The 56,071-nt window shown below is 65.0% G+C and carries 57 protein-coding genes, 1 tRNA gene and 1 pseudogene; 21 read left to right on the plus strand and 38 right to left on the minus strand.

Annotated elements, in window-relative coordinates:
* The 18 genes from ftsA to VF617_RS09595 form a co-directional block, all read right to left on the minus strand.
* A partial coding sequence (ftsA, locus tag VF617_RS09510) for a cell division protein FtsA (RefSeq protein ID WP_331014644.1) occupies positions 1–762 on the minus strand: 762 nt, incomplete at its 3' end.
* Positions 763–779: 17 nt separating this feature from the next.
* Positions 780–1,676: a cell division protein FtsQ/DivIB gene (locus VF617_RS09515; protein WP_331014645.1), complete on the minus strand. Its 897-nt coding sequence runs from the start codon at positions 1,674–1,676 to the stop codon at positions 780–782.
* A complete protein-coding gene (locus tag VF617_RS09520; protein ID WP_331014844.1) occupies positions 1,673–2,584 on the minus strand; it encodes a D-alanine--D-alanine ligase in 912 nt (303 codons plus the stop codon). The genes VF617_RS09515 and VF617_RS09520 overlap by 4 nt, the downstream gene beginning before the upstream one ends.
* A gap of 1 nt (position 2,585) precedes the next feature.
* Positions 2,586–3,485: a UDP-N-acetylmuramate dehydrogenase gene (murB, locus tag VF617_RS09525; RefSeq protein WP_331014845.1), complete on the minus strand. Its 900-nt coding sequence runs from the start codon at positions 3,483–3,485 to the stop codon at positions 2,586–2,588.
* Between the two features lie 14 nt (positions 3,486–3,499).
* Positions 3,500–4,903, minus strand: a complete 1,404-nt coding sequence (gene murC, locus VF617_RS09530; protein WP_331014646.1) for a UDP-N-acetylmuramate--L-alanine ligase — start codon at positions 4,901–4,903, stop codon at positions 3,500–3,502.
* Complete coding sequence (gene murG, locus VF617_RS09535; protein WP_331014647.1) at positions 4,900–6,060, minus strand: undecaprenyldiphospho-muramoylpentapeptide beta-N-acetylglucosaminyltransferase; 1,161 nt, start codon at positions 6,058–6,060, stop codon at positions 4,900–4,902. The genes murC and murG overlap by 4 nt, the downstream gene beginning before the upstream one ends.
* Positions 6,057–7,277: a putative peptidoglycan glycosyltransferase FtsW gene (locus VF617_RS09540; RefSeq protein ID WP_331014648.1), complete on the minus strand. Its 1,221-nt coding sequence runs from the start codon at positions 7,275–7,277 to the stop codon at positions 6,057–6,059. The genes murG and VF617_RS09540 overlap by 4 nt, the downstream gene beginning before the upstream one ends.
* Entirely contained in the window at positions 7,274–8,662 is a 1,389-nt protein-coding gene (gene murD / locus VF617_RS09545; RefSeq protein WP_331014649.1) for a UDP-N-acetylmuramoyl-L-alanine--D-glutamate ligase, read from the minus strand. Before murD ends, VF617_RS09540 begins: the two co-directional genes overlap by 4 nt.
* Positions 8,659–9,729: a phospho-N-acetylmuramoyl-pentapeptide-transferase gene (gene mraY, locus VF617_RS09550; protein ID WP_331014650.1), complete on the minus strand. Its 1,071-nt coding sequence runs from the start codon at positions 9,727–9,729 to the stop codon at positions 8,659–8,661. Before mraY ends, murD begins: the two co-directional genes overlap by 4 nt.
* The gene (locus VF617_RS09555) at positions 9,729–11,102 is read right to left on the minus strand and encodes a UDP-N-acetylmuramoyl-tripeptide--D-alanyl-D-alanine ligase (RefSeq protein WP_331014651.1); all 1,374 of its coding nucleotides are present in this window, start codon (positions 11,100–11,102) and stop codon (positions 9,729–9,731) included. The genes mraY and VF617_RS09555 overlap by 1 nt, the downstream gene beginning before the upstream one ends.
* A 124-nt stretch (positions 11,103–11,226) precedes the next feature.
* Positions 11,227–12,642 carry a UDP-N-acetylmuramoyl-L-alanyl-D-glutamate--2,6-diaminopimelate ligase gene (locus VF617_RS09560; RefSeq protein ID WP_331014652.1) on the minus strand — a complete coding sequence of 472 codons (1,416 nt, stop codon included), beginning with the start codon at positions 12,640–12,642 and terminating at the stop codon, positions 11,227–11,229.
* Positions 12,639–14,339 (minus strand): penicillin-binding protein 2, encoded by a 1,701-nt coding sequence (locus VF617_RS09565; protein WP_331014653.1) that lies wholly within the window; start codon positions 14,337–14,339, stop codon positions 12,639–12,641. The genes VF617_RS09560 and VF617_RS09565 overlap by 4 nt, the downstream gene beginning before the upstream one ends.
* Positions 14,336–14,890, minus strand: a complete 555-nt coding sequence (locus VF617_RS09570; RefSeq protein WP_331014654.1) for a hypothetical protein — start codon at positions 14,888–14,890, stop codon at positions 14,336–14,338. The genes VF617_RS09565 and VF617_RS09570 overlap by 4 nt, the downstream gene beginning before the upstream one ends.
* On the minus strand, positions 14,890–15,840 hold the full coding sequence (gene rsmH, locus VF617_RS09575) for a 16S rRNA (cytosine(1402)-N(4))-methyltransferase RsmH (RefSeq protein ID WP_331014655.1): 951 nt from the start codon (positions 15,838–15,840) through the stop codon (positions 14,890–14,892). Before rsmH ends, VF617_RS09570 begins: the two co-directional genes overlap by 1 nt.
* Positions 15,837–16,322: a division/cell wall cluster transcriptional repressor MraZ gene (locus tag VF617_RS09580; RefSeq protein WP_331014656.1), complete on the minus strand. Its 486-nt coding sequence runs from the start codon at positions 16,320–16,322 to the stop codon at positions 15,837–15,839. The genes rsmH and VF617_RS09580 overlap by 4 nt, the downstream gene beginning before the upstream one ends.
* Before the next feature lie 445 nt (positions 16,323–16,767).
* Positions 16,768–17,166, minus strand: coding sequence for a hypothetical protein (locus VF617_RS09585; protein ID WP_331014657.1), 399 nt, complete (start codon positions 17,164–17,166; stop codon positions 16,768–16,770).
* Entirely contained in the window at positions 17,148–18,140 is a 993-nt protein-coding gene (locus tag VF617_RS09590) for a cysteine synthase A (RefSeq protein ID WP_331014658.1), read from the minus strand. The genes VF617_RS09585 and VF617_RS09590 overlap by 19 nt, the downstream gene beginning before the upstream one ends.
* A 45-nt stretch (positions 18,141–18,185) precedes the next feature.
* Positions 18,186–18,515 (minus strand): DUF962 domain-containing protein, encoded by a 330-nt coding sequence (locus VF617_RS09595; protein WP_331014659.1) that lies wholly within the window; start codon positions 18,513–18,515, stop codon positions 18,186–18,188.
* A gap of 68 nt (positions 18,516–18,583) precedes the next feature.
* On the opposite strand from VF617_RS09595, the gene VF617_RS09600 reads away from it, so the two are divergent.
* From VF617_RS09600 to VF617_RS09610, 3 genes are read left to right on the plus strand one after another with little or no spacing between them, the layout of a single operon-like run.
* Positions 18,584–18,853, plus strand: coding sequence for a type II toxin-antitoxin system VapB family antitoxin (locus VF617_RS09600; protein WP_331014660.1), 270 nt, complete (start codon positions 18,584–18,586; stop codon positions 18,851–18,853).
* Positions 18,850–19,236 (plus strand): type II toxin-antitoxin system VapC family toxin, encoded by a 387-nt coding sequence (locus VF617_RS09605; RefSeq protein WP_331014661.1) that lies wholly within the window; start codon positions 18,850–18,852, stop codon positions 19,234–19,236. Before VF617_RS09600 ends, VF617_RS09605 begins: the two co-directional genes overlap by 4 nt.
* Positions 19,233–19,727: a DNA-deoxyinosine glycosylase gene (locus VF617_RS09610; RefSeq protein WP_331014662.1), complete on the plus strand. Its 495-nt coding sequence runs from the start codon at positions 19,233–19,235 to the stop codon at positions 19,725–19,727. Before VF617_RS09605 ends, VF617_RS09610 begins: the two co-directional genes overlap by 4 nt.
* On the opposite strand, the gene VF617_RS09615 is transcribed toward VF617_RS09610, so the two are convergent.
* Positions 19,724–20,221 carry a hypothetical protein gene (locus tag VF617_RS09615; RefSeq protein WP_331014663.1) on the minus strand — a complete coding sequence of 166 codons (498 nt, stop codon included), beginning with the start codon at positions 20,219–20,221 and terminating at the stop codon, positions 19,724–19,726. The two genes, VF617_RS09610 and VF617_RS09615, sit on opposite strands and share 4 nt — an antisense overlap.
* Positions 20,222–20,313: 92 nt before the next feature.
* Here VF617_RS09615 and VF617_RS09620 point away from each other — a divergent pair, with 92 nt between their 5' ends.
* From VF617_RS09620 to aat, 3 genes are all read left to right on the plus strand, one after another.
* A complete protein-coding gene (locus tag VF617_RS09620) occupies positions 20,314–21,621 on the plus strand; it encodes a type VI secretion protein ImpB (RefSeq protein WP_331014664.1) in 1,308 nt (435 codons plus the stop codon).
* A gap of 121 nt (positions 21,622–21,742) precedes the next feature.
* The gene (locus tag VF617_RS09625; protein WP_331014665.1) at positions 21,743–22,123 is read left to right on the plus strand and encodes a hypothetical protein; all 381 of its coding nucleotides are present in this window, start codon (positions 21,743–21,745) and stop codon (positions 22,121–22,123) included.
* Between the two features lie 93 nt (positions 22,124–22,216).
* Entirely contained in the window at positions 22,217–22,969 is a 753-nt protein-coding gene (aat, locus tag VF617_RS09630; RefSeq protein WP_331014666.1) for a leucyl/phenylalanyl-tRNA--protein transferase, read from the plus strand.
* A gap of 35 nt (positions 22,970–23,004) precedes the next feature.
* Here the strand turns inward: aat and VF617_RS09635 are convergent.
* The 6 genes and pseudogenes from VF617_RS09635 to VF617_RS09660 form a co-directional block, all read right to left on the minus strand.
* Positions 23,005–23,421 (minus strand): annotated as a pseudogene (locus VF617_RS09635) (DUF2155 domain-containing protein); the annotation flags it as partial.
* Positions 23,418–23,810 (minus strand): NADH:ubiquinone oxidoreductase subunit NDUFA12, encoded by a 393-nt coding sequence (locus VF617_RS09640; RefSeq protein WP_331014667.1) that lies wholly within the window; start codon positions 23,808–23,810, stop codon positions 23,418–23,420. The gene VF617_RS09640 and the pseudogene VF617_RS09635, both read right to left, overlap by 4 nt.
* Before the next feature lie 89 nt (positions 23,811–23,899).
* On the minus strand, positions 23,900–24,229 hold the full coding sequence (locus VF617_RS09645; protein ID WP_331014668.1) for a hypothetical protein: 330 nt from the start codon (positions 24,227–24,229) through the stop codon (positions 23,900–23,902).
* Positions 24,230–24,290: 61 nt separating this feature from the next.
* A complete protein-coding gene (locus VF617_RS09650; RefSeq protein ID WP_331014669.1) occupies positions 24,291–24,791 on the minus strand; it encodes a DUF192 domain-containing protein in 501 nt (166 codons plus the stop codon).
* Between the two features lie 5 nt (positions 24,792–24,796).
* Entirely contained in the window at positions 24,797–25,381 is a 585-nt protein-coding gene (locus VF617_RS09655; RefSeq protein WP_331014670.1) for a cold-shock protein, read from the minus strand.
* 62 nt (positions 25,382–25,443) lie between these two features.
* Entirely contained in the window at positions 25,444–25,980 is a 537-nt protein-coding gene (locus VF617_RS09660) for a regulatory protein RecX (protein ID WP_331014671.1), read from the minus strand.
* Between the two features lie 119 nt (positions 25,981–26,099).
* On the opposite strand from VF617_RS09660, the gene VF617_RS09665 reads away from it, so the two are divergent.
* The 6 genes from VF617_RS09665 to nusG all read left to right on the plus strand — a co-directional run bounded on the left by VF617_RS09665 (position 26,100) and on the right by nusG (position 32,161).
* A complete protein-coding gene (locus VF617_RS09665) occupies positions 26,100–27,869 on the plus strand; it encodes a fatty acyl-AMP ligase (protein WP_331014672.1) in 1,770 nt (589 codons plus the stop codon).
* Between the two features lie 278 nt (positions 27,870–28,147).
* Positions 28,148–30,508, plus strand: coding sequence for a putative bifunctional diguanylate cyclase/phosphodiesterase (locus tag VF617_RS09670; protein ID WP_331014673.1), 2,361 nt, complete (start codon positions 28,148–28,150; stop codon positions 30,506–30,508).
* A 62-nt stretch (positions 30,509–30,570) separates the two neighbouring features.
* Positions 30,571–30,647 (plus strand) — tRNA-Trp (locus VF617_RS09675).
* 28 nt (positions 30,648–30,675) lie between these two features.
* Positions 30,676–31,254: a YqaA family protein gene (locus VF617_RS09680; protein ID WP_331014674.1), complete on the plus strand. Its 579-nt coding sequence runs from the start codon at positions 30,676–30,678 to the stop codon at positions 31,252–31,254.
* A gap of 164 nt (positions 31,255–31,418) precedes the next feature.
* The gene (gene secE / locus VF617_RS09685; RefSeq protein WP_331014675.1) at positions 31,419–31,622 is read left to right on the plus strand and encodes a preprotein translocase subunit SecE; all 204 of its coding nucleotides are present in this window, start codon (positions 31,419–31,421) and stop codon (positions 31,620–31,622) included.
* A 2-nt stretch (positions 31,623–31,624) separates the two neighbouring features.
* Positions 31,625–32,161: a transcription termination/antitermination protein NusG gene (gene nusG / locus VF617_RS09690; RefSeq protein ID WP_331014676.1), complete on the plus strand. Its 537-nt coding sequence runs from the start codon at positions 31,625–31,627 to the stop codon at positions 32,159–32,161.
* Between the two features lie 21 nt (positions 32,162–32,182).
* On the opposite strand, the gene VF617_RS09695 is transcribed toward nusG, so the two are convergent.
* Genes VF617_RS09695 through VF617_RS09705 form a run of 3 tightly spaced genes read right to left on the minus strand, consistent with a single transcriptional unit; the run spans position 32,183 to position 35,500 of the window.
* Complete coding sequence (locus VF617_RS09695) at positions 32,183–33,526, minus strand: Nramp family divalent metal transporter (protein WP_331014677.1); 1,344 nt, start codon at positions 33,524–33,526, stop codon at positions 32,183–32,185.
* 2 nt (positions 33,527–33,528) lie between these two features.
* Positions 33,529–34,527, minus strand: coding sequence for a ferritin-like domain-containing protein (locus VF617_RS09700; protein WP_331014678.1), 999 nt, complete (start codon positions 34,525–34,527; stop codon positions 33,529–33,531).
* 28 nt (positions 34,528–34,555) lie between these two features.
* Entirely contained in the window at positions 34,556–35,500 is a 945-nt protein-coding gene (locus tag VF617_RS09705; RefSeq protein ID WP_331014679.1) for a ferritin-like domain-containing protein, read from the minus strand.
* Between the two features lie 166 nt (positions 35,501–35,666).
* On the opposite strand from VF617_RS09705, the gene VF617_RS09710 reads away from it, so the two are divergent.
* Positions 35,667–36,401: a Crp/Fnr family transcriptional regulator gene (locus VF617_RS09710; RefSeq protein ID WP_331014680.1), complete on the plus strand. Its 735-nt coding sequence runs from the start codon at positions 35,667–35,669 to the stop codon at positions 36,399–36,401.
* A 164-nt stretch (positions 36,402–36,565) separates the two neighbouring features.
* Positions 36,566–37,234 carry a hypothetical protein gene (locus tag VF617_RS09715; RefSeq protein ID WP_331014681.1) on the plus strand — a complete coding sequence of 223 codons (669 nt, stop codon included), beginning with the start codon at positions 36,566–36,568 and terminating at the stop codon, positions 37,232–37,234.
* 54 nt (positions 37,235–37,288) lie between these two features.
* On the opposite strand, the gene VF617_RS09720 is transcribed toward VF617_RS09715, so the two are convergent.
* On the minus strand, positions 37,289–38,218 hold the full coding sequence (locus tag VF617_RS09720; RefSeq protein WP_331014682.1) for a DUF808 domain-containing protein: 930 nt from the start codon (positions 38,216–38,218) through the stop codon (positions 37,289–37,291).
* 145 nt (positions 38,219–38,363) lie between these two features.
* Here VF617_RS09720 and VF617_RS09725 point away from each other — a divergent pair, with 145 nt between their 5' ends.
* Positions 38,364–38,714, plus strand: a complete 351-nt coding sequence (locus VF617_RS09725) for a DUF2200 domain-containing protein (RefSeq protein ID WP_331014683.1) — start codon at positions 38,364–38,366, stop codon at positions 38,712–38,714.
* A gap of 22 nt (positions 38,715–38,736) precedes the next feature.
* Here the strand turns inward: VF617_RS09725 and VF617_RS09730 are convergent, their stop codons facing one another.
* Positions 38,737–39,342: a hypothetical protein gene (locus VF617_RS09730; RefSeq protein WP_331014684.1), complete on the minus strand. Its 606-nt coding sequence runs from the start codon at positions 39,340–39,342 to the stop codon at positions 38,737–38,739.
* A 281-nt stretch (positions 39,343–39,623) separates the two neighbouring features.
* On the opposite strand from VF617_RS09730, the gene rplK reads away from it, so the two are divergent.
* Together rplK and rplA are read left to right on the plus strand one after the other, a co-directional pair.
* Entirely contained in the window at positions 39,624–40,055 is a 432-nt protein-coding gene (gene rplK, locus VF617_RS09735) for a 50S ribosomal protein L11 (RefSeq protein WP_331014685.1), read from the plus strand.
* A 4-nt stretch (positions 40,056–40,059) separates the two neighbouring features.
* Positions 40,060–40,749 carry a 50S ribosomal protein L1 gene (gene rplA, locus VF617_RS09740; RefSeq protein WP_331014686.1) on the plus strand — a complete coding sequence of 230 codons (690 nt, stop codon included), beginning with the start codon at positions 40,060–40,062 and terminating at the stop codon, positions 40,747–40,749.
* Between the two features lie 71 nt (positions 40,750–40,820).
* Here the strand turns inward: rplA and VF617_RS09745 are convergent, their stop codons facing one another.
* From VF617_RS09745 to VF617_RS09755, 3 genes are all read right to left on the minus strand, one after another.
* Positions 40,821–41,585 carry a hypothetical protein gene (locus tag VF617_RS09745; RefSeq protein ID WP_331014687.1) on the minus strand — a complete coding sequence of 255 codons (765 nt, stop codon included), beginning with the start codon at positions 41,583–41,585 and terminating at the stop codon, positions 40,821–40,823.
* Between the two features lie 235 nt (positions 41,586–41,820).
* Positions 41,821–44,877, minus strand: a complete 3,057-nt coding sequence (locus VF617_RS09750) for a glycoside hydrolase family 2 protein (protein ID WP_331014688.1) — start codon at positions 44,875–44,877, stop codon at positions 41,821–41,823.
* Positions 44,878–45,421: 544 nt separating this feature from the next.
* Positions 45,422–45,715, minus strand: a complete 294-nt coding sequence (locus tag VF617_RS09755; protein WP_331014689.1) for a GIY-YIG nuclease family protein — start codon at positions 45,713–45,715, stop codon at positions 45,422–45,424.
* A 323-nt stretch (positions 45,716–46,038) separates the two neighbouring features.
* Between VF617_RS09755 and rplJ the strand changes: the two genes are divergently transcribed.
* The gene (gene rplJ / locus VF617_RS09760) at positions 46,039–46,554 is read left to right on the plus strand and encodes a 50S ribosomal protein L10 (RefSeq protein WP_331014690.1); all 516 of its coding nucleotides are present in this window, start codon (positions 46,039–46,041) and stop codon (positions 46,552–46,554) included.
* Between the two features lie 50 nt (positions 46,555–46,604).
* Positions 46,605–46,982 (plus strand): 50S ribosomal protein L7/L12, encoded by a 378-nt coding sequence (gene rplL / locus VF617_RS09765; protein WP_331014691.1) that lies wholly within the window; start codon positions 46,605–46,607, stop codon positions 46,980–46,982.
* Positions 46,983–47,047: 65 nt separating this feature from the next.
* Here the strand turns inward: rplL and VF617_RS09770 are convergent, their stop codons facing one another.
* Positions 47,048–47,641 carry a hypothetical protein gene (locus VF617_RS09770; RefSeq protein ID WP_331014692.1) on the minus strand — a complete coding sequence of 198 codons (594 nt, stop codon included), beginning with the start codon at positions 47,639–47,641 and terminating at the stop codon, positions 47,048–47,050.
* A 229-nt stretch (positions 47,642–47,870) separates the two neighbouring features.
* Between VF617_RS09770 and VF617_RS09775 the strand changes: the two genes are divergently transcribed.
* Entirely contained in the window at positions 47,871–48,179 is a 309-nt protein-coding gene (locus VF617_RS09775; protein WP_331014693.1) for a hypothetical protein, read from the plus strand.
* 102 nt (positions 48,180–48,281) lie between these two features.
* Positions 48,282–50,297, plus strand: coding sequence for an acyltransferase family protein (locus tag VF617_RS09780; protein WP_331014694.1), 2,016 nt, complete (start codon positions 48,282–48,284; stop codon positions 50,295–50,297).
* Here the strand turns inward: VF617_RS09780 and VF617_RS09785 are convergent.
* The 4 genes from VF617_RS09785 to VF617_RS09800 form a co-directional block, all read right to left on the minus strand.
* The gene (locus tag VF617_RS09785) at positions 50,284–51,690 is read right to left on the minus strand and encodes a pitrilysin family protein (RefSeq protein ID WP_331014695.1); all 1,407 of its coding nucleotides are present in this window, start codon (positions 51,688–51,690) and stop codon (positions 50,284–50,286) included. The genes VF617_RS09780 and VF617_RS09785 overlap by 14 nt on opposite strands.
* A complete protein-coding gene (locus VF617_RS09790; protein ID WP_331014696.1) occupies positions 51,690–53,084 on the minus strand; it encodes a pitrilysin family protein in 1,395 nt (464 codons plus the stop codon). The genes VF617_RS09785 and VF617_RS09790 overlap by 1 nt, the downstream gene beginning before the upstream one ends.
* An 80-nt stretch (positions 53,085–53,164) precedes the next feature.
* On the minus strand, positions 53,165–53,890 hold the full coding sequence (locus VF617_RS09795; protein WP_331014697.1) for a hypothetical protein: 726 nt from the start codon (positions 53,888–53,890) through the stop codon (positions 53,165–53,167).
* Positions 53,891–54,054: 164 nt separating this feature from the next.
* The gene (locus tag VF617_RS09800) at positions 54,055–55,983 is read right to left on the minus strand and encodes a CocE/NonD family hydrolase (protein WP_414714010.1); all 1,929 of its coding nucleotides are present in this window, start codon (positions 55,981–55,983) and stop codon (positions 54,055–54,057) included.
* Positions 55,984–56,071: the final 88 nt, after the last annotated feature.

Raw genomic sequence — 56,071 nt, forward strand, 5'->3', positions numbered from 1 at the left:
GGCCCAGTTGCGCGCGGTGCCGAAAGCCGATGCGATATCGTCGGTGATATCCGCCGAGCCCATCGCGATGGACGCCAGCCCGGCAAGCACGCCGCCCGCGAACACCGAGACATTGGTAACCCCGGCGCCGATCTCGACCAGTGCGACGCCCAGCTCACGTTCTTCGTCGCTCAGGCATGCGAGCCCGGTCGCCACCGGCGCCGCGATGATCGAGCGCACTTCCAGATGCGCCGATCGAACGCAAAGATCGAGATTGCGCACCGGCGAGCCTTCGGTCGCGACGACATGGATGTCGACCCCCAGCCGATCGGCATGCAGCCCGAGCGGGCGCTTGACCCCCGCCAGCCCGTCCACGGTGTAGCGCGTCGGCTGGGCATGCAGCACCATCTTGCCCTGCGGATCGATCGCATCGCGCCCAGCCTTGAGCAGTTCGTCGATGTCCGATTGCTCGATCCGGTGCCCGCCAAGATCGGCTTCCAGCTTGACGATGTCGGAGATCAGCCCGCCCGCCGAGAAACTGACCCACACGTCTTCGATATTTTGCCCGGCGATGCGCTCCGCCTGTTCGACGGCCTCGCGGATCGCGAGCTCGGTGGCCGCCATGTCGGCGACGTAACCGCGCTTGACGCCGCGGCTCTCGCGCTGGCCTGTGCCGAGCACGACAAGCTGCCCGTCATCGGTCTTCTGCGCGATCAGCGCGGAGACCTTGGACGATCCGACGTCCAGCGCCGTGATAAGCCCCTCGGGTGCTACTTTCGCCATGGCCTATGCTCCCCTGATCACTCGACCTGCCCCGCAGGTTGTGGTGCGTTTACCGTGCCTTGCCGCCGAACTACAAGCTTGTCCGGATCGCGCATGTCGAACTCCAGGAAGCCGCGTCCCAGCAAGCGCTGGACGCCGTCACGCTCGGCGAACTTCTTGAACGCGGCAGCCGCTTCCTGTTCGCCCTCGGGCAGCTTCAGCCATTCACCGGTGTCGAAATTGACGTCCCAGCGCCGATTTCCGGTCCACCGTACGGCCCTGACCAGCGGCTTCAGCGCAGGGGCGGTATCCAGGAGCAGGCGGCGCGCGGGCTCCTGCGAATTGGCGCTCTCGCCGATGAGGAGGGGCAGGTCCGGCATCGCTTCGGGGCGCACCGGCTCGAGCGGAACCCCGCGCGGATCGATAAGCATCAATTGCCCGTGATTCTGCCAGATCGCGGCGGGCTTGCGCTCGACGACATCGATGAGCAGCTTGTCCGGGAGCCGCCGCGACACCCGCGCATCCTCGATCCACGGATATTTGAGCAATGCCTGGCGGACCTGCTCTAGGTCGACCAGAGGCATGGCGCGCGATTTCTGACGGAAAGCCTCCTCATAGACCGTCATGCGGTCCATGCGCTTCAGGCCGTCGATCTGGATCTTGTCGACCCGCAAGCCGGCGTCCCCCACCGTCTCCGATACAGCGGTTCCCACCATGCCCGGCACGCCGAACCAGCTGGCCACGCCGAGTACGCCAATCCCCGCGAGCCCGACGATGCTCCACGTCGCGATCCTGGTCAGCGTCGCCTGGCTCACCGGCAGCGCGGCGAGCGCGCGGTCCATCAGGCCCGGCTTCTTCTGCTTGCGCGAAGGCTTGCGCGCGCCGGGCTTGGCCCCGCGCCGCGTCGCCACGTGTTTGGCGGGAGCCCTGCTCACGCCAGCGCCTCGTCCACGATGCGCTGGACCAGTTCTGGATAGGAGATGCCGAGATACCTTGCCTGTTCGGGCACCAGGCTGAGCGGGGTCATGCCCGGCTGGGTGTTCACTTCGAGGAGGAAGAGCCCGTCCACTCCCTGTTCGTCGTCCCAGCGGAAGTCGGAGCGCGACGCGCCCTTGCATCCAAGCAGCCTGTGCGCCTCGCACGCGATCCGCTTGCACGCATCGGTCACGTCATCTGGAATCTTCGCCGGGAAGACATGCTCGGTCAGCCCGTCGGTATATTTGGAATCATAGTCGTAAAAGCCGCTCTTGGGCTTGAGCTCGGTCACCCCAAGCGCCTGATCGCCGAGAACCGCGGTCGTCAGCTCGCGTCCGCGGATGAAGGGCTCGGCGAGCAGCTCGGGAAATTCCTGCCACGGCCCGCGCACGTCGCGCCCGATCGGATTGCCGTAATTTCCTTCCGCGGTGACGATCGCCACGCCGACCGACGAGCCTTCGTTGACCGGCTTGAGCACATAGGGACGCGGCAGCGGGTCACGCTCGTACAACTCCTCGCTGCGCACCATCCGCCCGCCGGGCATCGGAATGCCATGCGGAATCAGCGCCTGCTTGGTCAGCTGCTTGTCGATCGCGATCACCGAAGTGACGAGGCCCGAATGGGTGTATTTGAGGCCCATAAGGTCCAGCATTCCCTGCACCGTGCCGTCCTCGCCGGGGGTGCCGTGGAGCGCATTGAAGACGACATCGGGTTTCGTGGCCGCGAGCTTGGCCGCAACGTCGCGATCCATGTCGATGCGGGTCACCTGATGGCCCAGGCTTTCCAGAGCCTCGGCAATGCCCGCGCCCGACATCAGGGAGACTTCGCGCTCGGCCGACCAGCCGCCCATCAGGACTGCCACGTGCAACTTACTCACCTGAAACCCCCACAGCGCCCTTGTTGCCGACACGCTGGATTTCCCATTCCAGCTCGATACCCGACTGCGCCTTCACCTTGTCGCGGACTTCCTCGCCCAGCGCCTCGATATCGGCGGAGGAAGCATTGCCCAGATTGAGCAGGAAATTGCAGTGCTTTTCGCTCACCTGCGCATCGCCCCGCCGCAAACCGCGGCAGCCGGCGGCGTCGATGAGGGCCCAGGCCTTGTGCCCGTCCGGATTCTTGAAGGTCGAGCCCCCGGTCTTCGAGCGCAACGGCTGCGATTCCTCGCGCGCGGCGGCTATCCGGTCCATTTCCACCTGGATCTGCGCAGGGTCACCGGGGACGCCACGAAACGTGGCGCTGACCACGATCGCGCCGCGCGGCAATTCGCTATGGCGATAGGTGTAGCCGAGATCATCGAGCGCCAGCGTGCACAGCTCGCCCGAGCGCAGGACCACTGCGCATTCCACAAGGATATCCCGCGTTTCGCGGCCATAGGCGCCGCCGTTCATTCGCACGAATCCGCCTACGGTGCCCGGGATCGAGCGCAGGAATTCCACGCCCGCAATGCCCGCGTCCCGTGCATTGGACGAAACCAGGATACCCGAGGCGCCGCCGCCGCACTTCAGCGTCAGTCCGTCCGCCTCGACCGTCGCAAACGCCTTGCCCAGCCGCACGACCACGCCCGGCACGCCGCCGTCCCGCACGATCATGTTCGAGCCCAACCCAAGCCCCATCACCGGCACCGCCGGATCGAGCGCGTAGAGGAAGTCGCTCAGGTCCTTCACGTCCGCTGGCTCGAACAGCCATTCCGCCGCGCCGCCGCTCTTGAACCACACGAGCGGCGCGAGCGCCGCGCCGTGGGTCAATCGCCCGCGCACCGGGGGCATGGCGTAGCAAGTGTTCAACGCGCTGCCTCGATGCCTACCGCCAGGCCCGCCGCCCATTTTGTGATATCGCCCGCGCCCAGGCAGACGACCATATCGCCGGGCATCACGACCTCGGCCAACGCCTCCGTCAGCGCCGCTGCGTTGCCGACGGCATGCACCGAACGATGCCCGCGCCTGCGCACGCCCTCCACCAAAACCTCCGAACTCACGCCCTCGATCGGCAATTCGCCCGCGGCATAGACCGGCGTCACATAGACCATGTCGGCGTCGTTGAAGGCTTGCGCGAAGTCTTCCATCAGATTGCCCAGCCGGCTGAACCGGTGCGGCTGCATCACGGCGATCACCCTGCCCTCGGCGCTCTCGCGCGCGGCGGCCAGAACTGCGCGGATCTCGACAGGATGGTGCCCGTAATCGTCAATAATCGTCACGCCGCCCGCCTCGCCCACCTTGGTGAAACGGCGCTTGACCCCGTCGAAGCGCGCAAAGCCCTTCTGGATCGTCACGTCGGGTATGCCGAGCTCGAGCGCGACGCCGATCGCGGCGAGCGCGTTCTGGACATTGTGCCGGCCCGGCATCGGCAGCTCGATCCCTTCAATCGAGCGGACGCTGCCGTCGCGCTGCCGAATGATCGCCTCGAAGCGGTTACCCCCGGAATGCGGCGTGACGTTCACTCCGCGCACGTCGGCCGATGCCGCGAAGCCATAGGTTACGATCCTGCGGTCCCGGACGCGCGGAATGATCGCCTGAACCTCCGGATGATCGAGGCACAGCAGCGCCGCCCCATAAAAGGGCACGTTCTCGACGAACTCGACATAGGCGTCCTTGGCCCTGTCGAACGAGCCATAATGGTCGAGATGCTCGGGATCGATGTTGGTCACCACGGCGATCGTGCCGTCGAGCCGCAGGAAGCTGCCGTCGCTCTCGTCCGCCTCGATCACCATCCATTCGCTGGCGCCAAGTCGTGCGTTGGAGCCATATTGGTTGATGATCCCGCCATTGATCACGGTCGGATCCACGCCCCCTGCATCCAGCAGGGCCGCGATCATCGAAGTCGTCGTCGTCTTGCCGTGCGTCCCCGCCACCGCGACGGTGGACTTCAAGCGCATCAATTCTGCCAGCATCTCGGCGCGGCGCACCACGGGAATGCGGCGCTCGTACGCGGCCTCCACCTCGGGATTGGTGCGCACGATCGCCGTGGAAGTCACCACCACCGCCGCATCGCCGAGATTGCCGGCATCGTGCCCGATCGTGACCTTGATCCCGCGATCCCGCAGGCCCTGGATCACATAGCCCTCTGCGACGTCGGATCCCTGCACCGAATAGCCAAGATTGTGCATCACTTCGGCGATGCCAGACATGCCGATGCCGCCGATGCCGACGAAATGGATCGTGCCGATATCGGTCGCTACGCCCTTCACGCAAAGGCCTCCCGGCCGGTCTGCATCTGCTTGGCGACTCGTCTCACCCCGATCGGCGCGGTCGGAGCGTGGATCGATTCGACCAGGTCGGCCAGATCGCGCGCCGCGTGCGGACGGCCGCAGCTCTTGGCGCGCGCCGCCGCGTTTTCAAGCCCCTGGGTGTCCAGCCCCAATTTCTGGATCTGCTTGGCAAGTTCGGGGGCGGTGAAGGCGCGTTGGGGAATCGTCCGAGCACCGCCCGCCTCGGTTATCTCGCGGGCGTTCGCGGTCTGGTGATCGTCGGTCGCGCTCGGCAGCGGCACCAGGATCGCAGGCCGTCCCGCCGCGGTCAGCTCGGAAATCGTCGAAGCGCCAGCGCGCGCGATCACGATATGCGCCCAGGCAAGATGCTCGGGCATATCTGGCAGGTAAGTGGCGATGTCCGCAGGAATGTCGTGCGCGCGGTATTTGGCGCGCACCAGTTCGATATCCTCCACGCGCGCCTGATGCGTCACTTGCATCCGCCGGCGGAAATGCACCGGCAGCAGCGCCAGCCCGTCCGGCACGACTTGGCTGAGGATCGATGCCCCCTGACTCCCCCCGGTTACCAGCACACGGAATATCCCGTCTTCGTCGAGCATCGGATAAGGGCGGTTGCGCAGGTCCAGGATAGCCTCGCGCACCGGATTGCCCACGAGGTGCGTCTTGGCCTTCCAGCCCGGCTTCATCCGCTCGACATCTTCGCAGGAGGTGGCGATGGCATCGACCTTGCCCGCCACGAAGCGGTTCACGCGGCCAAGCACTGCGTTTTGCTCATGGATGATCGTCGGGATGCCCGAGCGGAATGCCGCCAGCAGGGCCGGCAGCGCCGGATAGCCGCCAAAGCCGATCACGGCCGAGGGACGCAATTCCTTATAGAGCCGTCGCGCCATCGAGCGCCCCGCAATGATCTTCCCCGCCGCGCGGATATAGCCGAGCACTCCCCCGCTTATCCGGCCCGCGGGCAGCACATGCGTCTCGACATCCTCGAACAGCCCGGGAAAGCGCACGCCGCGATCGTCGCTCACCAGCGCCACATGGTGGCCCCGGCTGGCCAGTTCGACCGCGAGAGCCGCTGCGGGGACCATATGTCCGCCCGTGCCGCCTGCGGCGAGGACATAGCTGCGCGTATTCGTCATGTCGTGCTCCAGCGGCCCGTATAGGGAGACCGCTTCAGATACGGGTTTCGCCGCGTGAAGGCGAGAAGCAACCCGAAGCCGATCGACAATGCCACCATCGACGATCCGCCATAGGATATGAAGGGCAAGGTCATGCCCTTGCTCGGGGCGATCCCGGTGTTCACCGCCATGTTGATCAGCGCCTGCACGCCGAACTGCGCGGCCAGGCCCGCCGCTGCGAGCAGGCGGAACGCATCCTCTTCGTCCAGCAGCTTCATGAACACCCGGATGACGATGGCCAGATAGACGATCGCGATCACTGCGCAGGCGATCAGCCCGAATTCCTCGCCGATCACCGAGAAGATATAGTCGGTATGCGCCTCCGGCAGCTTGAACTTTACCTGGCCGCTTCCGGGTCCGGTCCCGGTCAGCCCGCCCGCAGCAAGCGTGTCGTGCGCAACCTCGACCTGATAGCGATCGGCGAGCGCTGCCTCCTTGGTGGGGAACAGGAAGTTGTCGATGCGCGTGCGGGCGGTGGCATAGAAGACATAGGCCGCGATGACGAGCGCGAACGCGGTTCCGGCCAGCGCGCCGATTGCGATCGGCGAGATGCCGGCGATCGTCAGCAGGATCAGCCAGACGGTGCCGAACACGATCGTCTGGCCGAAATCGGGCTGCAGCATCAGCAGCACCGCGATCAGCGCGACCACGCCGCCGGTGATCACCATCACCGGAAGTTGCGGGTCCTTCGCGCGAAAAGACAATATCCAGGCGGTGGAGACGATGAACAGCGGCTTGAGGAACTCGGAGGGCTGGATGTCGGATACGCCCAGGTTGATCCAGCGCTTCGCCCCGTTCACTTCGGCGCCGATGAACGGCACGACCATCAGCATGGCGACGCATATGCCCGTCCCGATCAGCGACAGCCGCCGCGCCAGCGTGATCGGCAGCATCGAGACCCCGATCAGCACCGGCACCGAGACGCAGACCCAAACCAGCTGCCGCCAGAAATAATACATCGCCGGCATGATGTGCGTCGCGTCCGAATAGCGTCGCGCCGTAGCGGGTGACGCCGCCGCCACCGCCACCAGCCCGATGGCGATCAGCAGGAACGCCAGCAGCATCAGCACGCGATCGACTTCCCAGAACCACAAGCCCGCGCGGCTGTTGCTCGCGCGCCCGAGCTGCTTGCTCACGCGGCTGCGGACGAGTTCGGTGCCCGGGGCCTCGTCGTTCATGCCAGTGCCGCCACGGCATCGCGAAACGCCTGTCCCCGCGCTTCATAATCCTTGAATTGGTCGAACGAAGCGCAAGCCGGAGACAGCAATACGGTCTCGCCCGGCTTCGCATTGGCGGCCGCCGCGTTAACCGCCGCCGCCAGCGTGCCGCTTTCCTCGACGGGCATGTCGGGGGCGAGCAGCTTGGCGAACATGCTCCCCGCCTCGCCGATCGTATAGGCGCGCGCAACATGGGGAAATCCCGGACGGCAGGCGTCGAGATTGTCAGTCTTGGCGAGCCCCCCAACGATCCAATGCACACGCGGATAAGCCGAAAGCGCCGGCGCGGTTGAATCGGGATTGGTAGCCTTGCTGTCATTGACGAACAGCACGCCATTGCGCGTGGCTACGCGCTCCATGCGGTGCGGCAGGCCGGGGAAGGTCTCAAGCCCCTTGTCGATCGCCGCCCTCGCGATTCCGAGTGCTTCGCACGCCGCGATCGCCGCAAGCGCGTTCTGCGCATTGTGCGGCCCCTGCAGCGCCGGCCAGCGCGACTGATCCATGCACAGACCGGGCGCGATCTTGGTGAGATGCGCGCCGCGCGAAGAAAGCGAACGCGCAATCGCGGCGCTCGGCGTGTCGCCGATGCCGATCACCGCATCATGCTCGGGCGATTGCATCCCGAACAGCCGCGCCTTTGAATCGGCATAAGCCTCGAACCCGTCATAGCGGTCGAGATGGTCGGGCGTGATGTTGAGCAGCACCGCCACATCGCAATCCAGGCTGGTGGTCAAGTCGATCTGATAGCTCGAAAGCTCGAGTACATAGACGCCGCCCGCCGGAAGCGAGTCGCGCCCAAGGATCGGGAGGCCGATATTGCCGCCCGCCAGGCTCGGCAAGCCCGCGGCCTCACAGATGTGGTGGATCAGCGCCGTGGTGGTCGATTTGCCGTTCGTTCCCGTGATGCCGACGACCTTGTGCGGAGGCAGATCAGTCTGCGCCTGGGCGAACAGCTCCACATCACCGATGATCGGCACGCGCGCGGTCGCCGCATGGGCGCGGATCGGGTGCTTGTTGAGGGGGACGCCCGGGGAAACGACGATCCCGTCGAAGCCGGTGAGGTCGATCTCCAGCGGATCGGCAACAATAAGCCCCTCCCCTTCAGGGGAGGGGTTGGGGTGGGGCATGTCAGTCTCATCGGGGCCATCGCTCGTGGACAGGCCCCACCCCCAACCCCTCCCCTGAAGAGGAGGGGCTTGAAGAAGAGCATACCGCGCAGCTTTATTCGAATCCCACGCGACAACGCTCGCCCCGCCCGCCAGTAAGGCATTCACCGTCGCCAGCCCCGAGCGCGCAAGCCCGAGCACCGCATAGCGCTTGCCCGTCCAGGCCCGGGAAACGATCACCGAAGCTTCAGCGTCGCGAGCCCCGCCAGCGCCAGCACGAACGCGATGATCCAGAAGCGGATCACGACGGTGGGCTCGGACCAGCCGAGCTGCTCGAAATGATGATGAATAGGCGCCATCTTGAAGACCCGCTTGCCGGTGCGCTTGAAGAAGAATACCTGGATGATGACGCTCAGCGCCTCCATCACGAACAGTCCGCCGATGATGCCGAGCACCAGCTCGTGATGCGCGGTGACGGCGATCGCGCCCAACGCCCCGCCCAGGGCCAGGCTCCCGGTATCGCCCATGAACACCGCGGCGGGCGGCGCATTGAACCACAGGAATGCCAGCCCTCCGCCGATCATCGCGCCGCAGAAGATCGCCAGGTCGCCAGCGCCGGGGATGTGGGGAATCCCCAGATATGTCGCGAAGACCTTGTTGCCCGCCAGATAGACGATCAGCATGAATGCCATGCTCGCTATCACCACCGGCATCGTCGCCAGCCCATCTAGTCCGTCGGTCAAGTTCACGGCGTTGCCGAATGCGACGATCGTGAAGGCCGCGAAGGGGATGTAGAACCAGCCCAGATCCGGGTGAATCCAGCTGATGAAGGGCACATAGAGGACCGTGTTGCTCTGCGACACGATGATCCAGCTCGCGATACCGGCGATCAGGAATTCGCCGAGCAGCCGCACCTTGCCCGATACCCCGGCGGTGCTGGCCTTCTTCACCTTGTCGTAGTCGTCGAGGAAACCGATCATGCCGAAGCCGAAGGTGACGAACATGCAGGCCCACACGTAAGCGTTGGTGAGGTCCATCCACAGCAATACCGACAGCATCAGGCTGGTGAGGATCATCAGCCCGCCCATCGTCGGCGTGCCGCGCTTCGCCAGATGCGTCTGCGGCCCGTCGTCGCGGATCGGCTGACCCTTGCCCTGGCGGACGCGCAGCCAGCCGATGAACTTCGGCCCGATGATCAGCCCGATCACCAGGGCCGTCGCCACGGCTCCGCCCGAGCGGAATGAGAGATAGCGAAAGAGATTGAGGATGCCCGGAAAGCCCAGCCATTCTGCAATGAGATACAGCATCAGGCAGGAGCCCTTTCCGTCAGCGCCGCGACGATCGTAGACAGCCGCACGCCGTTAGACCCCTTGACCAGAACCGCGTCGCCCGGCGCAAGCACTGCCTCCAGCCGCTCGCGTGCCGCCGCCGCGTCGGGCACATGGACGAAATCGATCCGGCCCTCAAGCGCTTCCGCAAGGGGGCTCATCGCCTCGCCGACGAGGATTGCATAATCCACCCCAGCGGCCTCGATCGGTCCCGAAAGCTCGGCATGGAATGCCTCTGAGTGCTCGCCCAGTTCGCGCATTTCGCCCAGCACGGCGATCTTGCGGCCCGCCTCCTGCGCCAGCACCTGGAGCGTCGCGCGCATCGATGCCGGATTGGCATTGTAGCTCTCGTCGATGACCAGCGCCTCGCCACTTCCCGCGGCAACCGCCAGTCGCGCGCCTCGCCCCGCGAGACCGCCCAGCTCGGCCAGCGCGAGGCCCGCCATTTCGAGATCCCCTTCCACGGCATCGACCGCGGCAAGGATCGCCATTGCGTTGGACACCCAATGCCCCCCGGGCTGCGCGAGCGTGAAACTCAGCTCGCGGCGCAGCACCCTGGCCGTGACGAAGGTCCCTCCCGCACGGGCGCGCATCGATTCGAGCACGTGCACATCGGCGCCCTCGCCCAGCCCGAACGTCACGATATGCTCGGCGTGCGGCCGGGCAGCCGCGATCAGCCGATCGCGATGCGGGCTGTCGAAGGGAATGATCGCGGTCCCGCCCGGCTCCAGCCCGGTGAATATTTCGCCCTTCGCGTCCGCAATGGCGCTTTCGTCGCGGAAAAAACCCATATGCGCAGGCGCGATGGTCGTAACTACCGCTACGTGCGGCCGGACCAGCCTGGTCAGCGCCGTCAGTTCCCCGGCATGATTCATCCCCATTTCGAACACGCCGAACCGCGCGGTGCGCGGCATCCGCGCAAGGCTCAGCGGCACGCCGACATGGTTGTTGTAGCTCTTGACCGAACGGTGGGCATAGCCCGGCTCGATCCGATCGAGCGCCGCGAACAGCGCCTCCTTGGTGCCGGTCTTCCCCGCCGATCCGGTCACCCCGATCACCTTGGCCGAACTCCGCGCGCGCGCCGCCCGCCCCAGCGCATCGAGTGCTGCGGCAGTGTCACTCACCATTACGTGCGGGTGCGGCGTCTGGGAGTGAACGACCGCACCCGCAGCCCCTTGGCCAAATGCCTGGTCCAGATAGAGGTGGCCATCGCTGGCCTCCCCCTTCAGCGCCAGGAAAAGGTCGCCAGGGCCGACCTCGCGGGAATCGAACGTGACTCCCGAAACTTCGAAATCATCGCTCGCGGAGCCCCCCGTGGCGGAGGCGATCTCGACGGAGGTCCAGAGCCTCACTTCTCCTCTCCCGCTTGCGGGAGGGGTCGGGGGAGGGCGTGTCCGCACACGATGCGCTTCGAGGAGGACAGCCCCTCCCCTGACCCCTCCCGCAAGCGGGAGGGGGACTTTAGTTCCCAGCCCCTCACGCCGCGCATTCCCGCGCCACGGTTACGTCGTCGAAGGGCAGCACGCGGTCGCCCACGATCTGCCCCTGCTCATGCCCCTTGCCCGCGAGCAGCACGATGTCGCCAGCCTCGGCCATGCCGATTGCGGCGGCGATCGCCTCGCGCCGCCCGCCGATCTCGATCGCGCCCGGTGAGCCCTTGAGCACTTCCGCGCGGATCGCGGCCGGGTCCTCTGAGCGTGGGTTGTCGTCGCTCACGATCACCACGTCCGCGCCCGCGGCAGCAGCCTGCCCCATCGGCTCGCGCTTGCCGGTGTCGCGGTCGCCGCCGGCGCCGAACATCAGGATCAGTCGTCCGGTAGTATGCGGCTTCAGCGCCGCGATCGCCGCTTCGAGCGCGTCGGGAGTGTGCGCATAATCGACATAGACCGGGGCGCCGCTCTGGGTGATGACCGCACGCTCCAAGCGCCCCCGCACCGGCTGGAGTCGCGCGAGATTGGCTATGGTCGCGGCTACTTCGCCCCCGGTGGCGATCACCAGCCCCGCTGCGGTCAGCGCATTTGCGGCCTGGTATGCGCCGATCAGCGGCAACGTCACTTCGTAGATGCTGCCCTCGGCCTCGATCTTCAGCCCCTGGCCCAGCAGGCTCGGCTCGCGGCCGACGAGCCGCAGCGTTTCGCCATGCTCGCCCACCGTGATCAGCCGGTTGCCGCGTGCGCGCGCCAATTCCTCCACGCGCGGAGAATTCTCGTCATCCGCCCACACCACCGCCGTGCCGTCCGCGTCGAGCACTTCGCAGAACAGCCGCAGCTTGGCGTGGAAATAGGCCGCCATGTCCCCGTGATAATCGAGATGGTCACGACTCAAGTTTGTGAACGCGGCCGCGCGTACCGGTAATCCCTCGGTGCGATATTGCGACAGGCCGTGCGACGATGCCTCGAACGCGACATGCGTCACGCCTTCGCGCGCCAGCCCGGCGACGTTGGAGAGAAAGGTCACGATATCGGGCGTCGTCAGTCCGGTGGAGACGCTTTCGTCCGACGTGGTGACGCCCAGCGTGCCGATCGATGCGGCATGGTGCCCCGCCATCCGCCAGAGCTGCCGCGTCATCTCGACCGTCGAGGTCTTGCCGTTGGTCCCGGTCACCGCCGCCACGGTATCCGGAAACGGCGCGAAGAAGCGCGCGGCGAGCGAAGCGAACAATTCGCGCGGATTGTCCGATGCCAGATGCGCGGCGCCTTCGACCACGACCCCCGGCCGTGACACGATCGCCACCGCGCCCGCCTTCAGCGCCGCGGGGATATAGTCCTCCCCGTTCACCTGCGTGCCCTGAAAAGCGCCGAAGACCGTGCCCGGCGCAACCTTGCGGTGGTCAATCGCGAAGCCCGTGACAATGTCGGTTTCCGCGCCGCCGGTCAGCGCGCCCAGCTTCATCGGTCGGAAGCCTCGACGCCGTGCGGGCCTGTCCAGATCAGCGATTTGACGTCGGCGAGCTGTATATCGCGGGTGGCATCGGGCACGACGCCCAGCAGCGGCCCAGTGCGCGTCACGACACGCGCGACGACGGGCGCGGCGGTCCAGCCGGCGGTGCGCTGGCCGGCGGATTCCTTGTTGCCGATGGGCGAGTCGAGCATTGCGACCACCACATAGCGCGGCGCGTCCATCGGGAAAGCCGCCGCGAAGGTGGAAACGTTCATATTGGCCGAGTAACCCTTTTCGCCCGGCTTTTCCGCGGTGCCCGTCTTGCCGCCGACACGGTAGCCCGGGGCATCCGCATGCTTTCCGGTTCCCTCGGTGACGATCAGGCGCAGCAACTGGCGCATCCGCGCGCTGGTCGCCTCGGAAAGCACGCGGCGGCCCTCGGGAGCCTTTCCGGCAGTGCGGAGCATCGTCGCGGGGCGATAGATGCCCCCGTTCACCAGCGTGGCATAGGACATGGCGAGCTGGATCGGCGTAACCGCGATGCCGTGTCCATAGGCCGTGGTCATCGTCGTGAGGCGTCCCCAAAAGGCGGGCCACAAGGTGGGCGCCTTCTCGATCTCGATCTCGGGCGCCTTGTCGAATCCCAATGCGCGGAACATCGCCTCCAGCGGCTTTTGGCCCATCAGGTCGGCGATCCGGGCGGTGGCGATGTTCGAAGAATAGACCAGCGTTTCGGGTATGTTGAGAAAGCGCCGCTGGGGATGATCGTCGCGGATGTGGAAGCGCCCGATCGCCAGCGGCTCGATTGCGTCGAAGCGCCGCGACATCGAAGTCACCGTGCCGCTCTCGATCGCCGCCGCCATTGCGATCGGCTTGAAGGTGGATCCCAGCTCGTAGCGCGCCTGAGTCACGTTGTTGCGCGGGACCACGCCTTCGATCTCGTTGGGATTGAAGCTGGGCAGCGAGACCATCGCGACCACTTCGCCGGTGTGCACATCCAGGATCACTCCCGCCGCGCCCTGCGCCTGAAACGATGTCATCGCATTGGCGAGTTCATTCTCGAGCGCGGCCTGAACCCGCAGGTCGAGCGACAAGGGCACTGGCTTGCCCCTGCGCGCGGGATCGGTCAGCTGCGCGTCGAGCACGCGCTCCATGCCGTATTTGCCGTGGCCCGAAACGTCGAGAAATCCGAGCACATGCGCGGCAAGCGCCGACTGCGGATATAGCCGATCGGGCTCGCGCTGGAATTCGATCGCCGGCTCGCCCAGCGCGTTGACTGCGTTCACTGCTTCGGGAAGCGCGCGACGCTTGATATAGGCAAAGCTGCTGCCCGAATTGAGCAAGGCGTAATAAGTCCCCGCGCTCTTTTCCGGGAAGAGTTCGGCAAGCCGTTGCGCCAGCGCGCCCTTGTCGCCGATCACTTTGTCTGGATGCACCGCGATGGCCCAGGCATCGATCGAGCGCGCCAGCGGCGCACCGTTGCGATCGACGATATCGCCGCGCGGCGGGATCAGCGTCGCGGCCAGATCGCGCGCCATCGCCGGCTCGGCCCAAAGCGCAAGCAAGGCCAGCTTGCCCACCACCAGCAGCATGCCGAAGCCGAACAGCAGCGACAGGATCATCAGGCGCACCTGGGCGACCGCGACAAGCGCCTGCCGGGCACCGCCCGAACGGCGCCCACGCGCCGGCGGGGCGACGACGACGATCAACGCAGTGACTTCTTCTCGCGCGCAGCCAGTTGCTGAAGGTCGTCGATCGTCGATGCGCTCAGCAGCTTGCTATCCACCATCGCCACCACGCGCTTGTCCGCCCGGTTCATCAGGTTGCGCAATTCCTTGTCCTGCTGGGCCGGGCTCTTGCTCGTCCCTGGGCTGTGCACCGGTTCGGCGGCCGCCGTCACCACCACTGCCGGCGCGGGTTCTACACGCGCGCCGGCCGGCACGATCAGCGAAGCCATCTGCACTTCGGCGGGCTTGTCGAGATCGGCCAGCGCTTCGTCGCTCGCCAGATATTGCTGCGGCGCGGGTGCAGCCATTGCGAGCACGTCGCCGTTCCAGCGCTGAAGCTGCGCCAGGTTCGCCCGCGTGTCGAATTCGGTCTCCAGCCCGCGAATGTCCTTTTGCGCCTGGACGATCGCGGCCTTCACTGCCTCCAGCTTGGCGCGCTCCGCCGCGCCGTGCGAGTTCACCATGTAGCAGGCGGGCGCCACGATCACGCCGCACAGGAACCATCCGATCCCCCTGAATCCCTGAACCGCCATCAGCTTACTCCTTCACTGGCCCAGGGCGCCGCCGCCGTCCGCCGCGCCACGCGCAACGTCGCCGAACGGGCGCGGGGATTACGCGCCACTTCTTCCTCGCCAGGGCGAACGGCCTTGGCGGGGGTCTCGAAACTGGGCTCGGCCTTGGCGGCCTTTGCCGGAAGGTGCCGCGAGCCGGCGGGCTCGCTGCCGCTGCGCTCGCGCAGGAAGCGCTTGACCAGCCGGTCTTCCAGGCTGTGGAAGGTCACCACCGCCAGCCGGCCGCCGGGCTTGAGCACGCGCTCCGCCGCGGCCAGTCCTTCGGCCAATTCGTCGAGCTCGCGATTGATGTGAATGCGCACCGCTTGAAAGGTCCTCGTCGCCGGATCCTTCTTGTCGTGCGGCTTAAATCCTAACGCCTTCCTAACCACGTTTGCTAATTCGGATGTGCGGGTCAGGGGGCGCGCCCGAACGATCGCTCCGGCCACGCGGCGCGAGCGCGGTTCTTCGCCATATTGATAGAGTATGTCGGCGATCTCGGATTCGTCCGCTTCGTTCAGCCACTCGGCCGCCGTCATCCCCTCGCCCGCCATGCGCATATCGAGCGGCCCGTCCTGCTGGAACGAGAAACCGCGCTCGGCCTGGTCGATCTGCATCGAGGAAACCCCGATATCCATCGTCACGCCATCGACCGGGGCCAGTTCGCGGCTGGCCAGCTCGCGCTCCATCTGGCTGAACGGCGCTTCGATCAGCGTGAGTCCGTCATTGCTCGCCGCAAGCGATTGGCCGCTCTCGATCGCTTGGGGATCGCGATCGAAAGCGGCCACCTCGGCACCCCGCTCGAGGATGGCTTGCGTGTAGCCGCCCGCGCCAAAGGTCGCATCCACATGGCGTTCGCCGGGCACGATGGCGAGCGCGTCGACGACTTCGCCGAGCAGCACGGGAATATGGGGCTGAACCGCGGAGCTCACAGCTTCACGCCCTTGGTCTGGCACAGATATTCGCAGATTTCGCGAAGCGCCGGATCCACGTTGGCGGCGCTCATCAGCCGCTCTGGCGACCATATGTCAAAGGTTTCGCCCGATCCGTAAAACAGCGCCCACTTGTCGATGCCGGCCTTGGCTCGGAAGAATGGCGGGATGACGAAGCGGCCGCTGTCGTCGTACGGTGCCTTCTCGACCAGGCCGAAGGCGCGTCGCTTGGCGCGCACGTCGGTCTGCTCGCCCAGATCGCCCGCGAGCTGCTGGCGCATGTCGATGCGCTCGTATTTTTCCTTGGACCAGCTTAGATCATGCGCCGAGAGACAAGGATCGAACGGATGCGCGCCCACTACGATCTGGCGGATGTCCGAATTGCGCTCGGCGGCGGCGCGCAGGTCTGCGGGGATGGCGACGCGACCCTTCTGATCGACCGCCTGAAGCGCAAATCCCTCGAAAAGCTCCCGTTCCGCCAAAGCCCAAACCCCATTCGGGCACAGTCTCCCCGTCTCCGGAAGCAGCCTTTGAGCTGCATCCCGGCGGAATCCCCGACGGTGAAAGGGCGTGCCCCCTTAACCATCCTGAGTTACCACAATCAATTGGGGAAACAACGGGAGAAATGGGGATAAAGCGGGAAATTGCCCCACATTTGTTAGAATCGACCGAATGTTTTCAGTATATTCGATATTTGTTCTTGGTTTAGTTTCCTATGGGCTGCTCGAGCGTAGTCGCCATTACTTGAAAGCGTTCGCAGACACGTCGAAACCCACTGACGTAAGAACCCCCGGCAAGTGACGGCAAAACCTTGATTATAGCGTCGCGGGCCGGCTCGATCATCCGAACGGGCGTCGCAGCGCCGTTTACCGAAGAATGGCTGAATCCCGCGAGTCGCGGCGCAGATTCGACAGTATCCGTGGCATGCTAGGGCTGCGGGCGTCGCCCCGCGTTCCGCCTCTGGCCCGCCGTCGTTTCCACCGCTTCGGTCGCTCCCGTGCTCGGCGTCACGCCCATCTCGGCGAGCGGCTCGTCCTTGCCCTTTTCGGCCACGGTATTGGCCCCGCCGCCGTCGGTCATGTTGGCGACTACAGAAGCATTGGGTGCACCGATCGCGGCCACGGGATCATCGCGATTGGCAGCCGAAAAGATCGCGCTGGCCAGCCCGATCAACACCAGCACGATCAGCAGGCCGGTCATCCCGACCCGTACTCGCTGCATCGCCTGGGCAGAATCCTGATGCGTTCCCGGCTTCATAGCTGTGGCATAAAAGTAACGCGTTAACGACGGCTTGTCGAGCCAATCGGTCAGTTCGGCGCGAGCCATGATGGGACAGGCAGTCCCTTGGCCCTCAGCCATTCGCCATTATACAGCGTTGAAAGATAACGAAATCCAGTATCGCACAGCACCGTGACGATGCGCTTGCCCGGTCCCAATTGCTGCGCCAGCCGCACCGCGCCCGCGACGTTGATCCCAGAAGAAAGCCCCAGGCACAGCCCCTCCTCGGAGAGCAGCCGGCTCACCCATTCCATCCCCTCCGCGTCGGAAATCCGGAATTGCGTGTCGATCGGCGCGCCCTCCAGGTTGGCTGTGATCCGCCCCTGCCCGATCCCTTCGGCTACCGAATTTCCCTCCGCCCGCAATTCGCCCCGCGCATAATGTTCGTAGAGCGCCGCGCCGTGTGGGTCGCTCAGCGCGATGCACACCTTCTCGTCCTTCGCCTTCAGCCCCAGTCCGACGCCCGCGAGCGTGCCGCCCGTCCCCACCGAGCAAGTGAAGCCGTGGATGCTGCCTTCCATCTGCGCCCAGATTTCCTCCGCGGTGCCAACAATATGCGCGCGGCGATTGGCGACATTGTCGAATTGGTTGGCCCAGATGGCATTGGGCGTCTCCTCCGCGATCCGGCGCGAAGTATGAACGAAATGTGCGCAATTCGAATAGGGTGCTGCCGGCACCAGCACGAGCTCCGCGCCCAGCGCGCGCAACGTGTCCATCTTCTCCCGGCTCTGCGTCTCGGGCATCACGATTATCGTCTTGTAGCCCTTGGCGTTGGCGACCAGCGCAAGCCCGATGCCGGTATTCCCCGCGGTCCCTTCCACGATCGTCCCGCCCGGCGCGATGGCCCCCCGCTCCTCTGCATCCTGGACGATGAAAAGCGCCGCGCGGTCCTTCACCGACGCGCCAGGGTTGGCGAATTCGCATTTGCCGAAAATGTCGCAGCCGGTCGCTTCGCTCGGGCCTTTGAGGCGCACCAGCGGCGTGTTGCCGATCAGCGCCAGCGTGTCGGGAGAGGTGTGCATGCCCTTAGATAGGGGCGGGAGTGCCCGTGGGGCAAGCAAGCGAAACTATGCGGCCACTCCGGCAGCCTTGAGATGCGGCCCCAGCCGCCCGAACAGCCACAGGAAAAACATCCGATAATCCGAAAACAGCGACCAGAGCGGATAGGTGAAGGTCGCGGGCCGGTTTTTCTCCACTCCGAAATGTGCGGCCCAGGCAAAGCCGTAGCCGGCAATGGGAACCAGCGCCCACCACCAGCCCCCGGCGCCCAGCGCGAGAAACAGGAACCAGAATGTCAGGATGGTGCCCGCATAGTGCATCGCGCGCGTCGCCGGCCTAGCATGTTCGCGAAGGTAATAGGGCCAGAAATCCCGATAGCTGGTGATCGCGCGCGCCATACGCCGAACGCTACTCCGCTTCCGCGGCAATGCAAGCCATGGTAGAAGGCTCGGCGGTGGAGGTAGAAATGGGCGTGCAGCTGAATATCAAGGATGCCGAAACCGTCCGTCTAGCGCGCGAACTGGCCGATGCCACCGGCCAGCCGGTAACGCAGGCGATCAAGCAGGCGCTGGAGCGGGAGCTGGCAGTCCTTCGAGATGACAAGAATGCGCGCCGGGAGGAATTTCGGGCAATCGTCCGAGAGGCGCGGAAGCGCTGGAAGCCCGAATATGACGGTGAAGAGCTTTCGGTCACCTATAAGGATCATCTTTACGATGAGCGCGGGCTGCCGAAATGATCGTCGATACGTCGGCTCTGGTCGCCATGCTTCGTGGCGAAGCCGAGGCCGACTCGTTCTACGACCTGCTCGAAGGCAATCCAGGCGCGCGGATCTCGGCCGGATCGTGGGTCGAACTCGGCCCGGTCCTGTTGGCATTAGGCCTGCCCGCCCTTGATGAAAAACTTCATGATCTCGTGCGTGTCCTCCGCCTCTCGATCTCGCCTGTGACTGCGGAGCAAGCCGAAATTGGGCGCCGCGCTTATGCGCGGTTCGGAAAGGGCAACCACCGCGCCCGGCTGAACTTCGGCGATTGCTTCGCCTACGCGCTGGCCAAGGCCAGCGGTGAACCCCTGCTCTTCAAGGGCGACGATTTCGGCCATACCGACATCCTGGTCGCGTGAATCCGCGCAAGCACAGCTTTCCCCCGGTGGTGAACAAGTCGGTCCGCCTGCTTGTCCTCGGCTCGCTGCCCGGCGAGGCGTCGCTCGCCGCCAGGCGTTACTATGCGCATCCGCAGAACCAGTTCTGGCAGTTGATTTCCGCCGCGGCGGGAATCGATCTTGCTGCGCTGGACTACGACGATCGCCTGGCCGCATTGCTGGAGGCGCATATCGGGCTGTGGGACGTCGTCGCCAGCGCCACGCGGCCCGGTAGCACAGACGCTGCGATCCGCGACGTGGAGGAGCATGATATCGCCGCGCTCGCCGCCGACCTCCCCGATTTGCGCGCCATAGCGTTCAACGGGGGCACCGCGCTCAAGCACGGCCTCAAGCAACTCGGCGCGGCGGCAAAGTCCTATGAGATCGTCGCCTTGCCTTCGAGCAGCCCGCTGCACACCATAGGCCTCGCGGCCAAGCTTCCCGCCTGGGAGGGGCTTCGCGGGTTCCTCTAGTCCGCGGCGTTTTGCGCTTCGGGCGAGCCGGGATCGGGCAGCTTCTGGCCGGCGCATCCCCTTAGAATCCGCGCACCGATCTTTACCTGCGCCTTGAGCGGCAATGTATTCTCTTCCCCGCCGACCTCCAGGCAGCTTTCGCCGGTTAGCGTGATCGTGACCGCTTCGCCCTGCGGTGTCCGGGTCTCGATCGCAGCGACATTGCCGGTGACCTTCGGCGCCGCCGCGGGCCAGACCGTCTTCACGCCGTCCTCGATGCTGAAATCCTCGAACTCGATCTTTCCCGGCTCGACTCCCAGCAACCAGTAGGGCTCGGTCCCGAAAGCTTCGACACGCTTGCCAAAATCGACCCCTGCCACGCTGGTGGAGGTGGGCTTTTGCTGAAGCACCTGCGGGTCGAGCGCGGCATTCTCGCCTCGCTTCTCCGCCTCTTTCGCCGATTCTCCGCAGCTTGCGAGCAGCATCAGCATCGTGGCAGTTGCGATATGGCGCATCTCATCCCCCGGAATTTCCCCAAGCGTGGCCGCTGCAACGCTGTCGGTCAAGCTATGCGGCACGGGCATGTTTCGCTAATGTTCCGTCCGAAATGCCCACCGATTCGCCCTTCCTGGCCTTCCCTCCGAGACCGCTCCGCTGGCTGTTTCTCGATCTCAATTCCTATTTCGCCAGCGTCGAGCAGCAACTCGATCCGGCATTGCGGGGCAAGCCGATCATCGTCGCGCCGGTCGACAGCGACACCACCGTCGCCATCGCCGCTTCGGTCCAGGCCAAGAAATTCGGGATCGGCACGGGCACGCCCGTCTGGGAAGCCAAGCGCCTGTGCCGGGATCTGATCGTCACGCCCGCGCGCCACGACAAATATGTGGAGTTTCACGAGCGCATCGTCGAGGAAGTCTGGCGGCACATTCCGGTGACTCATGTCTGCAGCATCGATGAAGTGGCGTGCCGCCTGCTCGACAACGAGAACAGCCCCGAAGCCGCGATCGCGCTCGCCCACCGCATCAAGACCGGCATCCGCGCGAATATCGGCGAGTGCATGACCAGTTCGGTGGGGATCGCGCCCAATCGCCTGCTCGCAAAGCTCGCGTCGGACATGCAGAAGCCGGACGGGCTGGTGATGTTCACCGAGGATCAGCTTCCGGAGCGCCTTTACGGTATGAAGCTGCGCGACATCGCGGGGATCGGCGCCAAGATGGAGCGGCGGCTGGCGCAGGACGGCATCCTGGATATCCGCCAATATTGCGAACGCCGCCCACGCGACGCCGGGAACGCCTGGGGCGGCAGCAATGGCGATCGGCTCTGGTATCAGCTCCACGGCGTCGACCTGCCCGAAAAGCCGACGCAGAGCCGCACGATCGGGCACAGCCATGTTCTCTCACCCGCCAAGCGCGGGCTTGAGCCGACGCGCCTCACCGCGCGCCGCCTCGCGCTCAAGACGGCGAGCCGCTTGCGCCGCAAGGGCTATCGCAGCCGGCTGCTGGTTCTCCACGGGAAATTCGAAGACGATAAGAGCAATTGGCGCGCCTCGGTGAAGCTGCCCTGCACGCAGGATAGCTTCGTCATTCTGCACGCGCTCGACGGGCTGTTCCCCCGCCTCGCCGAGGCCGGCCGCGCGAGGCCCGGCGGTTTTCGGCTCCGCATGGTCGGCGTCACGCTGTGCGAGATAGAGGCCGTCGAAGGTGAACAGGGATCGCTCTTCGCCAGTCTCGATCCCGACGACCCGCTTGCGCGCGAGACCCGGACCCTGTCCCTCAGCAAGGCGATGGACCGCATCAACGAGAAGTTCGGGCGCAATGCCGTTTCGGTGGGTCCCCTGCACGGCGGCAGGCTTGATCGCGTCGGCACAAAAATCGCGTTCGGTCGCATTCCGGAAATGAACGAGTTCCATGAATAGCCGCGGCCGATTCAGGCGTGCGCAACAATAGGAATGCTATACTGCGCCGCACAAAAAGAATGTGATTCTATATCACGAATCGCTTGACCGCTTGCGTCCCTTCGGAGAAACCCGCGTCCCTATGAACAAAACCTCACTCCTTGCCGCCGCCGCCGCGCTCCTGTCGCTCGCAGCATGTAATCAAAAGCCCGAAGAAGTCAGCGGCACCGCGCCCGATCCCCAGGCAGAAGCGCTGAAGAACGCGCCCAAGGTCGAGCTCCCGCCCTCGATCGCCGCGAGCAAAATCATGCGCTGCGGCGATAACAGCCTTGTGTTCGTGGATTTTTTCCAGGGCGACAAGCAGGTTCAGGTCAGGACCGCGAAGGACGGCCCCGCTACGATGCTCAAGGCGCCGAACGCTGGCGAGCCCTATGTCGCCGATGGCGGCTTCAAGCTGACCGGCGACGCGAAGTCGGTAACCGTCGTGACGCCCAACCAAGGCACCCGCACCTGCAGGGCCTGAGCGCCATCACCCTCCTATTTTTCAGGGCCGGCGGGCATTTCCGCCGGCCCTTTTTCATGCCAGCCTGCGTTTAATGCGGTCAGGCACCCAATCATGAGCCATCCGCTCCCCCCGCAGCTAGAGCTGGACCCCGATCTCGTCCTCCGCGCTTATGCGATGGGGGTTTTCCCGATGGCCGATCACCGGCTGGCCTCCAGCGTCTATTGGGTCGAGCCGAAGCTGCGCGGCGTGCTTCCGCTCGGCGAATTCCATCTCTCGCGATCGCTCAGGAAAACCATCCTGGCTGACCGCTTCAAAGTCACGGTCGATCAGGAATTCCAGCGGATTGTGCAGCTCTGCGCCGAATCCGCGAGCGACCGGCCCGACACTTGGATCAACGGCCCGATCGAGCGCGTCTTCGTCGAGCTTCACCGCCGGGGCTTCGCCCATTCGATCGAATGTTGGGAGGGAAACAGTCTTGTCGGCGGCCTGTACGGCCTCGCGCTGGGCCGCGCCTTTTTCGGCGAATCGATGGTCACGCGGGTGCGCGATGCTTCCAAGGTCGCCTTCGCACACCTCGTGGCGCGGCTGAAGGCAGGCGGCTTCACTCTGCTGGATTGCCAGTTCCAGACCGACCATCTCGCCTCATTGGGGGCGGTCGAAGTTTCGCGTGACGATTATGTCTCGTTGCTGGGCGCCGCGCTCGGGGAATCGACGGCTGGCCTGGCATCTGGGGCGCCCGTCGTGGATGGCGACTTCTTCGCGCTGGACCGCCCGGACGGTCCGCCGCCCGCCGCTGGGGCAGTCACCGTCTCCGGCCCGCTATCCTTGAAAGTCATCGCGCAGCTCTTGGGCCACACATCGTAGATTCCGTGCTGGACCACGTTGAGGGCCGGGCGTTCCTTGAACAGCCAGCCCGAAAACACGCGTCGCCATGTCTTGTCGAGCTGCTCGACATCGACCTGCACGAAGGCGCCGGTTAGCTGGTCCTGCTCCCAGGGCGCCGTCCTGTCGCACGCGCGCAGGCGGATGATGACATTCTCGACCCGCACCGCCTGTCCCGGCTTGATCTTGAACTCGCGCGTCGAGCCGTTGCGCTTGTTGAGGATGCCGAGCACCGCCTCGCGCTCGTTCATCGGCGTCGCTCCCGCGTCTTCGACGCCCTCGGCGCGAACCGAGATCGTTTCCTCCGCCCCGCGCGAATCGGCGCCGCCCGTCGTCACGACTTCGTCTGCGGCGGTGTTATTGCCGCCGCCCCCATCCTGGCATGCGGCCGCGAGCAGCAGCAAGGCCGCGGCATGCGGCGCGCGCAATCTCATGCGCCCGGAGTCCAGGCCTCGTAATCGCCGGTCGCGGCAGCGCGCCGCCCCCCCTTTTCCAGCGCGCCGGGCGGACGATAAGCAAGCTCGGTCCCGGTCTGATTGGGCTCGGGGGGCTTTTCCCAGGCGCGTGGCGCCGGCAGCGCTGCATCGGGTGCTTCGACAATCTGATGGTGGAGCCAGCTGAACCATTCGGCCGGCACGCGGCTCGTGTCGTTGGCGCCATTATACATTACCCAGCGCCGCGGATTGCCCGCAGTGTCGCTGCCGCCCTGCCAATAGACGTTGCCCAGCGCATCCTCACCCACCCGCACCTTGCCGCGCAGGCCGATCCAGGTGCCGAAAGTGGCGCCTTCCCACCAGGTGAAGATGTTCTTGAAAATGGCCATGCGCGCCCGATACCGCGCGGCTTTGGGGGAGGCAATCGAATCCTCCCCTTCCAATGGCTCTCATCGAACGAGCCTGATGTCGGAAGCCATCACATGAACGCCCAATACAGGAGTACAATAAGACCAAGACCCGCCAAAAGAACGGCACCCGGCAATCGCGTTTCCTGATGTTCACCGCGGTGGACCTCGCTCTCAAGATACCCCGCGTCGAGCGCTTCCAGGTCAGCCAGCGCCTCGGCAATGTCGCGCTTCTGCTTTGCCTCGTAGGCCGCATCCTTCGCGCGGATATCGTCATCTTCAGCCCAATGGCTGAGGCGCTGCCATGCTATGCGCTCCAGATTGCACAGATCACGCGGGTCCGGGCATGCCGCCCAGAGGTCGTCGTTCGTAAAGGCGTCGCCAGTATCGACGCGCTTCAAAGCGCTGATCAGAAATGAGCGGACCTCACTCACAAAAGGCCGGCGCCTTCGCCGCCAAAGCTTATCGCCCCTGCCCCGGCCAGGTGACCTTGTCGCCCGGGGCGATGCCCAGCTCGGCCGCCTTGCCGCCGTTGATCTCCAGCACGGCGTTCACCGGTTCGCCCGATTTCACCGGGTCTTCGGAATAGGGAATGGTATTTTCCGCGATCGAAGCGATCGTGCCGTCGGGGCGAATGAAGATGATGTCGAGCGGGCTCGGGGTGTTCTTCATCCAGAAGCTCGCTTCGCGAGGGGCCCCGCCGCCGGCGGGATAGGGCGTGAAGATCATGCCGCCATCCGCCGGGATGCCGGTGCGGAACATCAGCCCCCGCTCCTGTTCGGCTGCGCTACGGGCGACATCGACGTTGAAAACCCGCACCCCGCCGGCGGTCCGCACGGTCACCGCCAATTTGGCCGCGGCCTGGTCCACGCTGGCGCTGGCGCCCGCATCGCTCTTGCAGGCCGCGCTGCCGAGCAGCGCCACCGCGGCAATCGCCGCCCCCAACGCACGTACGAACTTCATGATGCTCAGCCGGTCCTTTCGACCGCTACGGCGAGCGGCCCCTTGTCGCCATCCAGGATGCGGGCCCGAAGGGGCTGGCCGGGTTCGATCTCTTCGATCTCGGCGCGCCGCAATGTCTCCATATGGACGAATATATCGGCGGAGTCGCTGCCGCGCACCAGGAATCCGTAGCCTTTCAGCCGATTGAACCATTTAACCGCTACCGGCTCGAACGGGCCGGCCGAGGCGATCATTTCCAGCCGGTCCGAGCGCTCGGCCTGGCGCTTGGGCGCTTCGACTGCCTGGCTCAGGTCGATCGACTTGATTTCGCGCGCCTGCAGCCCGCGATTGCGCGTCACCGCGGTGCATTCGACTCGCGCGCCTTCGGGCAGGCTACGGCGGCCATGTTCCTGAAGCACGGTGAAATGGATCAGGATGTCGCCGACCGCGCCGTCGTCCGCGACCAGAAACCCGAATCCCCTGGTGACGTCGAACCATTTGACGACGCCGGAATAAATCTGCTCGTCGGCTGCCTGATCGCCGTCGAACACATCGTTAACCGGCGACGCAACGGCGAAGTCCCTCGACGCAAGCTGCGGATCAGCACGCATTTTCATTGTCCCCCAACGGAGAACTTTAACACAAGATTTTCCGTAATTGGAATTGCTTTATATCAATCGGACGCGAGCAGCGCTTCTGCATCCTCGCCGGGGGCCATCCGGACGATCACTCGCGCCAGATGCGGAGCGTGCCCGGCGCGCACCATCGCCGCGACTTGCTTCTCCTGCAACGGCCGGTCGGCAAGCGCGCGGGCATAGGGCCCGATGCTCTTGCGCCGGGCAAAGGCGATGACGCTGGCGGCCGTATTTTCCTCCAGGATCGGCCGAACCGCCTCGGCATCCTCTCCCTCGATGCCGTCGAAGCGCAGCGCCTGGGTCACGCGGCGCGCGCCCAGTCCCCGCCGGCCCATCGCCCCGGCCTTCGATTCGGCAAAGGCGCGGTCGTTCACATAGCCAAGATCGGCCATGCGCTGCGCCAGCGCGGCCACGTCGGGCTGCTCCTCCCCGCTCCACCCGCGCTCGCGTATCTTGCGGCGCAGATAATCGCCAAGCTTGCCTCTTGTGGTCGCATAGCGCTCGACATAGCGCAGCGCGAACCACTCCAGGTCGGAGGACTTGAGTGGGTCGAGAGGGCGGTCGCGGCGGCGCATGCGCCATGTTTGTGCCACAGTGGCAACCGAATTTGAACGACAGTCCGTTGCAGAGGCAGGATAAGTCTTTGCGTCGTGGGGGCACGACGACGCCGTCAATCAGGGGCACGGATAAACGAATGGATCTGGAAGTTTCGGGATCGCACGAGACGGGCGTGGACCAGGCAAAGCCGGTTCCAACGCCAACCGACGATACGCTGCCGCGTCGTCTGGCTGACTTCGCCACGCTGGGCGAGGCTCTGGATTATGCTGCGCAGGGGGTGCGCGGGCTCAATTTCCACGATGCGCGCGGCAATCTCGCCCGGCCTTACCCTTTTTCGGAGATGCGCGCGGATGCGCTGGCCCAGGCGCGCCGGCTGATCGCCGCGGGCGTGAAGCCAGAGGACCGCATCGCGCTGATTGCGGAGACCGGGCCCGAGTTCGCCAGCCTGTTCTTCGGCGTGATCTATGCCGGCGCCTGGCCGGTGCCGCTTCCGCTGCCGACCAGTTTCGGCGGCGCGCAATCCTATATCGGCCAGCTTGCCGTCCAGCTTCAGAGCTGCGACCCGACGATGCTGATCTATCCGCCCGAGATCGGCGCGATGTGCGCGGAGGCTGCTCGCCTGCGCGGAGTCGAGGGCATCGACTGGTCCGAATTCGCGACGCGGCCGGATCCCGACGCCGCCCTCCCCCAGGCGAGCACAGGCGATATCGCCTATCTGCAATATTCAAGCGGCTCCACGCGCTTCCCCCATGGCGTCGCGATCACGCACCACGCGCTGCTCAACAATCTGGCGGCCCACAGCCACGGCATGCATGTCGGAGAGGGTGACCGCTGCGTCTCCTGGCTGCCCTGGTATCACGATATGGGGCTGGTCGGCTGCCTGCTCTCGATCGTCGCCAACCAGGTCTCGACCGACTATCTGAAGACCGAGGATTTCGCCCGGCGTCCGCTGGCCTGGCTCGACCTGATCAGCCGCAACCGGGGCACGACGCTCAGCTATTCCCCCACCTTCGGCTACGATATCTGCTCGCGCCGCATGTCGAGCCAGACCAAGGCTTCGGACCGTTTCGATCTGTCGCGCTGGCGCGTCGCGGGCAACGGCGCGGACATGATCCGCCCCGATGTTATGCAGCATTTCGTCGATGCGTTCGCCGATGCCGGATTCAAGGCCAGCGCGTTCCTGCCCAGCTACGGGCTTGCCGAAGCGACGCTCGCCGTCTCCATCATGCCGCCGGGCGAAGGCATCCAGGTCGAGCTCGTCGAGGAAACCCAGCTTTCCGGAGGCGCCTCGCGCGCCGATCGTCCCCAGCGCTACCGCGCCATCGTCAATTGCGGCAAGGCCGCGCGCGACATGCAAATCCAGATTCGCGAGGAAGACGGCACGCCGCTTCCGGACAAGGCGATCGGCAAGGTCTGGTGCAAGGGTCCGTCAGTGATGGTCGGCTATTTCCGCGATCAGGAATCGACTGACGCATGCCTCGTCGATGGTTGGCTCGATACCGGCGACATGGGCTATCTAAGCGAAGGCTATATCTACATCGTCGGCCGGGCGAAGGACATGATCATCGTCAATGGCCGCAACCATTGGCCCCAGGATATCGAATGGGCGGTCGAGCAGCTTCCGGGCTTCAAGCAGGGTGACATAGCGGCTTTCGCGATCACCACGCCGGGCGGCGAGGAAACCCCCGCCGTGCTCGTCCAGTGCCGCACCTCCGACGAAGGCGAGCGCGTCCGCCTGCGCGAGGAAATCCGCGAGCGCGTCCGCTCGGTCACCGGCATGAACTGCGTGATCGAACTCATCCCGCCCCGCACCCTGCCGCGCACCAGCTCGGGCAAGCTAAGCCGCGCCAAGGCCCGCAACCTCTATCTGAGCGGCGACATCAAGCCTTACCCGCTGGCGGCTTGAGGTAACCCGGTCCGACGCAGCCGCCTCCCCTCCCTTCCAGGGAGGCGAGAATAAGGCAGCCGCGTTCTCGCACCGAAAGCTTGGACAATGATCGATGCGACGATGCAACGGGGCACGGGCAGAGCCACGACCCTTTTGAAACTTTCGGCGAATGGTCTGGCGATGCGGACGCCGCCGCATTCGCAAGACTTGGACTTTCTTAGGCTCGTGCCCGAAAAATTCCCGCTCCCCGCCCCAAACCTAACCTCTCGCTAACCTCCCCTCGGTACATCCATCGGGTGACCAGTCAGACGACATCCCAATTCGCGCGCCCGCGCATCGATGCCCGCGCGCTGCTCGGGCTTTACGACCCGGCGGACACTACCGATTGGGGGCCGATTCGCGCCGCGCAGATGCATGCGGGCAGCCAGCTCGCTTTGTTCATGCTCGCGGCGAACCTGATCGGCGCGACGCTCGTCACGCTGATTCTCGCGCCGCTCGTCCCCTTGTGGCAGCTCGCCAGCTGGAGCGCGCTGGTAGCCGCGGCCGGCGTCGCGGTGGCGTTCCGCCGCCTGTCGAAGCGCCATCGTTTAGCCGTGACGGCCACGCTGGGCGACGTGCGCGACACCGTGCTGGACGGCATCGCCCTGGGGGCGGTCTGGTCGATACCCCCGCTCGCATTCGGGCACCTTGCCGATGCGAGCGCGGCGCTCGGGCTGTGGATAATCCTCTCGCTGCTGATGACTGCCTCGGCGGTCGCGATGGCGGCGCTGCCGCTGGCCACCATCACCTTCGTCTCGATCGTCGGCGCTTCGATCGTCACTACGCTCCTGCTCATCGCCAATCCGCTGCTTGCCGCGGCGGCCGCCTTGTTCACGGTGCTGCTCACCATGGCCACTTTCGGGCGCGGCAAGGCGCTGGTCGTCATCCGTGCGAGCGAGATAGCCATCTCCGAGCGCGACGAGACCGTCAGCCTGTTGCTGCGCGAAACCGAGGATTCGGGCGCGGACTGGCTGTGGGAAATCGACGCGCAACGCCGCGTGATCCGCGCCAATCCGCGCTTCGCCTTGTCGCTCGGGGCCGATCCCAAGACGATCAACGGAACCGCGTTCCTCCAGCTGCTTGCCGGGCCGACCTGGGAAGCAGGCAATTTCGCCGCGGGCCTCCGCGAACTGGCCGACCGGCTCAAGAGCCGCGAAGCCTTTCGCGATCTGCTGCTGCCCGTCCTCGTCAATGACGAGGAACGCTGGTGGGAAATGTCGGCCTCGCCGCGCATCGATGACAGCGGAAGCTTTTGCGGCTTCCGCGGCGTCGGCTCGGATGTGACCGAGGCGCGGAAGTCGGCCGACAAGATCAACAAGATGGCGCGGTTCGATACGCTGACCGGCCTGCCCAATCGCCTGTTCATCAACGAGACCTTGTCCCGCGCCATGGCCGAGGCCGATAAATGGGGCTCGCGTTGCGCGTTCATGATGATCGATCTGGATCGCTTCAAGGCAGTCAACGACACGCTGGGCCACCCGATGGGCGACAGGCTGCTGGGGCGCGTTTCCGAACGGCTCAAGCATCTCATCACCGATAACGAGATGATCGGCCGGCTTGGCGGCGACGAGTTCGCCGTGGTCGTGCGCGACGCGACCGACACCGCGCGCACTGAGCGCCTGGCCCAGGCGATCGTCGATGCGCTTTCAAAGCCGTATGAAGTCGATCAGCACACGCTGTACATCGGCTGCTCGGTCGGCCTCGCCACCAGCCCGCGCGATGGGCGGACCGCCGAGATGCTGGTTCGCTCGGCCGATCTGGCGCTCTATCGCTCGAAGGACGCGGGCGGCGGCGTCTTCCACGCGTATGAGCCGCAGCTTCACTTGGCGGCGGAGGAGCGCCGCGTGCTCGAAATCGCGCTGCGCAGCGCCGTCGAAAATGGCGAGATGCACCTCAATTACCAGCCGGTGGTCAGCGCTGATTCGGGGCAGCTCACAGGCTTCGAAGCGCTGCTGCGCTGGACGCACCCCGAACTCGGCAACGTCTCCCCCGCGAAATTCATCCCGCTCGCCGAAGAGGCCCGGCTGATCGCCCCGATCGGCGAATGGGTGCTGCGCACCGCATGCGACGAAGCCGCCCGCTGGGATATGCCGATGCGCGTCGCGGTCAATGTCAGCCCCGAACAGCTCTACAACCCGTCCTTCGTCAGTGTCGTCGCACAGGCGCTGGCGCAATCGGGCCTGCCCGCCGAACGGCTGGAGCTGGAAGTCACCGAGAGCGTCTTCATGCGTGAAGGCACGGTGGCGATCGAAGTGCTCGAAAGCATCCTCGATCTCGGCATCCGGCTGAGCCTCGACGATTTCGGCACCGGCTATTCCTCCCTCGGCTATCTCGCGCGCACGCGTTTCAGCTCGATCAAGATCGACCGCAGCTTCGTCCAGGACGCATCGCAAGGCGTGAAGGAGGCCATCGCGATCATCCGCGCCGTGGTCGCGCTTGCCGAGAGCCTGGGCATGGCGACAACCGCGGAGGGCGTCGAGACCGAGGAGGAGCACCACATGGTCCAGCGGCTGGGCTGCACCAAGGTGCAGGGCTATTATTTCGGCCGTCCCCTTCCCGCGCACGAAGCACGGACGCTGACGATGCGCCCTATGGGCGACGCGAGCGCCGCCGCGTAATGCGGCTTCGGGCCCAGCCCCTTGCCCGAGCGGCGGGGCCTCGCTAAAGCCGCGAGCCGCACAGGGGCGTAGCTCAGCTGGTTAGAGCGTCGGTCTCCAAAACCGAAGGCCCTCGGTTCGAATCCGAGCGCCCCTGCCATTTGTTTCCCAGCCTGGTCGGAGTGCCGATGTTCCGCGCGATGTACGACTGGGTTTTGCGCATGGCGCACCACCGGCACGCGATGCGCGGGCTCGCGGCGGTTTCGTTCGCGGAGAGCAGCTTCTTCCCGATTCCGCCGGACGCGATGATGATACCGATGGTGCTGGCGCGCCGCGACCAAGCCTATCGCATCGCCGCGGTCTGTTCGATCGCTTCGGTGATCGGCGGCATGTTCGGCTATGCGATCGGCTATTTCCTGTGGGACAGCGTCGGCCAGTGGCTGGTCGGTGTCTATCACATGGAAACCAAGGTCGAGGCGCTTCGCCAGGGCTATGCGAATTACGGCGCGGCGATCATCCTAGTCAAAGGGCTGACTCCCATTCCGTTCAAGCTGGTGACGCTGGCCAGTGGTTTCTTCGCGTTCAACTTCCCGTTGTTCGTGATCCTGGCGACGATCACGCGCGCCGCGCGCTTCTTCATCATCGCCGCCTTGCTCAAGCGCTTCGGCGAGCCCGTTCAGGCGTTTATCGAAGAGCGGCTCAACCTATTCGCCTGGGGTTTTCTCATCCTTCTCGTAGGCGGGTTCGCGGCGATAGCCCTGCTTTAGCGCCTCCCGCGTCCCGCCCATGACGCGGCTTGCGCGGGGGTGATTCAGTCGCTAGATATCCGGCCCAATCCGATAGCGTCACGGGAAAGCGCCGGTTCCTCTGGGAGGAACCCGGCGGCGGACCCATGCCCCTCGGCGGAAAATATTTTGGAAGCGAGGCCAAGGTGGCGAAAACCAGTCCCATCGAATTCATGCGCCAGGTGCGCCAGGAAACGTCGAAGATCGTGTGGCCGTCGCGCCGCGAGACGGTCATGACCGGCGTGATGGTGATCATCATGACCAGCTTCCTCGGCATCTTCTTCATGGGCGTGGATTCGGCTTTCGACGCGCTCGTCCGCTTCCTGCTCAGCCTCGCCAGCAAGGGATAATCATGTCGCGCTGGTACATAATCCACGCTTATTCGGGTTTCGAGGGCAAGGTCCGCGATCAGATCCTGTCGGACGCAAACCGCATGGGGCTGACTCCGTTCGTCGAATCGGTCGAAGTGCCGACCGAGACGGTGACCGAGGTTCGCCGCGGCAAGAAGATTCAGTCCGAGCGCAAATTCTTTCCGGGCTATGTGCTCGCCAAGCTCGACATGAACGACGACGTCTATCACCTGGTGAAGAACACGCCGAAGGTGACCGGCTTCCTGGGGAGCATGGGCAAGCCTCAGGCGATCAGCGAGGCCGAGGCCTCGCGCATCCTCAACACCAAGGAAGAGGCCGCCGCCGCGCCCAAGGCGCGCGTCAGCGTCGATTACGATATCGGCGACACGGTCAAGGTCACCAGCGGCAATTTCGCGACCTTCTCGGGCGTGGTCGAGGAGCTCGATTTCGACCGCAGCCGCGTCAAGGTCTCGATCTCGATCTTCGGCCGCGCGACGCCACTGGAACTCGGCTTCGAGGATGTCGAGCGGATCAAGTAGCCCTGGCCCGCGCTTTCCGCTTCACATCGCCAGGTAGCTGAGCATCAGGCAGTTGAGCCCGATGATCACGGCCGCGACGGCATAAGCGGTCCACTTTATCCACCCGCGATTGGCGAACTTGCCCATCTTGGCGGGATCGCTGGTAAAGCGCACGAGCGGCACCACCGCAAAGGGCAATTGCAGGCTGAGCACCACCTGGCTCGCCACCAGCAGCTTCGCCGCGCCGGTATCCCCCCACCACGCCACCACCAGCACCGCCGGGACGATCGCCAGCGATCGCGTGATCGTGCGGCGCAGCCAGGCCGGCAGGCGCAGATTGAGGAAGCCCTCCATCACGATCTGGCCGGCCAGCGTGCCGGTGATCGTCGAATTCTGCCCCGAAGCCAGCAGCGCGATGCCGAAGAGCATGCTCGCCATCCCGGTCCCCAAAGCGGGAGTCAGCAGATGATAGGCATCCTGGATTTCGGCCACGTCTGTCCGGCCGTTCTGGTGAAAGGCAGCGGCGGCGAGAATCAGGATCGCGGCGTTGATGAAGAAGGCCAGCGCCAGTGCGATCGTGCTGTCCAGCGTCGCCATCGTGATCGCTTCGCGCTTCCCCTCATCGGTGCGATCGAAATCGCGCGTCTGCACGATCGCCGAATGGAGATACAGATTGTGCGGCATCACCGTGGCGCCAAGGATGCCGATCGCGATGTAGAGCATCAGCGGGTTGGTCACGATCTGCGGGCTGGGAATCAGCGAGACCGCGATCGCGGCAATGCTAGGCTGGGCCATCGCCAGCTCCACCCCGAAACAGACCGCGATGACGATCAGCAACGCAATGATAAAGGCTTCGAGTTTGCGAAACCCGTAGCGCTGGAGCGCGAGGATCAGCAGCACGTCTAGCGCCGTAAGCGTCACGCCCGCGACGAGCGGTATTCCGAAGAGCAGGTTTAGCGCGATCGCGGTGCCGAGCACTTCGGCCAGGTCGCAGGCGATGATCGCGAGTTCGCACAGGACCCACAGCATCATCCGCGTGACCTTGCCATAGCTCTGGCGGCAGGCCTGGGCGAGATCGAGGCCCGCGACGATGCCGAGTTTGGCGGACAGCGACTGAAGGAGCATCGCCATCAGGTTGGAAAACAGGATGACCGACAGGAGAGTATAGCCGAACGCCGATCCGCCGGCGATGTCGGTGGCCCAGTTGCCCGGGTCCATATAGCCGACCGCCACCAGATATCCCGGCCCGGCGAATGCGCCGAACTTGCGCCAAAAACGCCCGCCGCCTTTCGGAACCTTTATGGTCCGAAAGACGTCGGGCAGGCTGGGGGGGATCTTTTCGGCGGGCGTAGCGGCCAGCGTCGCTTCACCCTCGGCAGGCGGCATTCTCAGCCACTCGCGGCGCTAAGGCGGATATTGCCGTTGACGCCCACGGGGAAGAAGCCCCCGCGATCGACGGCGGCCTTGTTGAGATAGGCGATGTTGAGCACCTGCCCCGCGCTGCGGCTGAAGGCGATGCCGCTCGAATCCGTGGGCACGATATTCGATGCGCTGCCGATCGGGCGGATGCCCTGATCGATGTCGCTGGCGCCGTCCAGGCCGTCTCGCGCATTCGAGATCGCCTCGGTCGCGTCGATAGCCGACGGTGTCGCTATGCCCTTGCGGTACAGCACGGTCCGGATCAGCCCCGCATGATAGGCCTCGGCCGCCAGAATGCCCGCCGCCGCTTCGAGATAGGTCTTGTTCGTGAGCAACGGCGAAGCCCCCTTATAGGCGGATACACCTACATCCTCGAAGATGAATGCCGCCAGCAGGAAGTTCTGGTCGTTGGCATAAGGATCGAAGGCCACGCCTGGCCCTACCAGGCCGGCGGCCCGCGCTGCGTTGGAGAAAGCTCCATTGGGATCGGCCGAGATATCGAGCGCCGGCTGCGCGACTGCGGAGTTTCCGAGTACGGTGCGCAGGAAAGCAACGTGCTGCTGCTCGTCCGATGCGATCTCCCGCGCATAGCGGCCCACTGCGGGATCGGTGAAAGCCACCTGACGTCCGCCGGTGGGTGCGCCGGGAGTACCGGTGCCGCCAAGTAGGGCGATCGGGATCGAGACGCCATTCGCTGCGTAGGAATAGAATTGCGCTTCGAGATATTCGAGGTTTAACGCAAAGTTGAGCACGTCGAAATCCGCGTTCCCGGTCGTGGGTGGCGTCGGCGTTGGCGTGGGGGCCGGCGTGGTGACGGAGCCTGGGCCGTCATTGTCGCTGCTGCACCCGGCCAATGCCAGTCCTGCCGCCGCGACGCTGGCGCCGCCCGCGAGCCGGATGAATTCGCGCCGCTCGTTGCGCCGCTTCTCGGTTGCGTCGAGAACTTCGAGAACAATGTCATGATTCATGGGAAAACTCCCTTATGCCGTTGCGGGCTTAGTTTGCGGCGCTGGTGCGGACCGAGCCATTGACTCCGGCGGGGAAGAACCCCCCGCGATCGGTGGCGGCGCGGTTGAGGTAAGCGATGTTCAGCACTTGGCCGGGAGAGCGGCTGAAGGCGAGGCCGTTGCCGTCGAGCGGGGCGATATTGCTCATGTTGCCGATCGGGCGAATCCCCTGATCCAGGTCGGTCGCACCATCCAGACCGTCCCGCGCGTTGGAAATCGCCTCGGTCGCGTCGATCAATGCGGGAGTAGCGATCCCCTTGAAGTCGAGCACCGTGCGGATGAGCGCGGCATGATAGGCTTCCACGGCCAGAATGCCCGCAGCGGCCTCCAGGAACACCTTGCTGGTGATCAGCGGCGATGCGCCCTTATACGCAGTCACGCCTACGTCTTCGAAGATATAGGCTCCGAGCAGGAAATTCTCGTCGCTCGAATAGGGATCGAAAACCTGCGCGCCCGAGATGAGCCCGGCGGCCCGCGCCGCAGCCGAAAAGGCCCCGGTGGGCGAAATGTCGATCGCCGGCTGGGCGACGCGAGTCGCGCCGATCGCGTCGCGCAGGAACGTCACGTGCGCGATTTCGTCCGCGGCGATCTCGCGGGCATGTTGCGCCACGACGGGATCGGTGAAGGCCACCTGTCGTCCGCCAGTGGCCAGGCCGGGAGTGCCCGTGCCGGTCAGCAAGGTCGGGTTGAGGCCCACGCCGAATGCGGCGAAGGAATAGAATTGCGCTTCGAGATATTCGAGGTTGAGCGCGAAATTGAGCACGTCGCCGTCCGTCGGCGCTGCCTGCGCCTGGGCTTGGCCGATGTGTCCCGCGGCGGTGAGTCCGGCGCCGGCCGCGGCCGCAAGGCCCAGGGCGCGGAAGAAATCACGCCGCTCTTCGCGACGTTGCGCTCGGGCGTCGAACACCTCGAGCAATTCCGTGTCAGTGCTCATGAAAGCTGCCTCCTGGGTTTGCAGTGGAAAGCGGAACAAGGGGGCGGCGCGCAGGTTCCTTAACGGATATTCATGAGTACGCTGGCGTACGGAGTGCATCCGATCGGCCCTGTTCGACGAATATGTTTTCTAATGAGAATGTTGCGTCGTTGAATTGAGGTCATGAATGCCGGCAAGCCAGAGCAGTGATTGTGAGCCGCGCCCCGTTCCGGCATCCCGCCGCAATCTGCTGCTTGCGTCGCTGCGACCGGGCGACGCGCGCCTGATCGAGCCCCATCTCAGCCGCGTCAGCTATGCTCCGGGAGATATCGTGGCGTCGCTAGACCGCCCCCTCGACAACGCCTTTTTTCCGGAAACCGCGATCATATCCTTCCGCGACGCGGGGCCCGCCAGCCGGCCGGAAATCGGCATGGTTGGGCATGAAGGGATGATCGGATGGCCCTTATTATTGGGCTGCGAATCCTCGCCGCTGATGTGCGTCGCCCGCACGAGCGGGACCGCGCGGGTCATTCGCAAGGCTCCGTTGCTCGAAGCCTGCCATATCAGCGCGACGCTGCATGCCGCGTTGCTCCGCTACGTCCACAATTTCATGCTGCAGATGGCATGTACCATCGCATCCTCCGCCGACACGATCGAGCGTCGCGTAGCGCGCTGGGTGCTGATGCTGGACGACCGGCATGAAGGCGAGGCGATGGCCCTGACGCACGACCAGATCGCCTCCGCCCTGCATGTGCGCCGCGCAAGCGTGACCGATTGCCTCCATTTGCTCGAAGGCGACGGCGTCCTGAAATGCGTCCGCGGGCGCATCGTGGTCCGCGACCGCCATGCGCTGCAAGTGATTGCCGGCGCCCCTTATGGCGTGCCCGAAGCGCATTACGCTATGGAGATCGTGCGCCGCTAGGTCCGCACGACGAACCGTTCCACCCGATATTCTCTCAATCGACATCCAGACAGTGAACCTCGCGGATGCATGCGAGTTGAGCCGCTATCGCAACGAGCAGGCGTCCCGGGCCAGACCTGCCGCTTTCGCGCTGCGACCAAGTAGGCGTTCCAAGGAGAGAGATAATGAATAACAACGATAACAGCGCATTCGGCTTCGACGATCCCAATCGCGGTCCACTGGATCGCGCCGCCAATGCGGTGACCGGCGAAACCGGGGGCCTCTCCGCCGCGATGGGAACCGATTCAACCGAGGGCCGGCGCTCGGGAAATGCCGGCGTCGTCTCGGCGATCTTCGACAGCAATGATGAAGCGCAGCGCGCAGTCTCGGAGCTTCGCGAGCTGGGCGTCACCGATTCTGATCTTTCGCTCATCGCGCAGTCGAAGGGAACGATGACCACCCGCGAAGGCGGTGGCGAAATCACCGATGAGGAACACACCAATATTCTCCGCGGCATTCTCGGTGGCGGAGCGCTCGGTGCGGGGCTCGGCGTGGCGGCGCTCGCGATTCCGGGCGTGGGTCCGCTCGCGGCGCTCGGCGCAATCGCGGCATCGGCGGTTCCCGAAGCCATGGCGATCGGTGCGGTGGCAGGCGCCGCCGCGGGCACGTTCAACGAGGCATTGAAAAAGCACGGCGTGGGCGATGACGACGCCGCTTATTACGGCGATCGCCTGAAGGGCGGCGGAGTGCTCGTAACCGTCAACGCCGATGGCGTCGATCGTCAGGAAGCGCAGGAAACGCTCTATCGAAATGGCGGCCATTCGGCCTCACGCGCCCGAACCGCGGCGATGTAGAATATCGAGCCGGGAGCCTCGCTCCCGGCTCGCCTTCCGATCGAAACCTCGCGCCTAATGCGCGCGCCGCACCTTGTGCAGCACGAAGGCTATCAGGCCGCCGACCGCCAGGCCGAACAAGCCGGACATGGTAGCGGTGACGACCCAGGCGAGAATGGCTCCGACAGGACCCGTCGCATGCGACACCGCCTCGGCGATATCGTGGATTGCATGCGTGGGAAGGCCGAAGCCGAGTACTTCGAGGCCGTGGACCAATATCCCGCCGCCCACCCATATCATCGCGGCCGTCCCGATTATCGAGAGGCCGTGCATCAGGACCGGCATGCCCTTCACCAGGCCGCGGCCCAGCTTCCGCACCGGCGCGCTGCGCCGCTGGGCCAGGTGCAGGCCTACGTCGTCCATCTTCACGATCAGCGCCACCACTCCGTAAACGCCGATGGTGATGCCGATCCCGACCAGCGCGAGCACCACTGCCTGGGTCAGGATCGGGGCGGAGGATACGTCCGCCAGGGCGATCGCCATGATCTCGGCCGACAGGATCAGGTCCGTGCGGATTGCGCCGCTGATCTTCGACTGCTCCAGCTCGGCCGCATCCAGGGGCGTCTCTTCAACCGCGCCATGATCATGATCCCCGAAAGCCTCCATCGCCTTTTCGGCGCCCTCGAAGCACAGATACGCCCCGCCAAGCATCAGCAGGGGGGTAACCGCCCATGGCGCGAAGCCGCTCAGCACCAGCGCGGCCGGCAGCAGGATCAACAGCTTGTTGCGGAGCGACCCCATGGCGATCTTGGCGATGATCGGCAGCTCGCGCTGCGGCGAGAGGCCGACCACGTAGCGCGGCGTAACCGCGGTGTCGTCCAGGACGACTCCGATCGCCTTTCCCCCCGCCTTGCCGGCGGCGGCTCCCACATCGTCCAGCGAAGCCGCGGCCAGCTTGGTGATGCCGGCGATGTCGTCGAGCAGGGCAACTAGTCCGGATGGCATGTCGGCGGGTCTCGCGGGGATGGTTGTCGGCTGAGCTCGCTCCTGAACTCTCGCATCGGTTACTAGCTCCATTGGCGCAGGACACAAAGGGTTCCTCCTTTCGCCCGATCCGCTATCTGGAATCGCATGGTCCCCAGGAGCAGGCATGGCCAAGCACCGCATCTATTCCGTCAGCGTCGCGAGCGTTTATCCCCATTATGTCGCCAAGGCGGAAAGGAAGGGGCGCACCAGGGCCGAAGTCGATGAGATCATCTGCTGGCTGACGGGGCACCGCCCGGAAACGCTGGCTGAAGAATTGGCCCGGGGCGCGACCTTCGAGGATTTCTTCGCGCAAGCGCCAGCGATGAATCCTTCGCGATCGCTGATCACCGGCACGATCTGCGGCGTCCGCGTGGAAGAGGTGGACGAGCCCGTAATGCGCGAGATCCGCTATCTCGACAAACTGGTGGACGAACTCGCCAAGGGCCGCGCGATGGACAGGATCTTGCGGAAATGATGCGGCCCCGGCGCGTCGCCGCTCATTTCAGCGTGAAGTTCATCCGATCGACAAACCAGCGCGCCTTCGCCTCGCCGGTCGGTGCGAAATCGCCGCGCTCGGATCGCGCGAGCGCGGCCATCCCGACGATCGTGTTGAGCATCGGGCATTTCGTGTCGTCGATCAGGTAGCGGCTGGCCTTGCCGTCCGGCCCCACCATCGCGGCGTAGCGGACATCGATGTCGAACTTGTTCGCCTTCTGCCCCGGCAGCACGCACTCGCCCTTGCGCAGCGCCTCGCGCACCATGGAGACCAGCTGGAGATAGGGCGCGCGGTGGCGGACCTGGAGCGGCGGCAATTTGTCCCAGTTCGCGCTGCCGATCTGGAGCGCCTCGGGCACGGCGGGAGTTTTGAGGTCGAGCAGCGGCTCCTGCGAATAATCATCCTCCCGGCGGCGGTCTGCCCGGCCCTTCCCCCATGCGGTTTCGCTCATGCAGATCATCGCCTTGCGCGTGAACGTACCGGTGGGCAGCACTTCGCGGCATATGACACGCGGGTTCGCCGGCTGGTCCGCCATGGCTGGCGCAGTCGCCGGCACCACAAGCGACGCCAGCAAGCCCGCCACATATGCTGAATTCAATCCGTTCACGCGATCTCTCCCCGCCCCGTTCGTCCGTGGCCGCCCCGTCAAGACTGTTACACCCGACTAAGGCACCCGCACAAGCGCTTTCAATTGCGGCGATTTCCAACGGGCCTCCCGCGATTGCCGCCAACAAGCTTGCCTTTCGCCCCCGCCTTCGCTATCCGCCCGCGCTTCCAAAGCACAGCGATGGAATCCGCGGGAGGCCGCCTCATGGGCAGCCGTCTGTACCGCTAAACTTGAACGGGTCGAAGCGCTCAGGCGCCGCGGCCCTCTACAGAGTGAGAAAAATGGCAAAGAAGATTACCGGCTATATCAAGCTGCAGGTGCCCGCCGGCGCCGCCAATCCGTCGCCGCCGATCGGCCCGGCGCTTGGCCAGCGCGGCGTCAACATCATGGAGTTCTGCAAGGCGTTCAACGCCGCGACGGGCGACCTTGAGAAGGCCACGCCGATCCCCACCGTGATCACCGTCTATGCGGATCGCAGCTTCTCGTTCGAGACCAAGACGCCCCCGGCGTCGTTCCTGATCAAGAAGGCCGCGAATCTCAAGGCCGGTTCGAAGGAGCCGGGCAAGATCTCCGCGGGCAAGATCGCACGCTCGAAGCTCACCGAGATCGCGCAGGTCAAGATGAAGGACCTCAACGCGAACGATATCGAAGCGGCTACCAAGATCATCGAAGGCTCCGCTCGCGCGATGGGCCTCCAGGTTGTGGAGGGTTAAGACCATGGCGAAGATCACCAAGAAGCAGAAGACCTGGTCGGTTCCGGCCGACAAGCTCCACGGCGTGGACGAAGCGATCGCGATCGTGAAGGCCAACGCGACCAGCAAGTTCGACGAAACCGTCGAAGTCGCGCTCAACCTGGGCGTCGATCCCCGCCACGCGGACCAGATGGTCCGCGGCGTGGTGACTCTGCCCAAGGGCACCGGCAAGACCGTGCGCGTCGGCGTGTTCGCCAAGGGCGCCAAGGCCGACGAAGCCACGGCCGCCGGCGCGGACGTAGTGGGCGCGGAGGACCTGATGGAAGCCATTCAGGGCGGCAAGATCGATTTCGATCGCTGCATCGCCACGCCCGACATGATGGGCCTGGTCGGCCGCCTGGGCAAGATCCTGGGTCCCAAGGGCATGATGCCGAACCCCAAGCTTGGCACCGTCACCATGGACGTCGCCGGCGCGGTCAAGGCAGCCAAGGGCGGTCAGGTCGAGTATCGCGTCGAAAAGGCCGGCATCATCCATTCGGGCATCGGCAAGGCCAGCTTCCCGGCGGAAGACCTGCGCGCCAATTTCGACGCGCTGGTGGATGCCGTGGTCAGGGCTAAGCCCGCGGGCGCCAAGGGCAAGTATCTTCGCAAGGTCGCGATGAGTTCGTCCATGGGCCCCGGCGTCAAGGTCGACGCGGCCGAAGTCGCGATCTGATCGCCTGACCATCCAAGCTAACGAAAAGGCTGGGGGCGAAAGCTCCCGGCCTTTTCCTTGTGTCTCGTGTCTCAGCCCCGGCGCCTGTCCCTGCGCCGCCGCGCCTGCGCCTGGTCCAGCGCCTTGTGTAGCGCTGCCTCCGCGTCCGCCAGGCTCGATCGCTCCACCTTGAAGCCCTCATGCGCCTTGCCCTCCACGATGTTGGGCCGTCGGTATCCGAGCAGCTGCAGCGCATCGGACACGGACATGCGCTCCATGGGCTCGGGCAGCTCCGCCGTCTCGTCGCGCCATATGGCCAGGTCGGTGCCATCGGCTTCCAGCGACGCGATCGCATTGGCGAGCAGCGCGCCTTCCAGCCGCTCATAGCCTTCCACCAGCGCCAGCTCCATCGCGCGCGCGAATGCCGCCGAATTGCGCCGCCGGGCATAGATCGCATTCCAGCCGATCCCCGTCGCGGCGGCCGAAAGGCGCACGTTCGCGGTGGCGGCCAGATGCGCCAGGAACATGCGCTCGCCCGCCGGGGTCAGCAGCCCGGGCTTCGCGCGGCGCACTTGCATCCGCCGGCCTCGGGTGGCGCGCACGCTATATTCGCCGCCGCTGGTGATCGCTGCGTCGCTTCGCGGAGGCGCGGCGCCTCGATCAATCAAATGCGCTTCGGCAAAGGCGATCGCCGCATCCCATTCGGTGGCGAAATCGGGATGGCGGCGGCGGCGCTTGTCGAAAGTGTTGCGGTGAATCCCCGTTTCCTGCGCCGAAAGGCTTACATTGCCCGTGCGGCGCAGCGCCTTCAGGAACGCGGCGCATTGGCGCGCCTGGGTGTCGGTCATCTCGGGCATATTGCCTCCCGGTCGTGAGGCCCGGGGAGCTTGCCCGCCATTTCCTACTAGTCAAGCCAACTACTTCTCCCCTCCCTGCAAGGGGAGGGGATCAAGGGGTGGGTCAGCGCTGAAGGGAGCTCGACGCCCCCTTCAGCGCTTCATGCACAAGTAGCTATGGGTCTTTGAGCGCGCAGACGCGCGCACCACCCCCCAACCCCTCCCTTTCAGGGAGGGGAATGATCGTGCCGCAGCCCTATCGCCCCACCGGCGCGTAGAATTCCGCCTCGACGATACCCAGAACCCATCCCGCCGGCACCGCATCGGCGCCCGTGTCGCCCGCCGCGCGCGCGGTGTTCAGCTCCACGATCTTGCCGAATCCGTCGCGGTCGGCGGTCGGCCCGGTCATTTCGATGCGCAGCACGCTGCCCCGCGCCGGCGCGAACTGGATTCCGACATAGCCGAGCGACCGTTCGGTCGTGCCCTCCCATATCGTCCGCCCATCCAGCGTGATCCGCAGCGGATAGCCGCGCGTGCGCCAGCCGACGAGCTTGAGGTCGATTTCGCTCAGCGTCACGGGCCCCGCGAAACGATATTCGATCCACGCCGAGCCCTTTTGCCCATCGCTTGCCCAGCGCGAGAGCTCGTTGTCGTCCACAGTGTGCGAAACGTCCCCCTGGTTCGCGCCGCCGATGACCGAAGTGGCGATCAGCGAGGTGCGGCTCGGGCGATAGGTCGCGGTCAGGGGTGTCGGCCCACGGCTGAGCAGCCCAGGCTGATGCGCTTCGGGGAAGTCGCGTGAGAGCCCGCCCGTCGCGCCCTTCGGCCGCACCGTCGGGATCGTCAGCACCGCGCTCTTCAGCCCGGCGGCGGTGGCCGTGACACGCACCATTCCCGTCCCGTTGCCCGCGCGCAGGAGCACGCGGTTAACTCCGCCCTCGACCGGCAATTTGGTAGACAGCACGTAATTGTCCTCGTCGCGCGCCGTTCCCGGATGCGCCGTGGTCTGGTCGGCGCCGGCTGGCTTGGTCGGCCCTTCCAGATCCGGCTTGTCCGCCCGTGGGCGTCCGGAGGAATCGCCCTGCGCGATGCCGCCGCGCCATTCGGCGGGGCCGTCCAGCTTGAAGCGAATCATGTCGTTCGCGGTCGGCACGCGCCGGCCCTGGGCATCGACCACTTCGACATCGACCAGCGCCACGTCCGCGCCATCCATCACGAAGCCGCGGGGGCTGGTATGCGGCTTCAAGCGCAGCGCCACCGGCGCACCGGCAGTCGTCACGGCGAACTCGCTGCGGCGGCCATCCTCGTGCGTGGCGACCGCCTTCAGCGCACCCGGCGCCCAATGCACGTTCTTCCAGGTGAACAGGAAGCCCAGGCTATGCGCGCCTTTGCCCAGGGACTTGCCGTTGAGGAACAGCTCCACTGCCTTGCCGTTCGACACCACGTTGATGTCCTTGGTCGTGCCCGGCGCATAGTTCCAATGGCCGATGATGTAGGTGCCCGGCGTGACGCTATCGACCCAGTCGCTCCACATCACCTGATGCGCAAAGAAGCCGTCCTTGGGGATGCGCATCGCATCGACTTCGCCCGAGCGGCGATAATTATTGTCGCCGCGATAATGGGTGTTCGAATCCGACCAGATGATGTTGACGCCGCCGGAGCTCACGCGCCTCCCGGTGCCGGGGCGGACACTGTAAAAATCCCACCAGCGGGCGACATCCTGGATCGCATGGCTATCCTGGTTGCGGTTGTAGTCGGGCGAATCCTTGTGGAACGGCGGGGTGAAATCGTCGCGATAGGCGCGGGCGCCCTCATCGCGCGAATATTCGGTCGCCCATAGCGGCTTGCCCGCGCTCTTGTTCACATAGAGCATCTCGCCGCCATATTCGGCGATCTTGCTGTCGAGCATCTCGCGCGATCCGATCGCGCGGCCGCCGTTCGGATCGTAAAGATCGCGAATGGCCTTCAGCTCCGCCATGTGCGCTTCGCTGATATTCTCGTTGCCGCCTTCGTAGAACAGTATCGAGGGATTGTTGCGGTTATAGATGATGCCGTCGCGCATCACTTCCTTGCGCTGCTCCCAGCGCCGGCCGCTGGTGTCGCTCTCGGCGTCGCCCGCGGGCATGGCCTGTATCAGCCCTACGCGATCCGCCGATTCCACGTCCTGCTTGGAAGGCGCGATGTGCATCCAGCGCACCAGATTGCCGCCGCTCTGCACCATCAGCCCGTTCGAAAAATCGCTGAGCCAGGGCGGGATCGACACGCCCACCGCGGGCCATTCGTTCGAAGTGCGCTGCGCATAGCCATGCATCTGGATGACCTTGCCGTTGAGCGTGATCATGCCATCGGCGAACTTGGTCTGGCGGAAGCCGGTGCGCGTATCGACGCTGTCGATCACCTTGCCATTCTCGGTCAGGCTGGTGGTGACGGTATAGAGATAGCCATAGCCCCAGCTCCAGAAATGGAGCCCCGCCACGCGCCCGGCCGCGGCCAGCTTGCGCGTTTCGCCGGGGGCGACCGTCGTGGTGCCACCGTCGAGCCTTGCGACGATCTTGCCCGCGCGGTCACGGATTTCGACGCGATAGCCGATCCGCCGCGCCGCGCTGTCCTGGTTGCGCACTTCGGTCTCGGCATGGATCGTCGCGCCGCGCCGCGCGATATCGAAATTGTCGGCCCACACATATTGGCCGGTGGTGCCCAGGCCGGCATAGAGCGGCAGCGTCTGATAGACCGCGCCGGTCACATGGAGCCGGACATTCTTGGTGATGCCGCCGTAATTGACGTTGAAATTGTCGTTGTTCCACTGGAAGCCGCTGCCGCCGGCGCGCTCCTTATACTTCCAGTCGTTGTCCACGCGGACGGCGATCAGATTGTCGCCCGGCTTCAGCGCCTCGGTGATGTCCGCGCCGAACGCCATCGCGCCATTCTCGGAAAGCGCCACCGCGCGCCCGTTGACCCACACTTCCGCCGCCTGGCGCACGCCCTCGAACTCCAGGAATGCCCGCCCGCTTTTGATCACGGGAACGGCGACGCGCTTGCGATACCAGGTGATGCCGGTCGACAGCTTCTTGATGTCGCGGGCGAATGCCTGCTTCTCGTTGAATGCATTGGGCAGCGTCACTGTGCTCCAGCCGCTATCGTCGAAACCGTCCAGCTCCGCGCCCGCCTGCTCGCCCGTAGTCATTCGCCAGCCGGGATTGAGATTATAGGTGGCGCGCGGCGAAGCGACGACGGCCGACGCATCGTGCGCCAGCCCGGCTTGCGGAGCGCCGGCGAGGATCAGGGCTGTCAGGACGAAAATATGCGCGCGCACGGGCCTCTCCACTTTATCTTATAATATGAGACTCTGTTTTATATGAGGTAATTGGTCAAGCCTCTTTGTCTGACGGTCGGGCCAGACTTCCATCCTCGTCACCCCGGGCTTGTCCCGGGGTCCCGCTTCACCCACTTCCAACCGCCTCGGTGACTTTCGTCATAAGAGAGAAAGGCGGGACCCCGGGTCAAGCCCGGGGTGACGGATATGCTGGGGTAAGGCAACTAACGACCCAGTAGCGGACGATCCATTCTTCTGCTCTGATGCGCTAGATGAGCAGGCCGGCCCCACGATATTTCCTCGCCTTGATCGCTCCTGTAGCTACGGCAGTCATCATCTTCCTGCTTGCCGAAAGGAAAGATGGGATGGATGGGGGCTGGTCTTTTTGCAGGTGCGTTTTTCGGTGTCTTTATGTCTATGCTGCTCTGGCGGATCAAAAGCCGTCCGAACGATTGGCACAAACCTCGCTTCCCCTAGGAGGTAGCAGCTTTCGACCTCAACTCTGTCACCCCGGGCTTGACCCGGGGTCCCGCTTCTTCCCTCGTCAGGCAAGCGTATCGAACAGGTCCCGCCATTCCGGATTGCCGTGTTCGATCAGCTCGAACTTCCATTCGCGGCGCCAGCGTTTCAGGCGCTTTTCGTGCGTGATCGCATCCGTGATCGACGGCGCATGCTCAGCCCAGACCAGCCGAGCCAAGCCGTAGCGCTCGCAGAAATCCGATCCGTTTCCGTTACGATGCTGATGGACTCGCGCCGCCAGATTGGATGTGACGCCGACATACATCGTGCCGCGATAGCGGTCAGCCATGATGTAAACCCAACCGCCTGAATGGCCCATTTGGATGAGAATGAAGGAGCGGGACCCCGGGTCAAGCCCGGGGTGACGGTGGAAGGTCTGGCCCCATCACCCACATTGACTTCCCCCATATTTCCGCTATTGGCGCGCCTCCTCCTTCGGGAGGAAACCGTCCGAGACAGCGAGTGACTGGGTTCCAGTCTTAATCTCTCGCCAAGACGGGGACAGATATTTCTTTCCGATCCGCTCTGTGCGCAGAGCGTTCGGGTCATGCCCGGGAGATGCTCCCGGCCGCGACGATCCTGCCCCTCGGACCATATGAACCGGGCTTCCGCGCGAGCGGCGGCCCATATGAGGAGAATGGCATGGATCGTGCTCAAAAGGCCGAATTCGTCGCCGAACTGAACCGCACCTTCAACGAGGTCGGCGTGGTGGTTGTCACCCGCAATCTCGGGATGACCGTCAAGCAATCGACGGACCTCCGCAATCGGATGCGGGACGCCGGCGCGACCTATAAGGTCTCGAAGAACAAGCTGGCCAAGATTGCGCTCGACGGCACTGACTATCTCTCGCTCGGCGAGTTGCTGGTTGGACCCATCGGCCTCGCGACGTCGGCCGATCCGGTCGCCGCCGCCAAGGTTGCGATCGATTTCGCCAAGACGAACGACAAGTTCGAGATCGTCGGCGGCGCGATGGGCACGCAGGTGCTCGACGCCAACGGCATCAAGTCGCTCGCTTCGCTTCCGTCGCTCGATGAGCTGCGCGCCAAGATCGTGGGGCTGCTCGTTGCGCCCGCGACCAAGCTGGCAACCATCACCCAGGCGCCGGCCGCACAGCTTGCGCGCGTCCTCTCGGCTTATGCCGAGAAGGAAGCCGCATAGTTTCTTTCGGGATTTTATTTTCAACAATCTGATTTGAATGGAGTTTTACCATGGCTGACCTGAATTCGCTCGTCGATGCTCTCTCGGAGCTGACCGTACTCGAAGCCGCCGAGCTTTCGAAGCTGCTCGAAGAGAAGTGGGGCGTTTCCGCCGCCGCCGCCGTTGCCGCGGCTCCTGCCGCTGGCGGTGGCGCAGCTGCTCCCGCTGCCGAAGAGCAGACCGAGTTCGACGTGATCCTCACCGGAGACGGTGGCAAGAAGATCAACGTCATCAAGGAAGTCCGCGCCCTAACCGGCCTCGGCCTCACCGAAGCCAAGACGCTGGTCGAGTCGGCTCCCAAGGCCGTCAAGGAAGGCGTGAACAAGGAAGAGGCCGAGAAGGTCAAGAAGCAGCTTGAAGAAGCGGGCGCGACCGTCGAGCTCAAGTAAGCTTCTTCTGCTTCGGCAGGCGAAACGCGAAGAGGCGGCCCGGCAACGGGTCGCCTTTTTCGTTGCTACGAAGCGCCAGGCGCTTTCGCTACATAGCGGGTGGCGGTCAGTGGACCACGTGGCTGGCCGCGATTCAGCCAGATCGGCCCCGGTCTGCCGCTTTGCCCCGCCGTCCCGATCATGAAGCTCATGCCGAAGCGGCGGATGCTGAGGCCGCCGCGCCACCGCAGATCGACTGCGACGATCGGCACGAACATCGGCCGCCCGCCCAGCTCGACCACATGCACTAGTTCGCGCGCCAGGCTGAGCCGCATCGGCATCCGCCCTGCCCCACCGGGCGGCAGATCGAACGGCGGCGCGGACGGGGCCAGTTGCGATGCCGCCTGGAATCCGGCGATGTCCATGTCCTGGCGCGGGCTGGCGCTGACCACGGCGGCCGACAAGCGGATCGCTTCCGCGGTCGAGTCGGTTCTATTGCCGATCAGCAGCTCCAACTCGATATGTATCTCCCGCTCGCCAAGCTCGATACGCACCGGCTGAAGCGCGATCTCGAAAGGCTCAGCCGCGGGCGCAGGTGGCGGGGCGACACGCGCCGGGGTGGGACCGCGCACTGGCGGTAGCGGCGCGGGCGCCGTCGGCTCGACGACCTTCGGCTCCACCTCCTCCTCCCGCCGCCGGCGACGCAGCAACAGCCACCCCGCCAGGCCAGCCAATGCCGTCGCGCCCGCGCCAACCAATACCCATAGCCAGGCAGGCCACGGCTCGGACGGGTCAGGAACAGGTGCTGGAATTGCGGTCGGCGCCGATGTGGGAACAGGCGCGCTGCTTGCCATTCCCGATGGTGTGGGAGTCACCACCGGTTGCGGACGCGACTGCGCGGGCTGAGGTGTGGCCCGGTCGATCGGGGCGGCCGGCGTCGCGCGCGGAGCCGGCCGTGCGGGCGCAGTCGTCGCGGCGGGTGTCGGCCTGGGCGACGGGGTGGGCGCGGGCGTAGGCGTGGGAGTCGCCGGACGCGGAGCGATACTGAAGCCCTTCGGGATCTGGTCGGGAATCGTGGTGATCGGTGGCCGGACCGGCGCGGGCGTCGGGGAGGGACTTGCCTGTTGGGCATGCGTGGCCGACGCCGCAAACGCCGCGATCAGGCCCGGCAGAAATTTCCCCGCATGCACAAGCGCTCGACTAGCCGGGCTAAACTGAATTGAAACTGCACATTCGCAACCCGCTCGCTCGGCTCATCGCGAACCGCGGGCGGATTGTCGGGCCGCAGGGGCTGATCTAGGGACGGCGACAGGGGGACGAATGGCAAGCGCGGCACGGCAATCGGAACGCATGGGCTATATTCCCGCGATCGACGGCCTGCGCGCGGTCGCCGTGGTCGCCGTAATCCTCTTCCACCTATGGCCGAACCTGCTCCCCGGCGGCTTTACCGGCGTGGACATCTTTTTCGTCATCTCGGGTTTCGTGGTGACCGGCTCGGTGCTGGGGCGCGAGTTCTCGAGCCTGGGCGAACTGGCAAAGTGGTTTTACGCGCGCCGGCTGATGCGGATCATGCCCGCTCTGGTCGCGATGCTGCTGGCGGCGACCATCGCGACGCAGCTTTTCGTGCCACAGGCATGGCTGAGCAACTCGATCGCTGACGTCGGCCGCTTCGCCTTTTTCGGGCTGAGCAATTTCGTTCTCGCGACCGACACCGAGAGCTATTTTGGTCCGCAGGCGGCCTATAATCCGTTCACGCACACCTGGTCGCTGGGGGTGGAGGAGCAATTCTATCTGCTATTCCCCCTGATCCTCTATTGGCATCAACGGCTCCATTCGGGCGCCAAGGCAGTGCGGACGGTGGTTGTTCTCACCGGCCTCTCGCTGCTGATCTGCGCGGCGCTGGCGTTCACTGCGCCCAGATACGGTTTCTATCTGATCTTCTCGCGCTTCTGGGAATTGGGGGCGGGCATGCTCCTGTGCCTTACGCGTGAGCAATGGCTGAGCTGGGCCGGGCGGCAGCGCTGGCTGGCGCCGGTCTCGGCCCTGCTGATCGCGGGCGGGCTGGCGGTATCGGAGGGGCCGCTATTCCCCTTCCCCATCGCGCTGCTGCCCGTGCTGGGAACGGCGGGACTTATCGCGGCGATCTGCGCGGGGCGCGCGTCGCTTGTGCTGGGCAGCAAGCCGACGGTGGCAGTCGGGCTGCTCTCTTACTCGCTATATCTATGGCACTGGCCCGTCTTCGTGCTGTTCCGCTGGACTGTGGGGCTGCACACGCTGAACCTACAGCTCGTCGCGCTGGGTATTGCCGTGCTGCTGGCGACGCTTTCCTATTTACTGGTCGAACGGCCCCTGCGCAGCAGCAAGTGGATCGCGGCGCGGCCACGCGGATCGGTTGTGGCGGGCGTCTTTGCGGGGGTGCTGATAGCGGCAGTCGGCGGGCATTTGCTGTTCGCCGCACACGACCGGATCACGCTGAGCATCACGCGCGATCGCGCCGCATGGTATGCCGATCCCGATCGCGCGCTCAATCCTGCGCGAACGCATTGCGAGATCACGGCGACCGCCGGGACGGTCGGCGGTGGCGCCGCGAATGTCTGGACGCCCAGCGGCTGCACCATCGCGCGCGCAGGCTTCGCGCTGTTCGTCCCCGCGGACTCGCACGGCGTTGCCTACACCCCCGCATTGCGCCAGCTCGCCGCCGATCTCGGTGTGCCCGTCCGGCTCTATTTCAAGCCCGGCTGCCCCTATCTCAAGCTGATCGAGAGCCACGCATCGCGCCCGCATTGCACCCCATTCTACGACGCAGTGCTGGCTGATATTCGCGCGCGATCGCGGCCGGGCGACGTGGTCTTCTTGCCGGGCCTGCGGCTCACTCGGATCGCCAACCAGTTCGAAGGCGACCGTGACGCGGTGTGGGCGCGGGCCGATCTCGTGACCGACGCGGCGCTGGAGGAAGCGCGGCAATTACTGGCAGAGCTGGCGGACGAGGGCAGGAAACTGGTGATCGAGGCGCCCAAGCCGCTCTTCCCCAGCCCCACATTCCGCTGCGCCGACTGGTTCAATCACGCGAACCCGATCTGCCGGGGCCTGAGCATCGCGCGAAAGGACATGCTGGATCGCCGCCGCCTGGTGATCCGGGCGATGAGTGCCCTCGCGGCGGCGCAGCCCGCGATGATGCTATGGGACCCCCTTCCCGCTCTGTGTCCGGGAGAGAGATGCGAAGCGCTTCCCCGTGGACGGCCCTTGTTCTTCGATGGAGACCACCTCTCGGGGCTGGGCAACGACCTGCTCTACCCCGAGCTTCGGCAGGCAATTCTGGAGATCAGGGCACGGTGACTGTCTTGAACGGCAGGCCCGCCAGCTCGGGCAATGCCTTGAGCTGCGGCTCGACCGTCTTGAGATCGCCAACCACGATGAGTGTCAGCTTGTCGAGCGGGTAGCCCGTCTTCGCGTGCGCCATCATCTGGTCCGGCCCCACCGCCAGCACGGCGGGCACATACCGATCGGTCCAGTCGGTGGGGAGACCCAGCAGGTCGCGCGTGGCGAGCGTGCCGACCACCGCGCCGGAGGTCGAATTCTGGATCGAGAACAAGCCGGCCATATAGGTGCGGATGCCCTTGGATTCCTCCTCCGGCGCGGGTTCGTTCTGCATCCTGCGGATTTCCTTGAATACCTCGGTCAGCGCCGCCCCGGTTTGCGCGGTCGTAACGTCGGCGTTGAACGCCCACAGCGCATCCCCAGGCTGAAATGTCAGCCCGGAGTCCGGCGAATAGGTATAGCCCTTGTCTTCGCGGATATTGGTCGTGATCCGCGAGCTGAAGGCCCCGCCGAGCAATTCGTTCGTAACGCGCTGCCGGATGTCGGCCTCGCTTCCCGCTAGGGCGGCATCGAACGACAAACGTAAGGTGGTTTGCGGCGAATCCGGGCGATCGACGAGGATGACTTGCGGCCCCGGCATGTGCGGAGCGGAGATCCTGAGCGGCTCGGGCCCCGCGGTCCAGCTCCCGAACGCCTTGGCGATCGCCACCTTCACCGTCTCCGCGTCGAAACGCCCGGCGATATAGAGGTGCGCGCGCTTCGCGCCGAACTGGCCGGAATGAAACGCCCTGACCTGTTCGATCGTGTAGCCGCCAAGCTGCGCCGCGCTCGGCACGACCCGGCCATAGGGGTGAGCGGTGCCGTAGACGGTGCGGGCCAACGCGATATCGGCAAGTGTGCCCGGCTGCGACAATCCCACGGAGAGCTGGCGGCCCAGATTGGCTTTGACCCGGGCGACCTCACTTGCCGGCAGATCGGGCCGGATCGCGACGTCGCCGATCAGCGCGACTGCGTCCGGGGCAAATTCCGAGAGCACGTTCATCGTGACCTGGGTGGTCTGCTGCCCCACCCCGACATTGAGATCGCCGCCCATGCTTGCGGCGGCGGTCGAGAGCTGGCCGGCGCTGCGGCCGGCGGCCCCTTCCTTCATCATCGCACCGGTCAAGTCGGCGATCCATGTCGCGTCGCCGTCATTGACGTTGCCCGCGCGAACGCGAAGCGAAACCACCACCTTGGGAGCGACCCCATAGGGCACCAGCGTGACCCGCATGCCGTTGGGAAGCGCATAGGTCTCGGTCGCCGGCAAGCGGAAGGGCTTGGGATCGGCGATCGGCGGCGCGGGCGGGAAATCCTGCGCCAGCGCCGGGACGGCGGCGGCCAGCGCCGCGATCAGGAAGAGCGCGCGCTTCATCACTTGCCTCCTGCCTTGGGCGCAGCAGCGCCGGGCTCGACCACGTAGATCGAGCGATTGGTGGAGCGCAGATATTCCTGCGCGGTTTTCCGGATCAGCTCGGGGGTAACCTTGGCGAAGCCCTCCTCGATGCGGTTCACCGCGCCCGGATCGTTATCGAACAGCGCATAGGCGCCGAGCAGGTTGATCAGCCCGATCCGGCCGGCCCCGTCGATCGCGCCATACAGGTCCGATCGCATCTTGGTGCGTGCGCGGGCCAGTTCCTCCGCTGATACCAGCTTGGTGCGCAGGCCTTCGATCACGTCGTCGACAGCCTTGGTGATCTGCGCGGTTGAATGCGTCGGATCGTGCTGGAAGCTGAAGCTCCACAGCATCGGGCCCTTATAATCGAACATGTCGCCCAGATCGCCGTTAATCCCGCCGCTGATCTCGCCCGCGATGCCGGTTTCCTGGACCAGCTTGGTATAGAGTCGGCTGTCGTCCCCCTGGAGCAGCATCTGGTCGATCAGGCCCATCGCATACCATTCGGAGGTCCCCCGCTCGGGCACGTGATAGCCCGCGGCATAGCCCGGCTTGGGGGCGAGGGCATCGACGCGGCTCTTGAACTTCTCCGCGGTCTGGCGCGGCTCGGAAATGTCGGGCTGGGCCACCCGGGGTTTCTTGGCGATCGGTCCGAAATACTTCTCGATCATCGCCTTGGCAGTGTCGTAGTCGAGATCGCCCGCCACGAGCAGCACGGCGTTGCTGGGACGATAGAATTGCTCGGAGAAGGTTTTGGCGTCAGGAACCGTCGCTGCTTCGATCTCCTTCAGATCGCCGTAGAAATTGTGGCTGTTATACCAGTTGGTGTTGGCCAGCATCGGCAGGTCGATCCAAGGCCAGGTGCTGTATGGCTGGTTGAGCACGTTGACCTTCACTTCGTTGCTCACCACGCCCTGCTGGTTCTTGAGCACGACATCGTCGATCACCGGATTGGCCATGCGATCGGCCTCCAGCCACAGCATCCGCTCCAGCGCGCCCGAGGGCACGATCTCATAGTAATTGGTGAAATCGAACCGCGTGGAACCGTTATTGATGCCGCCCGAATTGGTGATCGTCGTGTCGAACACGCCCTTGGGCGCATGCTTCGATCCCTGGAACATCAGATGCTCGAACAGGTGCGCGAAGCCCGTCCGCTCGCGCGGCTCCACGCGGAAGCCGATCCCGTAATAGACCGCGACGGTCACGGTCGGCGCGATATTGTCCTTCGCCAGCACGACGCGCAGCCCGTTGGGCAGCGTGAAATAGTGATGATCGACGTGCAGCTTCTGCGCCGCGGGCTTGGGCGCCTGGGCAAAGGCGGGCGCGCCAGGCGCAGTGGCGGCGAGCGCGAGCGCGAGGCTCCAGTTCTTCATCAGGCGAGTCTCCGAGCGTATAGGCAGGTGTTGTAGCGCGACGATACACGGGCACAAGGCGGTTATCGTCCGGAGGGGTGTCAGCCCGTTCGCCAGTTGAACGTGTGGACGACGAAGGACGGCACCGGCTTCAAATCGGCGTCCAGCGCTGGCTCAAGCTTCGCGCGGCGGCTGATCTTCGTACAAGTCGTGCCGCCAAACTCCTTGGGCTCGGTTCGATCGAGAATTTGGCAGCCGACGATCTTGCCCTGCGCATCGGCGTCGAGGCGAAAGTGCACCATGGCGTTCATGCGGTTGCGAAGCGCGCCAGCCGGAAAATCGGCATCGGTTAGCCATTCGGCGGGATAGTTCGACGCTCCGATCGGCCGGGCGAGGCGCTTCTGCACGTCGGGATCATAGCCCCAACGCCGCACCAGCTTGTCCATGCAATCCCGGAGCACGATAAAGGGTTTGTCGAGCGAGCCCGCCTCGAGGCGAAAAGCCGGTTTTCCCGGAATAGCCACGGTGAGGCCGGTGACGGACGCCTCCTGAGCTGCGGTGATCCTGGGGCCGGGATCAATACCCTCTGGCTTCCAATTTACCTTGGTCACGACCGGCCGCTTCCAACCATCCAGGCGAACTCCCGCGAAGAACAAGCCGGGTCGGTTAGCCGCAGTGCCCGACAATGCCTGCTCGATCACAGGCTTACCGGCGAGTCCGAAATCAACATGAACAGCTTCAGCGACGCGGTGCACGACCACGCGCTTTCCGAACAAGGCGAACTTGAAGCTGTCGCCCAGGTCGTACCTTGAGAATCGCGCGATCACTTCCCCGTCGCCAGACCCGAATTGCCCATAGACGTGGCACCCCTCACGTCCATAGTCCGCTACCCAATCGCCCTTGCGTTGGAGGACCTCCGGATTCGGGGCTGCGGCAACGAGAGGCCCTGTCGCAGTCGCGACCAACGCCCCGGCCAAAACACCCTTAAAGATCACCACTTCACCCGCGCCGCATCCTGATCAAGCGGCACCACCGGCAACAGCACCGAACTCGACTGCGCCCCGCCATATACCAGCGTAACCGTCGCCTTCTGATAATCGCCAGGCTGCGCGAAGAAGATGTTCGGCACGAATTTCTGCGGGTTGCGGTCATATACCGGGAACAGGCTCGATTGGACCTGGATCATGATGCGGTGGCCGGGCTTGAAGACGTGGTTCACGCTCGGCAGCCGGAACTTGTATTCCTGCACCTTGCCCGCGGGGATAGGCGTCGGCTTCGAGAAGGAATTGCGATAGCGCCCGCGGAAGATGTCCATGCTGATCGGCAGCTGGAACCCGCCCATCGCGTCCTTGGCGGGGTTCTCGTCGGGATAGACGTCGATCACCTTGACGACGAAATCTCCGTCGGTGCCCGTCGTCCTGGCGAAGATATCGGCCAGCGGCGCGCCCGATACGCGGACCGGCGCGGTCAGCACATCGGTCATGTAGGTCATTACGTCCGGGCGGCCGTCGGCAAAGCGCTGGTCAGTGACCAGATACGTGCGCCAGCGCCCGTCCCCAAAGCTCACGGGGCGCGGCAGATGCGGCACCGGCTTGGCGGGATCGGCGACATAGCTGTCCTCGCTTTTGCCCGGCTTGTCGAATCCCAGGCCCTGGGCGGGCTTGAGGAAGATCGGCGTGAGCTTCGTCCCGCAACCGTCATCGCACGCCAGCGGCCATTTGCTCAATCGGTCCCAGCGATTTTCCCCGGTGTTGTAGAATGTCGCGGGCGGCGGAGTGAAGGCCGGCGCGCCATCCTTGAGATGGGAATTGAAGAACGGCAGCAGCACATCGCGGCGCGCCTGCAAGGCCGTATCGCCCTCGAACTTCAGCTGGCCCAGTTCGCGGCCGTCATAGTTGAAGCCCGAATGCCGCCACGGGCCCATCATCAGGAAATTGTTTCCTGCCTGGGGCGTCTTCTGCAGCGCCTCCCAGGTGTTCACCGCCCCATACATGTCTTCCTGGTCCCAGATGCCCTGCTCCCACATCGTCGGCACCTTGGAGGGGTTCTTGACCAGCATCTTGTCGAGCGCCTGGCCCTGCCAGAATTCGTCATAGGCGGGGTGCGCGGCCATCTTGTTCCAGGCCGGCAGCTGGTCGTAGCCGTATTTCTTCGCCCAATCACCCGCGGAACCGACACGGCGGAAAGTGTCGTAATCGTCATATGCGCCCAGCAGGGGCTCCGCGCCATTGCCCTTGAAGCCGGTCTGCGACGATATCCATCCGATATTGGCGAGGCGGAATGCGCCATGGTGGAACCAGTCGTCCCCCATCCAGCCGTCGATCATGGGGCTTTCGGCCGAAACCACCTTGAGCGCCGGATGCGGATCGAGCAGCGCCATCACCGCGGTGAAGCCCTCGTACGAAGACCCGCGCATGCCGACCTTGCCGTTGGATTCGGGCAGGTTCTTGACCAGCCAGTCGATGGAATCCCAGGCGTCCGTAACGTGATCCGTCGTGGTGGGATTGAGCGGGCCGATCGGCGGGCGCGTCAGGACATAATCGCCCTCCGAGCCATATTTGCCGCGGACGTCCTGGAACACGCGGATATAGCCCGCATCGATGAACACCTCGTCCCCCTCGGGCAGCATGTCGCGGATGCGTGGGCCGTCCAGCCGTTTGGCGCGGTTGGCGGCGTCATAGGGCGTGCGCGTGAACAGGATCGGCGCGTTCTTCGCATTCTTCGGAATCATGATGACGGTGAACAGCTTCACGCCGTCGCGCATCGGCACCATCACTTCGCGGCGGATATAGTCGGCTTCCGCTTCGGGGACTTTGAAGGCCGCCGGAATGTCGTTGAAGGGTTCGGAGGTTTGCTGGGCCTGTGCGGGTGCGCCCAGAAAGGCGGGGCCGGCGAGAAGAGCGACGAGCATCTTGTTCATTTGAATGCGATCTCACGTCAGGAGGGTTACGACGCGATAGGCCCAAACCCGGGCCGATGAAAAGAGCCCGCCCCTCCCTTTCGGAAAG

It is taken from the genome of Sphingomonas sp. (assembly GCF_036388215.1).
GTDB lineage: Bacteria > Pseudomonadota > Alphaproteobacteria > Sphingomonadales > Sphingomonadaceae > Sphingomonas.

What these genes read in the sequence shown, in the direction of transcription:
- VF617_RS09655 (WP_331014670.1), bottom strand. Translation starts at nt 25,381, where the DNA reads ATGCGTGCTGATCCGCAGCTTGCGTCGAGGGACTTCGCCGTTGCGTCG.
- VF617_RS09790 (WP_331014696.1), bottom strand. Translation starts at nt 53,084, where the DNA reads ATGAAGAACTGGAGCCTCGCGCTCGCGCTCGCCGCCACTGCGCCTGGC.
- VF617_RS09785 (WP_331014695.1), bottom strand. Translation starts at nt 51,690, where the DNA reads ATGAAGCGCGCGCTCTTCCTGATCGCGGCGCTGGCCGCCGCCGTCCCG.
- VF617_RS09585 (WP_331014657.1), bottom strand. Translation starts at nt 17,166, where the DNA reads ATGGCTCGCGCCGAACTGACCGATTGGCTCGACAAGCCGTCGTTAACG.
- VF617_RS09570 (WP_331014654.1), bottom strand. Translation starts at nt 14,890, where the DNA reads ATGGCGGTTCAGGGATTCAGGGGGATCGGATGGTTCCTGTGCGGCGTG.
- VF617_RS09725 (WP_331014683.1), top strand. Translation starts at nt 38,364, where the DNA reads ATGGCCAAGCACCGCATCTATTCCGTCAGCGTCGCGAGCGTTTATCCC.
- VF617_RS09800 (WP_414714010.1), bottom strand. Translation starts at nt 55,983, where the DNA reads ATGAACAAGATGCTCGTCGCTCTTCTCGCCGGCCCCGCCTTTCTGGGC.
- VF617_RS09710 (WP_331014680.1), top strand. Translation starts at nt 35,667, where the DNA reads ATGCCGGCAAGCCAGAGCAGTGATTGTGAGCCGCGCCCCGTTCCGGCA.
- murB (WP_331014845.1), bottom strand. Translation starts at nt 3,485, where the DNA reads ATGCCCCCGGTGCGCGGGCGATTGACCCACGGCGCGGCGCTCGCGCCG.
- VF617_RS09640 (WP_331014667.1), bottom strand. Translation starts at nt 23,810, where the DNA reads ATGGCCATTTTCAAGAACATCTTCACCTGGTGGGAAGGCGCCACTTTC.
- VF617_RS09600 (WP_331014660.1), top strand. Translation starts at nt 18,584, where the DNA reads ATGGGCGTGCAGCTGAATATCAAGGATGCCGAAACCGTCCGTCTAGCG.
- VF617_RS09665 (WP_331014672.1), top strand. Translation starts at nt 26,100, where the DNA reads ATGGATCTGGAAGTTTCGGGATCGCACGAGACGGGCGTGGACCAGGCA.
- VF617_RS09605 (WP_331014661.1), top strand. Translation starts at nt 18,850, where the DNA reads ATGATCGTCGATACGTCGGCTCTGGTCGCCATGCTTCGTGGCGAAGCC.
- VF617_RS09595 (WP_331014659.1), bottom strand. Translation starts at nt 18,515, where the DNA reads ATGGCGCGCGCGATCACCAGCTATCGGGATTTCTGGCCCTATTACCTT.
- mraY (WP_331014650.1), bottom strand. Translation starts at nt 9,729, where the DNA reads ATGCTGTATCTCATTGCAGAATGGCTGGGCTTTCCGGGCATCCTCAAT.
- VF617_RS09720 (WP_331014682.1), bottom strand. Translation starts at nt 38,218, where the DNA reads ATGCCATCCGGACTAGTTGCCCTGCTCGACGACATCGCCGGCATCACC.
- VF617_RS09745 (WP_331014687.1), bottom strand. Translation starts at nt 41,585, where the DNA reads ATGCCCGAGATGACCGACACCCAGGCGCGCCAATGCGCCGCGTTCCTG.
- VF617_RS09650 (WP_331014669.1), bottom strand. Translation starts at nt 24,791, where the DNA reads ATGAAGTTCGTACGTGCGTTGGGGGCGGCGATTGCCGCGGTGGCGCTG.
- VF617_RS09755 (WP_331014689.1), bottom strand. Translation starts at nt 45,715, where the DNA reads ATGGGCCATTCAGGCGGTTGGGTTTACATCATGGCTGACCGCTATCGC.
- VF617_RS09625 (WP_331014665.1), top strand. Translation starts at nt 21,743, where the DNA reads ATGAACAAAACCTCACTCCTTGCCGCCGCCGCCGCGCTCCTGTCGCTC.
- VF617_RS09695 (WP_331014677.1), bottom strand. Translation starts at nt 33,526, where the DNA reads ATGCCGCCTGCCGAGGGTGAAGCGACGCTGGCCGCTACGCCCGCCGAA.
- rplJ (WP_331014690.1), top strand. Translation starts at nt 46,039, where the DNA reads ATGGATCGTGCTCAAAAGGCCGAATTCGTCGCCGAACTGAACCGCACC.
- VF617_RS09700 (WP_331014678.1), bottom strand. Translation starts at nt 34,527, where the DNA reads ATGAATCATGACATTGTTCTCGAAGTTCTCGACGCAACCGAGAAGCGG.
- murG (WP_331014647.1), bottom strand. Translation starts at nt 6,060, where the DNA reads ATGACGAATACGCGCAGCTATGTCCTCGCCGCAGGCGGCACGGGCGGA.
- VF617_RS09560 (WP_331014652.1), bottom strand. Translation starts at nt 12,642, where the DNA reads ATGAAGCTGGGCGCGCTGACCGGCGGCGCGGAAACCGACATTGTCACG.
- VF617_RS09705 (WP_331014679.1), bottom strand. Translation starts at nt 35,500, where the DNA reads ATGAGCACTGACACGGAATTGCTCGAGGTGTTCGACGCCCGAGCGCAA.
- rplK (WP_331014685.1), top strand. Translation starts at nt 39,624, where the DNA reads ATGGCAAAGAAGATTACCGGCTATATCAAGCTGCAGGTGCCCGCCGGC.
- VF617_RS09620 (WP_331014664.1), top strand. Translation starts at nt 20,314, where the DNA reads ATGCCCACCGATTCGCCCTTCCTGGCCTTCCCTCCGAGACCGCTCCGC.
- VF617_RS09715 (WP_331014681.1), top strand. Translation starts at nt 36,566, where the DNA reads ATGAATAACAACGATAACAGCGCATTCGGCTTCGACGATCCCAATCGC.
- rplL (WP_331014691.1), top strand. Translation starts at nt 46,605, where the DNA reads ATGGCTGACCTGAATTCGCTCGTCGATGCTCTCTCGGAGCTGACCGTA.
- VF617_RS09780 (WP_331014694.1), top strand. Translation starts at nt 48,282, where the DNA reads ATGGCAAGCGCGGCACGGCAATCGGAACGCATGGGCTATATTCCCGCG.
- VF617_RS09590 (WP_331014658.1), bottom strand. Translation starts at nt 18,140, where the DNA reads ATGCACACCTCTCCCGACACGCTGGCGCTGATCGGCAACACGCCGCTG.
- VF617_RS09660 (WP_331014671.1), bottom strand. Translation starts at nt 25,980, where the DNA reads ATGCGCCGCCGCGACCGCCCTCTCGACCCACTCAAGTCCTCCGACCTG.
- VF617_RS09680 (WP_331014674.1), top strand. Translation starts at nt 30,676, where the DNA reads ATGTTCCGCGCGATGTACGACTGGGTTTTGCGCATGGCGCACCACCGG.
- VF617_RS09540 (WP_331014648.1), bottom strand. Translation starts at nt 7,277, where the DNA reads ATGAACGACGAGGCCCCGGGCACCGAACTCGTCCGCAGCCGCGTGAGC.
- rplA (WP_331014686.1), top strand. Translation starts at nt 40,060, where the DNA reads ATGGCGAAGATCACCAAGAAGCAGAAGACCTGGTCGGTTCCGGCCGAC.
- VF617_RS09615 (WP_331014663.1), bottom strand. Translation starts at nt 20,221, where the DNA reads ATGCGCCATATCGCAACTGCCACGATGCTGATGCTGCTCGCAAGCTGC.
- aat (WP_331014666.1), top strand. Translation starts at nt 22,217, where the DNA reads ATGAGCCATCCGCTCCCCCCGCAGCTAGAGCTGGACCCCGATCTCGTC.
- nusG (WP_331014676.1), top strand. Translation starts at nt 31,625, where the DNA reads ATGTCGCGCTGGTACATAATCCACGCTTATTCGGGTTTCGAGGGCAAG.